Source organism: Mycolicibacterium palauense (genome assembly GCF_002592005.1).
Taxonomy (GTDB): Bacteria; Actinomycetota; Actinomycetes; order Mycobacteriales; family Mycobacteriaceae; genus Mycobacterium; species Mycobacterium palauense.
Map to the genome: position 1 here is coordinate 57,672 of NZ_NVQF01000005.1, position 56,723 is coordinate 114,394.

At 70.9% G+C, this 56,723-nt stretch carries 52 protein-coding genes (1 of these 52 only partly in view); 36 read left to right on the forward strand and 16 right to left on the reverse strand.

Translation table 11 applies throughout. The features are described 5' to 3' along the window. The first annotated feature begins 81 nt into the window (after positions 1–81). The 14 genes from CSR00_RS03470 to CSR00_RS03535 all read left to right on the forward strand — a co-directional run bounded on the left by CSR00_RS03470 (position 82) and on the right by CSR00_RS03535 (position 16,067). Positions 82–2,076: a heavy metal translocating P-type ATPase gene (locus tag CSR00_RS03470; RefSeq protein WP_099021062.1), complete on the forward strand. Its 1,995-nt coding sequence runs from the start codon at positions 82–84 to the stop codon at positions 2,074–2,076. A 103-nt stretch (positions 2,077–2,179) separates the two neighbouring features. After that, positions 2,180–2,983, forward strand: a complete 804-nt coding sequence (locus CSR00_RS03475) for a cutinase family protein (RefSeq protein ID WP_176561890.1) — start codon at positions 2,180–2,182, stop codon at positions 2,981–2,983. A 92-nt stretch (positions 2,984–3,075) separates the two neighbouring features. Then, positions 3,076–3,795 (forward strand): NUDIX hydrolase, encoded by a 720-nt coding sequence (locus CSR00_RS03480; protein ID WP_099021008.1) that lies wholly within the window; start codon positions 3,076–3,078, stop codon positions 3,793–3,795. A gap of 472 nt (positions 3,796–4,267) precedes the next feature. Then, positions 4,268–5,146, forward strand: a complete 879-nt coding sequence (locus CSR00_RS03485; RefSeq protein ID WP_099021064.1) for an MlaE family ABC transporter permease — start codon at positions 4,268–4,270, stop codon at positions 5,144–5,146. Between the two features lies 1 nt (position 5,147). Continuing rightward, positions 5,148–6,005, forward strand: coding sequence for an MlaE family ABC transporter permease (locus CSR00_RS03490; protein WP_099021009.1), 858 nt, complete (start codon positions 5,148–5,150; stop codon positions 6,003–6,005). Continuing rightward, on the forward strand, positions 6,006–7,601 hold the full coding sequence (locus CSR00_RS03495) for an MlaD family protein (protein ID WP_099021010.1): 1,596 nt from the start codon (positions 6,006–6,008) through the stop codon (positions 7,599–7,601). Further along, on the forward strand, positions 7,598–8,653 hold the full coding sequence (locus CSR00_RS03500) for an MlaD family protein (protein ID WP_099021011.1): 1,056 nt from the start codon (positions 7,598–7,600) through the stop codon (positions 8,651–8,653). Before CSR00_RS03495 ends, CSR00_RS03500 begins: the two co-directional genes overlap by 4 nt. After that, entirely contained in the window at positions 8,646–9,692 is a 1,047-nt protein-coding gene (locus tag CSR00_RS03505) for an MCE family protein (RefSeq protein ID WP_099021012.1), read from the forward strand. Before CSR00_RS03500 ends, CSR00_RS03505 begins: the two co-directional genes overlap by 8 nt. After that, entirely contained in the window at positions 9,689–10,831 is a 1,143-nt protein-coding gene (locus CSR00_RS03510) for an MCE family protein (RefSeq protein ID WP_099021013.1), read from the forward strand. Before CSR00_RS03505 ends, CSR00_RS03510 begins: the two co-directional genes overlap by 4 nt. Further along, positions 10,831–12,033, forward strand: coding sequence for an MlaD family protein (locus CSR00_RS03515; RefSeq protein WP_099021014.1), 1,203 nt, complete (start codon positions 10,831–10,833; stop codon positions 12,031–12,033). The genes CSR00_RS03510 and CSR00_RS03515 overlap by 1 nt, the downstream gene beginning before the upstream one ends. Beyond that, entirely contained in the window at positions 12,030–13,277 is a 1,248-nt protein-coding gene (locus CSR00_RS03520) for an MlaD family protein (RefSeq protein ID WP_099021015.1), read from the forward strand. Before CSR00_RS03515 ends, CSR00_RS03520 begins: the two co-directional genes overlap by 4 nt. Before the next feature lie 27 nt (positions 13,278–13,304). Next, entirely contained in the window at positions 13,305–13,985 is a 681-nt protein-coding gene (locus CSR00_RS03525; protein WP_099021016.1) for an Rv1363c family protein, read from the forward strand. 34 nt (positions 13,986–14,019) lie between these two features. Beyond that, positions 14,020–14,844, forward strand: a complete 825-nt coding sequence (locus CSR00_RS03530) for an RsiV family protein (RefSeq protein WP_099021017.1) — start codon at positions 14,020–14,022, stop codon at positions 14,842–14,844. Continuing rightward, a complete protein-coding gene (locus tag CSR00_RS03535; protein ID WP_245905811.1) occupies positions 14,841–16,067 on the forward strand; it encodes a TetR/AcrR family transcriptional regulator in 1,227 nt (408 codons plus the stop codon). Before CSR00_RS03530 ends, CSR00_RS03535 begins: the two co-directional genes overlap by 4 nt. Before the next feature lie 94 nt (positions 16,068–16,161). Here CSR00_RS03535 and CSR00_RS03540 read toward each other — a convergent pair whose 3' ends face one another. Then, on the reverse strand, positions 16,162–16,434 hold the full coding sequence (locus CSR00_RS03540; protein WP_099021018.1) for a hypothetical protein: 273 nt from the start codon (positions 16,432–16,434) through the stop codon (positions 16,162–16,164). A 178-nt stretch (positions 16,435–16,612) separates the two neighbouring features. Here CSR00_RS03540 and CSR00_RS03545 point away from each other — a divergent pair, with 178 nt between their 5' ends. Then, positions 16,613–17,284, forward strand: a complete 672-nt coding sequence (locus tag CSR00_RS03545; protein ID WP_099021019.1) for a DUF305 domain-containing protein — start codon at positions 16,613–16,615, stop codon at positions 17,282–17,284. A gap of 24 nt (positions 17,285–17,308) precedes the next feature. On the opposite strand, the gene CSR00_RS03550 is transcribed toward CSR00_RS03545, so the two are convergent. From CSR00_RS03550 to CSR00_RS03560, 3 genes are read right to left on the reverse strand one after another with little or no spacing between them, the layout of a single operon-like run. Continuing rightward, the gene (locus CSR00_RS03550) at positions 17,309–18,499 is read right to left on the reverse strand and encodes a sensor histidine kinase (protein WP_099021020.1); all 1,191 of its coding nucleotides are present in this window, start codon (positions 18,497–18,499) and stop codon (positions 17,309–17,311) included. Then, on the reverse strand, positions 18,496–19,224 hold the full coding sequence (locus CSR00_RS03555) for a response regulator (protein ID WP_099021021.1): 729 nt from the start codon (positions 19,222–19,224) through the stop codon (positions 18,496–18,498). Before CSR00_RS03555 ends, CSR00_RS03550 begins: the two co-directional genes overlap by 4 nt. Before the next feature lie 55 nt (positions 19,225–19,279). Continuing rightward, positions 19,280–19,774, reverse strand: a complete 495-nt coding sequence (locus CSR00_RS03560; RefSeq protein ID WP_099021022.1) for a rhodanese-like domain-containing protein — start codon at positions 19,772–19,774, stop codon at positions 19,280–19,282. 175 nt (positions 19,775–19,949) lie between these two features. On the opposite strand from CSR00_RS03560, the gene CSR00_RS03565 reads away from it, so the two are divergent. Then, positions 19,950–20,234, forward strand: a complete 285-nt coding sequence (locus tag CSR00_RS03565) for an SHOCT domain-containing protein (RefSeq protein ID WP_099021023.1) — start codon at positions 19,950–19,952, stop codon at positions 20,232–20,234. Between the two features lie 48 nt (positions 20,235–20,282). Next, positions 20,283–20,720, forward strand: a complete 438-nt coding sequence (locus tag CSR00_RS03570) for a hypothetical protein (RefSeq protein ID WP_099021024.1) — start codon at positions 20,283–20,285, stop codon at positions 20,718–20,720. Between the two features lie 31 nt (positions 20,721–20,751). On the opposite strand, the gene CSR00_RS03575 is transcribed toward CSR00_RS03570, so the two are convergent. Next, positions 20,752–21,672 carry a sugar-binding transcriptional regulator gene (locus CSR00_RS03575; protein WP_099021025.1) on the reverse strand — a complete coding sequence of 307 codons (921 nt, stop codon included), beginning with the start codon at positions 21,670–21,672 and terminating at the stop codon, positions 20,752–20,754. 154 nt (positions 21,673–21,826) lie between these two features. On the opposite strand from CSR00_RS03575, the gene CSR00_RS03580 reads away from it, so the two are divergent. The 9 genes from CSR00_RS03580 to CSR00_RS03620 all read left to right on the forward strand — a co-directional run bounded on the left by CSR00_RS03580 (position 21,827) and on the right by CSR00_RS03620 (position 31,269). Continuing rightward, positions 21,827–22,474 carry an SIS domain-containing protein gene (locus CSR00_RS03580; RefSeq protein ID WP_099021026.1) on the forward strand — a complete coding sequence of 216 codons (648 nt, stop codon included), beginning with the start codon at positions 21,827–21,829 and terminating at the stop codon, positions 22,472–22,474. Next, complete coding sequence (locus CSR00_RS03585; RefSeq protein ID WP_099021027.1) at positions 22,471–23,967, forward strand: FGGY family carbohydrate kinase; 1,497 nt, start codon at positions 22,471–22,473, stop codon at positions 23,965–23,967. Before CSR00_RS03580 ends, CSR00_RS03585 begins: the two co-directional genes overlap by 4 nt. Further along, a complete protein-coding gene (locus tag CSR00_RS03590; RefSeq protein ID WP_099021028.1) occupies positions 23,964–24,626 on the forward strand; it encodes a beta/alpha barrel domain-containing protein in 663 nt (220 codons plus the stop codon). Before CSR00_RS03585 ends, CSR00_RS03590 begins: the two co-directional genes overlap by 4 nt. Then, positions 24,623–25,672: an NAD(P)-dependent alcohol dehydrogenase gene (locus tag CSR00_RS03595; protein ID WP_099021029.1), complete on the forward strand. Its 1,050-nt coding sequence runs from the start codon at positions 24,623–24,625 to the stop codon at positions 25,670–25,672. Before CSR00_RS03590 ends, CSR00_RS03595 begins: the two co-directional genes overlap by 4 nt. Positions 25,673–25,703: 31 nt before the next feature. Next, entirely contained in the window at positions 25,704–26,471 is a 768-nt protein-coding gene (locus CSR00_RS03600) for an SDR family NAD(P)-dependent oxidoreductase (RefSeq protein WP_099021030.1), read from the forward strand. Beyond that, positions 26,465–27,532, forward strand: a complete 1,068-nt coding sequence (locus CSR00_RS03605) for a zinc-dependent alcohol dehydrogenase (protein ID WP_099021031.1) — start codon at positions 26,465–26,467, stop codon at positions 27,530–27,532. The genes CSR00_RS03600 and CSR00_RS03605 overlap by 7 nt, the downstream gene beginning before the upstream one ends. Next, entirely contained in the window at positions 27,525–29,096 is a 1,572-nt protein-coding gene (locus tag CSR00_RS03610; RefSeq protein WP_099021032.1) for a sugar ABC transporter ATP-binding protein, read from the forward strand. Before CSR00_RS03605 ends, CSR00_RS03610 begins: the two co-directional genes overlap by 8 nt. After that, complete coding sequence (locus CSR00_RS03615) at positions 29,093–30,130, forward strand: ABC transporter permease (protein WP_099021033.1); 1,038 nt, start codon at positions 29,093–29,095, stop codon at positions 30,128–30,130. Before CSR00_RS03610 ends, CSR00_RS03615 begins: the two co-directional genes overlap by 4 nt. Positions 30,131–30,213: 83 nt before the next feature. After that, positions 30,214–31,269, forward strand: coding sequence for a substrate-binding domain-containing protein (locus CSR00_RS03620; protein ID WP_099021034.1), 1,056 nt, complete (start codon positions 30,214–30,216; stop codon positions 31,267–31,269). 28 nt (positions 31,270–31,297) lie between these two features. Here the strand turns inward: CSR00_RS03620 and CSR00_RS03625 are convergent, their stop codons facing one another. Together CSR00_RS03625 and CSR00_RS03630 are read right to left on the reverse strand one after the other, a co-directional pair. Further along, a complete protein-coding gene (locus tag CSR00_RS03625) occupies positions 31,298–32,338 on the reverse strand; it encodes a cation diffusion facilitator family transporter (protein WP_099021035.1) in 1,041 nt (346 codons plus the stop codon). Beyond that, positions 32,335–32,736, reverse strand: coding sequence for an ArsR/SmtB family transcription factor (locus CSR00_RS03630; RefSeq protein WP_099021036.1), 402 nt, complete (start codon positions 32,734–32,736; stop codon positions 32,335–32,337). Before CSR00_RS03630 ends, CSR00_RS03625 begins: the two co-directional genes overlap by 4 nt. Positions 32,737–32,882: 146 nt before the next feature. Here CSR00_RS03630 and CSR00_RS03635 point away from each other — a divergent pair, with 146 nt between their 5' ends. From CSR00_RS03635 to CSR00_RS03645, 3 genes are read left to right on the forward strand one after another with little or no spacing between them, the layout of a single operon-like run. Further along, positions 32,883–33,401, forward strand: a complete 519-nt coding sequence (locus CSR00_RS03635) for a hypothetical protein (RefSeq protein ID WP_099021037.1) — start codon at positions 32,883–32,885, stop codon at positions 33,399–33,401. A gap of 2 nt (positions 33,402–33,403) precedes the next feature. Further along, complete coding sequence (locus CSR00_RS03640; RefSeq protein ID WP_099021038.1) at positions 33,404–34,294, forward strand: LysR family transcriptional regulator ArgP; 891 nt, start codon at positions 33,404–33,406, stop codon at positions 34,292–34,294. Between the two features lie 52 nt (positions 34,295–34,346). Beyond that, entirely contained in the window at positions 34,347–34,889 is a 543-nt protein-coding gene (locus CSR00_RS03645; RefSeq protein WP_099021065.1) for a peroxiredoxin-like family protein, read from the forward strand. Between the two features lie 5 nt (positions 34,890–34,894). Here the strand turns inward: CSR00_RS03645 and CSR00_RS03650 are convergent, their stop codons facing one another. From CSR00_RS03650 to ligD, 3 genes are read right to left on the reverse strand one after another with little or no spacing between them, the layout of a single operon-like run. Continuing rightward, the gene (locus CSR00_RS03650; protein WP_099021039.1) at positions 34,895–36,205 is read right to left on the reverse strand and encodes an acyltransferase family protein; all 1,311 of its coding nucleotides are present in this window, start codon (positions 36,203–36,205) and stop codon (positions 34,895–34,897) included. Between the two features lie 22 nt (positions 36,206–36,227). Further along, positions 36,228–36,644 (reverse strand): nuclear transport factor 2 family protein, encoded by a 417-nt coding sequence (locus tag CSR00_RS03655; protein WP_099021040.1) that lies wholly within the window; start codon positions 36,642–36,644, stop codon positions 36,228–36,230. A 2-nt stretch (positions 36,645–36,646) separates the two neighbouring features. Beyond that, positions 36,647–37,849 carry a non-homologous end-joining DNA ligase gene (gene ligD / locus CSR00_RS03660; RefSeq protein ID WP_099021041.1) on the reverse strand — a complete coding sequence of 401 codons (1,203 nt, stop codon included), beginning with the start codon at positions 37,847–37,849 and terminating at the stop codon, positions 36,647–36,649. Between the two features lie 65 nt (positions 37,850–37,914). Here ligD and fadD2 point away from each other — a divergent pair, with 65 nt between their 5' ends. Continuing rightward, positions 37,915–39,597, forward strand: coding sequence for a long-chain-fatty-acid--CoA ligase FadD2 (gene fadD2, locus CSR00_RS03665; RefSeq protein WP_099021042.1), 1,683 nt, complete (start codon positions 37,915–37,917; stop codon positions 39,595–39,597). Between the two features lie 17 nt (positions 39,598–39,614). Here the strand turns inward: fadD2 and CSR00_RS03670 are convergent, their stop codons facing one another. The 5 genes from CSR00_RS03670 to CSR00_RS03690 all read right to left on the reverse strand — a co-directional run bounded on the left by CSR00_RS03670 (position 39,615) and on the right by CSR00_RS03690 (position 46,161). Beyond that, complete coding sequence (locus tag CSR00_RS03670; protein WP_099021043.1) at positions 39,615–41,168, reverse strand: GGDEF domain-containing protein; 1,554 nt, start codon at positions 41,166–41,168, stop codon at positions 39,615–39,617. A gap of 74 nt (positions 41,169–41,242) precedes the next feature. Next, positions 41,243–43,462 carry an acyl-CoA dehydrogenase family protein gene (locus tag CSR00_RS03675; RefSeq protein ID WP_099021044.1) on the reverse strand — a complete coding sequence of 740 codons (2,220 nt, stop codon included), beginning with the start codon at positions 43,460–43,462 and terminating at the stop codon, positions 41,243–41,245. Positions 43,463–43,543: 81 nt separating this feature from the next. After that, positions 43,544–44,536 (reverse strand): 2-hydroxyacid dehydrogenase, encoded by a 993-nt coding sequence (locus tag CSR00_RS03680; protein WP_245905812.1) that lies wholly within the window; start codon positions 44,534–44,536, stop codon positions 43,544–43,546. Beyond that, complete coding sequence (locus tag CSR00_RS03685) at positions 44,512–45,591, reverse strand: alpha/beta hydrolase (RefSeq protein WP_176561886.1); 1,080 nt, start codon at positions 45,589–45,591, stop codon at positions 44,512–44,514. The genes CSR00_RS03680 and CSR00_RS03685 overlap by 25 nt, the downstream gene beginning before the upstream one ends. After that, on the reverse strand, positions 45,592–46,161 hold the full coding sequence (locus CSR00_RS03690) for a TetR/AcrR family transcriptional regulator (protein ID WP_099021068.1): 570 nt from the start codon (positions 46,159–46,161) through the stop codon (positions 45,592–45,594). 133 nt (positions 46,162–46,294) lie between these two features. Here CSR00_RS03690 and CSR00_RS03695 point away from each other — a divergent pair, with 133 nt between their 5' ends. Next, positions 46,295–46,870, forward strand: a complete 576-nt coding sequence (locus CSR00_RS03695) for a VOC family protein (protein ID WP_099021045.1) — start codon at positions 46,295–46,297, stop codon at positions 46,868–46,870. On the opposite strand, the gene CSR00_RS03700 is transcribed toward CSR00_RS03695, so the two are convergent. Further along, a complete protein-coding gene (locus CSR00_RS03700) occupies positions 46,867–47,490 on the reverse strand; it encodes a TetR/AcrR family transcriptional regulator (RefSeq protein WP_099021046.1) in 624 nt (207 codons plus the stop codon). The two genes, CSR00_RS03695 and CSR00_RS03700, sit on opposite strands and share 4 nt — an antisense overlap. Before the next feature lie 80 nt (positions 47,491–47,570). On the opposite strand from CSR00_RS03700, the gene CSR00_RS03705 reads away from it, so the two are divergent. The 5 genes from CSR00_RS03705 to eccCa form a co-directional block, all read left to right on the forward strand. After that, positions 47,571–48,443 (forward strand): oxygenase MpaB family protein, encoded by an 873-nt coding sequence (locus CSR00_RS03705; RefSeq protein WP_099021047.1) that lies wholly within the window; start codon positions 47,571–47,573, stop codon positions 48,441–48,443. Positions 48,444–48,462: 19 nt separating this feature from the next. Then, a complete protein-coding gene (locus CSR00_RS03710) occupies positions 48,463–49,353 on the forward strand; it encodes an SAM-dependent methyltransferase (protein WP_099021048.1) in 891 nt (296 codons plus the stop codon). A 139-nt stretch (positions 49,354–49,492) separates the two neighbouring features. Continuing rightward, complete coding sequence (gene eccA / locus CSR00_RS03715) at positions 49,493–51,316, forward strand: type VII secretion AAA-ATPase EccA (RefSeq protein ID WP_099021049.1); 1,824 nt, start codon at positions 49,493–49,495, stop codon at positions 51,314–51,316. After that, complete coding sequence (gene eccB, locus CSR00_RS03720; protein WP_099021050.1) at positions 51,313–52,827, forward strand: type VII secretion protein EccB; 1,515 nt, start codon at positions 51,313–51,315, stop codon at positions 52,825–52,827. Before eccA ends, eccB begins: the two co-directional genes overlap by 4 nt. Next, positions 52,824–56,723, forward strand: the 5' portion of a protein-coding gene (gene eccCa / locus CSR00_RS03725; protein ID WP_099021051.1) for a type VII secretion protein EccCa. 27 nt of this gene lie beyond the right edge of the window; the window shows 3,900 of its 3,927 coding nt (coding positions 1–3,900); the start codon lies at positions 52,824–52,826; the stop codon falls past the right edge of the window. Before eccB ends, eccCa begins: the two co-directional genes overlap by 4 nt.

Sequence of the window (56,723 nt, forward strand, 5' to 3'; positions counted from 1 at the left end):
GTTCAGCTGGTTAGCTGCCAGCGTGTTTGCGAATATGCACGAGTAAGCAGATATGGTGACCCGGTGACCTCCGGAATCCAGATGGCCGCCCGCCATGAGCGCGGCGGACGTTCGTCGCCACCGCAGCGGCGCGCCCCGGCCTGGTCGGTGCCGGAGCTGCGGTGGGCCGCGCTCGCGGGTGTCCTGTTCGCGCTGGGCCTGCTCGTCCAGCTGGCGGGCGGGCCGGCCGGGCTGTGGTGGGCCCTGTACCTGGGCTGCTACGTCGGTGGCGGCTGGCAGCCCGGTTTGGCCGGGCTGAAGGCGCTGCGGGAGAAGACCCTCGACGTCGACCTGCTGATGGTGGCCGCGGCCCTCGGCGCGGCCGCCATCGGCCAGGTCTTCGACGGCGCGCTGCTCATCGTCATCTTCGCGACCTCCGGAGCCCTGGAGGCGGTGGCGACCAAGCGCACCGAGGACTCGGTACGCGGGTTGCTCGACCTGGCCCCGCAGACCGCGACCCGGTTGACCGGCCCGGAGGGCGCCACCGGGCACGACACGGGGGAGGAGCAGGTCGCCACCGCCACCCTCGAGGTCGGCGACGTCATCGTGATCCGGCCCGGGGAACGGGTCGGCGCGGACGGGGTGGTGCTCGGCGGGGCCAGCGAGGTCGACGAGTCGAGCATCACCGGAGAGCCCCTCCCGGCCGACAAGAAGGCGGGCGACGAGGTCTTCGCGGGCACGGTCAACGGCACCGGGAGCCTGCGGGTGCGGGTGAGCACCCCGGCCGCCGGCACCGTGATCGCGCGGATCGTCGAGATGGTCGCCACGGCCAGCGCCGGCAAGGCCCGCACCCAGCTGTTCATCGAGAAGGTCGAGCAGCGTTACTCGCTGGTCATGGTGGTGGCCACCCTTGCCCTGTTCGGCGTCCCGCTGCTGCTCGGCGCCGACCTGCAGTCGGCGCTGCTGCGGGCGATGACCTTCATGATCGTGGCGTCGCCGTGCGCGCTGGTGCTCTCGACCATGCCCCCGCTGCTGGCCGCCATCGCCAACGCCGGCCGGCACGGGGTGCTGGTGAAATCCGCCGTCGTCCTGGAGAAACTCGCCGGCGTCACCCGGGTTGCCTTCGACAAGACCGGCACCCTGACCGACGGCGCACCCCGCCTGGTGGAGGTCCGGACCCTGCCCGGCTGCGCCGTCTCCGGCGCGGAACTGTTGTCGGTGGCCGCGGCCGCCGAGAACCATTCCGAACACCCGATCGCCCGGGCGATCGTCACGGCCGCCCGGGAGGCCGGGCTGCGGGTGCCCGCCGCGACCGGCTTCACCTCGACGTCCGGGCGCGGCATTCGCGCCCGGGTGGGCGAGGATCTGCTCGAGGTCGGCAGCCCGGCGTTGCTGGGCGCCGAGACCGGGGATCGCGACGGTCACGCGGACGCGGCCGTCGCCGCGCTCGAAGCCGCCGGGCGCACCGCGGTCGTGGTGCGGCTCAACGGACACGCCGCCGGGGTGTTCGCGCTCACCGATCGTCCCCGCCCGGAGGCACCGGCCGCGGTCGCCCGCCTGACCGAGCTCACCGGTACCGCACCGGTCCTGCTCACCGGTGACAATCGCCGGGCCGCCGCCCGGCTGGCCACCGAGGTGGGCATCACCGATGTCCGGGCCTCCCTGCTGCCCCAGGACAAGGTCGCCGCCGTGCGTGATCTGCAGGGCGGCGGCGAGGCGGTGGCGCTCGTCGGCGACGGCGTCAACGACGCCCCCGCGATGGCCGCCGCCCACGTCGGCGTCGCGATGGGACGCACCGGGTCCGACCTGGCGCTGGAGACCGCCGATGCCGTCATCACCCGCGACGATCTGGCCACGCTGCCGGCGGTGCTGGCCCTGGCCCGGCGGGCGCGGCGCGTCGTGGCGGCGAACCTGGTCATCGCCGCCACGTTCATCGTGGTCCTCGTCACCTGGGACCTCGTCGGGCACCTGCCGCTGCCGCTCGGCGTCGCAGGTCACGAGGGGTCGACCGTGCTGGTCGGCCTCAACGGCCTGCGACTGCTGCGGGACGGCGCGTGGCCGCCCGCGGAGCGCTCCCGGCGTAACGCGCGGCCGTGATCCGGCGATTTCACCGCTGACAGGGCAGCGTCATCGGATTCGAGCTGCCCGCGCGTTGGAGGACCGTTCTGTGATTCGTCGTCTCGTCTCGGCCGCCGGCCTCATGGTCGCCGCCGGTCTCCTGCTGGCCGGGGTGGCCACCGGCACCGCCGCCGCCGAACCCACCACCTGCGCCGACTACCACTGGATCGGCGCCGCCGGTTCGGGACAGCGCGACGCCGCGGGCCTGGCCGCCGACGGCGGGATGGGCGGGGTGGTCTACCAGTCCTACCGGCAACTGCGTTCCGCCCTGATGGCCGACGGGAAGACGATCACCGCCGAGGCGGTCGACTATCCCGCCGCGCCGGTCCCCCTCGACGGCGGCCTGGGGGGATGGCTGGACTTCCTGGGCAGCGTCGGGGACGGCACCGATGCGACGGCCGAGCAGTTCGCGGCGTTCACCGCGCAGTGCCCCGACACCAAGGTGGTGCTCGCCGGTTATTCGCAGGGCGCCATGGTGGTTCACCGCAACCTCTACGACCTCGCCGATGACCCGCAGCTCGCGGCGGCGCTGCTGATCGCCGACGGCGACCGGCTGCCCGCCGACACCACCGTGGACCTGGGCTCGGCGGCGATGTCGCCGGGTATGGGTGTGGCGCAGGAGCACTCGTTCTTGGCGTCGGCCAACACCGCCACGCTGCCGCCGCAGGTCGGCGCGCGCACCATCAGCGTCTGCGACGCGGGCGACCCGGTCTGCGACTACGACCCCGACACCACCGAGCTGTCCCCGTCGGAGCTGGCGATCCACACGGCCTACGCCCCGGCGGCCAGCGGCCCGCACGCCTGGGTCTCCCCGCTGTACCAGCTCGTGACCGGGCCCGCCGCGGCGCCCTCCCCGCCGCTGACGCTCAACGCCCAGGGCGGCTGAGCTCGGTGTCGCACCGACTGTCCCCCTCGACGAAGCGGCCCGCGAGGATCCGGTGCGGGCTGCCCGGCGGGCGGTGCGCTTAAGGTCGAGCCGTGACCATTGCCTACGACCCGACGTTGCGTGACCGGATCCGATCGCATCTGAGCGCCCACGAACGCCGCATCGTGACCGATGACACGAAACGCCACGCCGCCGTGGCGGTCGTCCTCGTCGACTCCGAGCTGGGCGAGGACCGGGTCGACCCCGCACCGGTGGACGAGTGGATCGCGGGACGCCCGATGCCCGAAGCCGGTCTGGACGGCCGCATGGTCGATGTCTCCGGCGGTGCGGCATTCTTCCTGTGCCGCCGCGCATCTCGGCTCTCCACCCACTCCGCGCAATGGGCGCTGCCCGGCGGGCGCCTGGACCCGGGCGAAACGGTGGTCGACGCGGCGCTGCGGGAGTTGGATGAAGAGGTCGGTGTCGGGCTGGGCGAGTCCGCGGTGCTGGGCCTGCTCGACGATTACCCGACGCGGTCGGGCTACGTGATCACTCCGGTGGTGATCTGGGGCGGTGGCCGGCTAGATCCTCGCCCGGCCCCCGATGAGGTGGTGGCGGTCTATCGGGTGGGGCTGCACCAACTGCAGCGCGCCGACTCCCCGCGGTTCGTCTCCATCCCGGAGAGCCCCCGGCCGGTGGTCCAGATCCCGCTGGGCAACGACCTCATTCACGCTCCCACGGGCGCGGTGCTGTTGCAGCTGCGCTGGCTGGGCCTGGAGGGCCGCCACGACCCGGTCGACGAGCTCGAACAGCCCGTGTTCGCCTGGCGGTAGCTCGCCGCCCGGCGCTGTCCCCCAACCCGGCACGGGCCTACCCCGTGATTTGCTCGCTGTGTACCCAGGTTTGTACTTCCCGGGTCGGCCGGCGGTCTCTCGTCGTGCCCGATCCCGTGGCGAGAACCCATCAAGTATATGACTATTCCTACAAGTATCGACGGTGGCCGCGGCGCCGTCGGGTGCGGCATCGGATGTGAACAGGCTGTTCAATCAGGATCGTTGGCACATCTCCACCGTCCCCGGCCTCTCCCGTGACCGACGGCCCGGATTTATGTAAATCAAAATTCTCAGTGTGGTTGACGCCACAGTATGCGCCCGTATACCGTCTGACGGACCACCGCGAAGGGGCACGGAAAGTAGCTGTGGCCTCGCTGGTGACTGGTGCTGGCAACTGGTGCCGGCAACTGGTTTCGTCCACTGGAGGAATGGCTGTGCGGGTCCGACTACTGCGTGTGCGCGCATGTCGCCGATGACGTCGCGGACGGCACAGCAGAGCGGACGGGTTCCCGCCGGCACCGAACCGGGCGGCCTCGACACCGTCGAGCAGTGGGCCACCGGCTACGTCAGGCGTCATCCGCTGGCGTCCCTGGCCACGGTGGGCGATCAGTTCGTGCTCGGCGTGCGCACCCTGCAGTACTTCTTCGTCGACCTGCTCACCGGCCGGTTCCAATGGCAGGAGTTCATCCGCCAGGGCGCGTTCATGGCCGGCACCGCGGTGGTGCCCACCGTCCTGGTCGCACTGCCGATCGGTGTGACGCTGTCCATCCAGTTCGCGTTGCTGGCCGGTCAGGTCGGGGCGACCTCGCTGGCCGGGGCCGCCAGCGGCCTGGCGGTGATCCGGCAGGCCGCGTCGTTGACCGCCGCGATCCTGATGGCCGCGGCGGTGGGCTCGGCGATCACCGCCGACCTCGGCTCCCGGAAGATGCGCGAGGAGACCGACGCCATGGAGGTCATGGGCGTCTCGGTCATCCGGCGACTGGTGGTGCCGCGCTTCGCGGCGGCGATCATGATCGGTGTCGCGCTGACCGGGGTCGTGTGCTTCGTCGGCTTCCTGGCCAGCTATCTGTTCAACGTCTACTTCCAGAACGGCGCCCCGGGCAGCTTCGTCGCGACGTTCGCCTCCTTCGCCACCACCGGCGACCTGATCGTCGCCCTGGTCAAGGCGGTCGTCTTCGGTGCCATCGTGGCCGTGGTGGCATGCCAGAAGGGACTGTCCACGGTGGGCGGGCCCACCGGCGTCGCCAACTCGGTGAACGCGGCGGTGGTCGAGTCCATCCTGTTGCTGATGGTCGTCAACGTGGCGATCAGCCAGCTCTACATCATGCTCTTTCCCCGGGTGGGGCTCTGACGTGGCGGCCTCCACCTATCGGCCGGCGTTGCTGGCGCCCCTGGTCCGGGCGTCCGGAAAGGTCACGGCGCCGATCATCCGGCTCGGACACATGCTGTCGTTCTTCTGGAGGGCCGTGCTCGCGGTCCCCGTGGCGCTGCGTCACTACCGCGGTGAATTCGTCCGGCTGCTCTCCGACATCGCCTGGGGAAACGGGTCGTTGGTCGTCGGCGGGGGCACCGCGGGGGTGGCGGTCGTGCTCGGCATCACCGTCGGTGCGCTGGTCGGCATCGAGGGCTACAACTTCCTGGACCTGCTGGGGCTCGGCCCGGCGACGGGCATCATCTCGTCACTGGTGAACACCCGCGAGCTGGCACCCATCGCGGCCTCGCTGGCCTTCGCGACCCAGGCCGGGTGCCGGTTCACCGCGCAACTGGGGTCGATGCGCATCGCCGAGGAGATCGACGCGCTGGACGCGGTGGCGATCCGCCCCATCCCCTACCTGGTCACCACCCGGCTGATGGCCTCGGTGGTGGCGGTGATCCCGCTCTACGCGCTGTGCCTGGCCGTCTCCTACCTGACCACGCAGCTCGTCGTGCAGGTCATCAGCGGAGGATCCAACGGCTCGTATCTGCACTACTTCACGCTCATGCTGGCCGGACCGGACATCGTCTACTCGTTGCTCAAGGCCATCGTGTTCGTGTGGATCGCCTCGACGGTGCAGTGCTACTACGGTTTCTACGCCTCCGGCGGTCCCGAAGGGGTCGGCGTGGCCGCCGGGCATGCCATGCGCGCGAGCATCACCGTCGTGATCGTCGTGAACATGCTGCTGACCATGGCCCTGTGGACGGTGGACTCCGGTGCGAGGTTCGGTGGCTGAGTGGGGAATTCATTCGAGTCAGACGGGCGGGGGCCCTCCGATCGGCAGCTGCTGGTGTGCGGGTTGGCCGTGCTGGCCGTGGCGGCACTGGTCGCGGTGACACTGTTGGTCAAGGCCACCGGCCGCCTGGACCCCTACGTGCGGGTGGTGGCGACCCTGGTCAACGTGGGCGACGGCCTGCCCCAGCGTTCCGACGTCAAGTACCACGGTGTCCTGGTCGGCATGGTCGACAGTGTGACCCCGGCCGCGCACGGCAACCCCAACTACGTCCACATCAACCTCGATCCCCACTACGCCGGATCGATCCCGGGGTCGGTCACCGCACGCGTGGTGCCCAGCAACGTCTTCGCGGTGTCCTCGGTGCAGCTCGTCGATTCCCCCGTCGAACCCGGCCCCGGCGTGCCCATCGCGGCGGGCGCGCGGATCCCCGAGGACACCGAGCTGCCGACGGTGCTCTTCCAGACGACGATCAGCAAGCTGCGCGACATCCTGGCCGCGACCGGACGCGGTCGCGAGGACAAGACGGTGGGCATCCTGGCGGCGGTCAACGCCGCCACCGAGAACCGCCGGCCCGAACTGCTGGCCAGCGGGGCGCAACTGAATCGCCTGCTCGACCAGCTCGACGCGATCGTGGCCACCGACCCGGACCAGACCACCGTCTCCGCCCTGATCGACGTCACCACGGGTCTGCAGCAGACGGCACCGGAGCTGGTCGACGCCCTGCACAAGGCGGTGCAGCCGATGCAGACCCTGGTGGACCAGAGCGCCGCGCTGACGGACCTGATCAGCGGGGGCGTCACCACGATGGACACCACGCACACGGCCTTTCGCAACCACTCCGATCAGCTGGTGAAGATCAGCGCAGAACTCACCCCCGCCCTGGGCGCCATCTCGCAGACGGCCCATCATTTCGTGCCGGCCTTCGTCAAGCTGAACCGGCTCTCGGAGAAGTTCTTCCGTGAGGTCTGGCTGCCCGACAACGCGGCCAGCAACCTGCGGGTGAACCTGTCGTTCACCCCGACCTACAGCTACACCCGCGCCGACTGCCCGCGCTACGGCGAACTGGTGGGACCCAGCTGCTACACCGCGCCGCTGGTGCCGACCCGACCCGAACTGCCCGACGTACTGTTACCGCAGAACTACCAACCACCCAGGGATCTCGCGCCACCACCGGGAACGGTGCTGGGCGCCAACGGCAATCTGGTCGCGGTCGGTCCGCCCTACATCGACCCCAACCCGAGCCTGGCGGACCCGAATCCACCACTGCCACCGTGGATGCCGCCCTCGGCACCGGTCCCCGGCACCGCCAACCCCGCCCTGGAACCGACGCCCCCACCTCCGGTGCCGTTGTCGCCGCCGGCGCCGGTGGCACCCAAACCCGGCGCCCCGGCGCCCGCTCCGCCGGCCGCGGCTCAGCCCGCCCCCGCGTCCTTCGGCGGCAACGTCGGACCGGTCGGCGGAGAACAGGAGCGCGCCGCCCTGAGCGTTGTCACCGGGCGGCCGGCGACGGCGGCCACCCAGCTGCTGCTGGGCCCCGTCGCCCGGGGCACCACCGTGTCGGTGGCGAGCACGCCGACGGGGGAGGGGACGCGATGAAAAACCGTGGCGCGTTGATCGGTCTGTCACTGTTCATGGTCGTCGCCGTGACACTGACCTGGTTGGTCTACGTCACGCTGCGCCGCGATGTCGCGGGCGGGACGCTGCCGTATGCGGCCATGTTCTCCGACGTCTTCGGACTCCGGGAGGGCGACGACGTCCGGATGGCCGGGGTGCGCGTCGGGCGCGTGGAGAACATCGAACTCCGGGGCGATCTGGCCAGGGTGTCGTTCGTGGTGCAGAACGACCAGCAGATGTTCGGGAACACGGTCGCCTCGGTCACCTACCAGAACGTCGTCGGCCAGCGCTATCTCGGCCTGTCGCTGGGCAGCATCGGCGACCGCGGCCTGCTGCCGCCGGGCAGCGTGATCCCCGTCGAACGCACCGACCCGTCCTTCGACGTCGGAACCCTGCTCAACGGTTACGAGCCGCTGTTCAGCGTGCTCAACCCCCGCGATGCGGACAACCTGACCAAGGGCGTCATCCAGTCGCTGCAGGGCGACCGGGCGTCGATCGCCGCGCTGGTCACCCAGACATCGCAGCTCACCGACTCCATCGCCGGCCAGGACGAGGAGCTGGGCGCGGTCATCACCGACCTCAACGCCGTCATGGAGAACCTCGCCACCTACAACAGCGACCTGGACCAGATCATCGACGAGGCCCAGCGCACGGTGTCGACGTTCGAGGCGCGCCGGCCCGATCTGGTCTCCTCGATGGGCTCGATCTCCCGTGTGGTGCAGCAACTCTCGGTCATCGCCGACGACGTCTACCCGTCGTTGAACGAACTGGTGACCCGGCAACCGGGCTTCGCCGAACATCTCGTCGGGATCGAGCCACAGTTGGCCTTCACCGGCGCCAACCTGCCGTTGCTGCTGAAGGGATTCGCGCGGATCACCAACGAGGGCGCCTACGCCAACGCCTATGCGTGCGACCTGAATGCCACGGGCTTCTTCCCCGGCCTCAACGACGTGGTGCCGATCATCGTCGACGCCGCCTCGCCCGGCGAGGGCACCGCATATTCACCGAGATGCAGGAACAACGCCGATGGCTGACGAGAAATCCACCCGCAAGCGCTGGCGTACCCCGCTGGAGAGCCGCAACAAGGTCTGGCTCGGTGTCACCGCGATCGCCGTGGTGGCGGTACTGATCGGCGCCCTGCTCATCGTCAGGGTGGCCGGGGTGGGCTACCGCCACTACACCGCCCACTTCGCGCAGGCGGCGGCGCTCAAGACCGGCAATCCGATCACCGTCGCCGGGATTCCGGTCGGCGAGGTGACGGCGATGCGGCTGGCCGGCGACCATGTCGAGGCCGACCTGCGCGTGCGCGGCGACGTCGCGCTCGGCGGCGACTCGCGGGCGACCATCAAGATCACGACCATCCTCGGCTCCCGCTATCTCGCGCTGCACCCGGCCGGATCGGGATCGCTGCCGGACAACACCTTCGACCTGGATCACACCGAGGTGCCCTACGACCTGCAGGAGGCACTGGCCGATGTCACGACCACCTACGAGCAGGTCGACTCCGACGCCTTCGCCGAGACCCTGGGCATCCTGGGTGAGCAGATGTCGGGGCTGCCGGCGGTGGTACCGCAGGCGCTGGCCAACACCCACACCCTGTCGACGATCGTGGCCGACCGCCGCGACCAGCTCGGCTCCCTGCTCAAGACCACCGAGCAGGTCAGCAACACGCTGCGGCGCCAACAGTCGAACATCGGGACGCTGGTCAACCAGGGCAACGACCTGATCGGGGAGTTCGTGATGCGGCAGGCCTCCTTCCGCGCGATGATGGCCGCCCTCACCGACCTGGTCGAGACACTGAGCGGCATCGTCATCGACGACCGCCCGGAGCTGGAGCAGACCCTGACCAACCTCCGCGAGCTTTCCGACATGGTCGGCCAGCACGACGATCTGCTGCGCAGCATCCTGCAGTCCGGTCCGGTCGCCCTGCGTGGCATCGCCAATGCCACCGGATCCGGCAACGCCGTAGACCTCAACGCCAGCAACGGCCTGCTGGTCGACTCGTGGATGTGCGCCATCAGCGGCCGCGCCAAGCAGTTCGGCATGATCCAGTACTTCCAGGACTGCAAATGACACCGTCCGGATCCAGGTTCACGACCAAGCTCGTCGCTGTGGGTCTGGCCGCGATCCTGGCCGCCGGTGCCGTCGTGGCCGTCGGGTGGCACTACCTCGCCGACAAGATTGCCGACAGGATCGACGTGCTGCACGTGACCGCGCAGTTCGACAGTGCGGCCGGCCTCTATGTGGGAAATCCCGTTGCGGTACTGGGCATGCCGGTCGGCGAGGTCACCGCGATCACCCCCAGGGGCGGGTACGTCGAGGTGGAGTTCACCGTGGACGGGGACGTGCGCGTCCCGGCCGACGTCAAAGCCGTCACCATCTCCAACTCGATCCTCACCGACCGGCAGATCGAACTGACCCCCCCGTACAGGCAGGGGCCCACCCTGCAGGACCACGACACCATCGGTCTCAACCGCACCACGACGCCCATCGAGTTCGCCCGGGTCCTCGACGTCCTGGACAAGCTGTCGAAGTCGTTGAGCGGAGACGGCAAGGGAAACGGGCCGGTGGCTGACCTGGTCGACGCCAGCGCCGCGATCGCCGACGGAAACGGTCAGCAGATGAAGGACGCGCTGGGGGAGCTGTCCGAGGCGTTGCGGCTCAGCTCCAACCGTGGCGAGGTCACCCGCGACCAGCTGACCACCATCATCCGCAACCTGAGTTCGCTGATGCGGTCCGCCGCCGACAACGACCAGACGCTGCGGGAATTCGGCTCGACGGTCCGCCAACTCAGCCAGGTCGTCGCCGACGAGGACCTGGGCTCGGGCACCACCGGAAAGAAGCTCACGGACGTGATCAACCAGGTGGGCGAGGTGCTGCGGACCCACCGGGAGGAGGTCGAACACATCGTCCTCAACGGAAACACCGCGCTGAGAACCGCGGTCGACCACAGCCGCGACCTCGAGGAGTTCCTCGACCTCACGCCGATGACGCTGGACAACCTCTACAACGCCATCGACCAGACCAACGGCTCGGTCCGGGTGCACGTGCTGGTGGACAAGGTGCTGTTCGAGACCCAGACCGTCAAAGAGGTGTGCAACATGATGGGACTGCGGCAATTGGGGTGCAGCACCGGAACTCTGCAGGACTTCGGGCCCGACTTCGGGCTGTCCTACATGCTCGACGGTATGGCCGCGATGGGGCAGAAGTGATGCCCCGAAACGTATCCCGCGTACTGGCACTGGTGATCACGGCCGGGCTGGTGGTGTCCGGTTGTGCCACCGAGGGACTGGCGGACCTGCCCCTTCCGGCGCCGGGGTCCGGCAGCGGCGGCTACACGCTGACCGCCGTCTTCGCCAACGCGCTGAACCTGCCCGCCCACGCGAAGGTCAAGCTCGCCGGGGCCGATGTGGGGCAGATGGAGTCGATGACCGCCCGCAACTACACCGCGGTGACGACCCTGCGGATCATGGACGGCGTGCAGCTTCCACAGGGCAGCACGGCCGAATTGCGTTCGGCGACACCGCTGGGCGATGTGTTCGTGGCCATCAAGCCGCCGGCCACCGTCGAGGCGAACGCGCCGCTGCTGAGCGACGGCGACACCATCGGCCTGGAACACACCACCTCGGCGGCCACGGTGGAGTCGGTGCTCAGTTCGGCGGCGATCCTCATCAACGGTGGTGCGGTGCGCAACTTCACCAACATCGTCAACGGCCTGGGCAAGGCGACCGGCGATCAAGGTGACGCGTTCGGCACCCTGATCGCCAAGACGACGGACACGCTGGGAACGCTGAACGCGCGTTCGGACCAGATCTCGACGGCGTTGACCGACACCTCGAGGCTGGTGAGCCGGATCGAGGCCAAGAACGACGAACTGGGCGACGTCATGTCGAAGGCCGGCCCCGCCACCGAGACCCTGGCATCACACACCACGCAGGTCGCCGATCTCGTCGAACAGATCGGTGCCACCACCGAAGAGCTCAGAAAGTTCCCGTCGATCGCCGGCACGGACACCAGCGGGCGCAGTGTGATCGCCGACGCCAACGAGATCGCGCGGGCGTGGAACGAGGTGGCCCTGGCCCCCGACGCCACGCTGTACTCGCTGAACAGGCTGATGCCGCCCTTCGTCAAATCGATGTCGAGCAATGCGATCTCCACCCGGGTGAGCATCGACCGACTGGTGCTGGGTTCCATCCCGGATATCGGTTTCGCCGGTGACACCGGGCTGCACGGGCCCAAGCGCTACAACTGGCATCAACTCGTGGGCTCGTTGAAGTACACTCTGTTCCGGTTGCAGGAGCGGATCGTGGGCAAGGGGCCGGCGGTGCCGCAGGTGCCCGTGCAGCCCCATCCCACCGAACCCGGCCAGGTGCTCCCGGCGCCGCCTCCGCTGCCCGCCGAGGCGCCGCGATGATCGACGAACTGGCCGGCAGGGCCGTGAGCCTGGTGCGGGCCGGGCACCGCCGGCGTGCCTGGCTGTCGGCGGCGGCGCTGGTGCTGACCCTGGTGGTCGCCGCGGCCTACCTGCTCTTCGGTGCGTTGCGGGTGAATCCCTTCGAGTCGAGCTACCGGGTCATCGTCGAACTGCCCGAGTCGGCGGGTCTGCTGCCGAACCAGGACGTGACGCTGCGCGGTGTCGCGGTCGGACGTGTGGAGCGGCTCGACATCACCCCGGACGACGTCGACGCCGTGGTCGACGTGAGGTCCTCGGTGCCGATCCCGGCCTCCAGTGCCGTCCGGGTCTCCGGGCTGTCCGCGGCCGGCGAGCAGTACATCGACTTCGTCGCCGATTCGTCCTCGGAGCCTTACCTCAGCGACGGCAGCGTGATCGCCCTGGGCCGGGCCACCGTCCCGGTCAGCCTGGCGCAGCTGCTGGCCGATGCCGACGGCGCCCTGGCCCAGGTCGATCCCGACAAGCTCCTGCTCATCAGGCGGGAGCTGAGCCTGAGCAAGGCCGGCCCGCAGAAGCTCGCCGACATCATCGACGGTGGCACGTTCCTGCTGTCCACCCTCGACTCGGTGCTGCCCGAGACGGCCAGCGTCCTGCGGACCAGCCGGGTGGTGCTGAACCTGGCCGCGGACAAGAATGCCGGGATCGCGGTGGCCACCGACAACCTGAGCGCGACCTTCGACGGCGTCAACAGGATGCGGGACGGCTTCCGGCGGCTGACCGAACAGGGCCCCGGTGCGCTTGCGGCGGTCGACGACCTGTTCACCGACAACTCCGACACGATGGTGCAGCTGCTGGGCAGCCTCGCCAGCACCGCGCCGCTGCTCTATCTACGGGTGCCGGCGCTGCACGCCCTGTTCCCCGACGACCGCACCTCGGTGCTGGACGCCATCGGCAGCACCATGCACGACAACGGCCTGTGGGCCACCGGCGACATCTACCCGCGGTACTCCTGCGACTACGGGACGCCGCGGCGGCCACCGTCGTCGGCGGACTACCCCGAACCGTTCATGTACACCTACTGCCGCGACGACCACCCGGGCGTCCTGGTCCGGGGCGCCAGGAACGCGCCGCGACCGGCCGGCGACGACACCGCGGGACCGCCACCGGGCGCCGACCTGGGTCGGATGACCGACCCGACACCCCAGGGCCGCTACTCGATTCCGACGACCTATGGCGGCCCACCGCCGATCGACCCGCCGCGCTGACCCGAGCCCGGCACCGTTCCCGAGGAGATGACCGTGACCGTGACGACCCGCAACCACTCCGACACCGACGACACCATGGCCGACGACACCAACCCCGACGACACCAACCCCGACGACGCCAACCGCGCCGACGCCAACCCCGACGACGCCACAGACGCCGACGCCGGTCCCGCCGAGACCGCCGACGACCCGGCCGAGCCGACCGAGGAGCCGGCCCCGGCGCGCCGCCGCTGGCCGCGGCGCGTGCTGGCCGCCGCTCTGGCGGCGATCTTCCTTGCCGCCCTGGCCTCCTCGGGTTTCCTCGGATGGACGCTGTGGAGGGAACACCAGGTCACGCGGGCGGGGGAGCAGGCACAGGCCGCCGCGGTCCGCTACGCCCAGATTCTGACCAGCATCGACTCCACCAAGGTCGACGAGAACTTCGACCAGGTGCTCGACGGGGCGACCGGCGAGTTCAAGGACATGTACTCCCAGTCCAGCATGCAGCTGCGCCAGCTGCTCATCGACAACAAGGCGACCGCACACGGCGTCGTCGTGGAATCGGCGATCCAGTCCGAATCCCGGGACACGGTGGTGGTGCTGCTGTTCGTCGACCAGTCGGTCTCCAACGCCAGTGTCCCCGACCCGCGCATCGACCGGAGCCGGATCAAGATGACGATGAAATACGTCGACGGACGCTGGCGCGCCGGCAAAGTGGAACTCCCCTGATCCTGTGATGGCTTCTATGGCTTCTATGGCTTCTATGGGTTTGACGGGTTCGAGGGGTTCGAAGGCGCTCAGGCGGCTCGGCGGTCTGGCGGCGCTGGCGCTGATGGCCGCCGCGGCGGCATTGAACCCGCCCGCGGCCGCCGCCACCGCCGCGTCGTTCTGTGCCGGGCTGGGCGGTACGTGGGACGAGACGTACTGCCGGACCTCGGTTCTCTCGGAACGGAACGCGTTGCGCGACATCAAGGTGGCGGTGCCCGCCGAGCTGATCGACGACCCCGCCGCGGGCCCGGTCCTGCGGGACTACCTGACGACGCTGGTGGGCAACTGGCGCCGGGCGGGCGCCTCGATGGTCGCCGACAGTTTCGGCGAGGCCAACTACCAGATCTTCCGGCGGGCCGGCACTGTCTCGGCGGTGTTCCGCGAGACGTATCACGCCGACGGACCGGACTTCAACAACGCCTACCGCACCTTCACGTTCGACACCGCCACCGGACGGCAACTGCAGCTGGCCGATCTGGTGAAGCCGGGGGTGGACCCGCTCACCGCTATCCCGCCCCTGGCCGAACCGTTCGTGGTCCAGGCTCTCGACCGCGCCCCGCCGCAGCACCAGCCGGGTTCCTATCCGTTTCTGGCGGAGCGCTGGACACCGCGGAACGTCTACTCCGGCGGCTACCGTGCCTGGGCGCTGACCCCCGACGAACTCGTCCTCTACATGCCGGATTATCCGGTGGCCCATGACACCCCGCTGGACTACACACCGGGTCTCATGCAGTGGTCGATGGACGGCGGCACGGTGCAGGCCCACATCCCCCTCGGCGTCCTGAGCCCGGTGCTGCGCGGCGGATACGGCGGAGGGTGAACCCCGAACGCACCGTCGTGGGGCGTCGCCGCCCGCGAGACCGCAAGGACCAGATCGCCCGGGTGGCGGCCGAATCCTTCAGCGAACTCGGCTATCACGGCGTGAGCATGCAGGACCTCGCCGGTCGGGTCGGCGTGACGGCCGCCTCCCTGTATCGCCACTACGACAGCAAGTACGAACTGTTCCGGGCGTCCGTGCTGGGCCTGAGCGAGAAGCTGCTCGCCTGCACCGCGTTCGTCGACCAGCACGGTGCCGACGGTGTCGCGGCCGAGGAGGCGTGGGACCGCGCGGTGTCGGCGCTGGTCGAGACCACGGTGACCAACCGCAGCAGCGGTGGGCTGTACCGGTGGGAACGCCGCTACCTCCATGCCGACGACCAGGCGGTCCTCGACGCCCAGATCAAATGCGTCAACGCCCGGCTACAGCGGGTCCTCGCGCGGTTGCGTCCGGCACTGTCGACGCGGGAACGGCTGATGCTGTCCTCGGCGGTGCTCAGCGTGATCGGCAGCATCACCGACCACCGGGCCCGGTTGCCCACGGCCCGTATCCACACCACGTTGTCCAGGATCGCCGATGACATCCGCGACACCGACGTTCCGTGCGTCGCCGCGCCGTCGGGCGCTCCGCACTCGCCCGCCGTCACCAGCGGGGGGGTCGGCGAGTACGAGCGGATCCTGGGTGCGGCGATGCGGCTGTTCGCCGAGCGTGGATACCGTGACACCGGAATGGATGACGTCGCGGCGTCGGTCGCCATGGCCGCCTCGGGTCTCTACCGGTTCTTCTCCGGCAAGGGCGCCATCCTCTCGGCGGCCTTCCGGCGGGGAGCCGACCGGGTCTCCGGCGACCTGTCGCAGGTCCTCGCCGCCGGGGAGAGCCCCGCGATCGCGCTGGACCGGTTGGTGCACGCCTACGTGCGCCGCTCCTGCGAAGATCCCGAACTGGCCTACGTCTACTACGCCGAGCGCACCAACCTGCCGGCCGACGACCGGGCCGCGCTGCACAACATCCAGCGCGCCACCGTCGAGGCCTGGGCGCGGCTGCTCGGTGCGGCCCGCCCCGAGCTGCTGCCGAACGAGGCCCGGTTCGCCGTGCACGCCGCGTTCTCCATGGTCGTCGACCTCGAGCCGCTGGTCCGCCACGGCTACGCTCGGGCAGGCCAGGCCCCGCAGCCGGTGCTGCGCCGGCTCATGCAGGCCACCCTGGTCGGGCACGAACCCGGGTGAGGCCCAGCGGTGGCGAAGCCGCCGCCGGCGTGCGAACATCCGGCATTCGAGTCACGGCCACCGGCCACTCCACCGTCTGAATCGCGGTGTCGGCTCAGGAGGCCGGCCGGTGCCGGATTCGGGCCAGCGATTCGCCCAGCTCCCGGTCATAGCCGTACGACGCGATGACGGATTCCACGGCGGCGGTCATCTCCGCCGACAGTGTGTGGCCGGAGCGGCTCATCGCCTCGAACACCATACGCAGCGCCGGGAGGTAGTCGCCGATACCGAGATGGACGTAGACCTCGGTGGTTTCGGCCGTGGTGAGCGCCGACCGGGCAAGGTCGACCAGCGTCCATGCGATGTCGGATTCGCCGGAAGCGGGCATGGACCCATTGTCGGGTTCGCCGGGGCGCGCCGCAGCGCGAGCCGAGCCGGGAACCGGTCTTCATCGAATCTTCGTAGAACGGCGAGCCAACCCATACCGGTGCCGCGCAGGCTGGACGTGATTCACCCGGGTGAGTTCGGCGTGGGCCGGGGACCGCCCGTTTGCGAAAGGAAACACGATGCACACCAGTCGGTATGGACTCGCGGCGGCGGTGCTGGCCACCGCCCTGGTGGTGAGTGCCTGCGGCGGCTCCGGCGACAGCGCCGAGGCGACCTCGCCGTCGCCGGTCACCTCGGCGGCCCCTACCGCCGCCGAGGTGACGGAAGCCGGCAGCGAAACCCACAACGACGTCGACGTGAACTTCGCGCAGGGCATGATCCCCCACCACGAGCAGGCCGTCGAGATGAGCGACATGGTCCTGGGCAAGAGGGGAATCGACCCTCGGGTGGTGTCGCTGGCCAACGACATCAAGGACGCGCAGGGCCCGGAGATCCGGCAGATGCAGGACTGGCTGGCCCAGTGGGGTGTCGACACGGCATCGACCGCGCCCGCCGCGGGCATGCCCGGACACGACATGCCGGGAATGGCCGGGGGGACCATGCCCGGCATGGGGCCCGGCCAGGGCATGATGTCCCAGCAGGACATGTCCGCCCTGCAGAACGCGCAGGGCGTCGAGGCCAGCCGACTGTTCCTGACCCAGATGATCCAGCACCACAATGGTGCGATCATGATGGCGCAGATGGAGATTCAGGGTGGTCAGTTCCCGCCCGCGGTCGAGATGGCGCGGTCGATCAGCTCGAGTCAGCAGCAGGAGATCGCCACCATGCAGGAGATCCTCGCAACGCTGTGAGCACCCACCCCTTGATCACCGGGGTCAGGGCTGGCCGGCCGCGGCGAGCGGAAGCGTGACCGTGAACGTCGACCCGCGGCCGGGGCCCGCGCTGGCGGCCGTGACCGTCCCGCCGTGGGCGGACACCAGTGCCCGGGTGATGGCCAGCCCGATCCCGGCCCCGCCGTGCTCCCGGCTGCGCGACGGGTCGGCCCGGTAGAACCGCTCGAACACGTGTGGCAGGTGCTCGGCGGCGATACCGTCGCCGGTGTCGATGACGCGCACGACGATGTTTTCGCCGGTCCCGCCGGTCCCGTCGTTCTGGCCCTCGCGCGCCGCGCACAGCCGCACCGTGCCGCCCGCCGGCGTGTGCCGCAGCGCATTGTCGAGCAGGTTGTTGAGCACCTGGGCCAGTCGCTGGCGGTCACCCCACAGCGGCGGGAGAGGTGTTCGCGCCTCGCAGAGCAGCGCCACCCCCTTGGCGTCGTAGCCGGCGCGGGCGGCGGCGGCGCAGCGGGTGGCCAGGTCGGCGACATCGGTGGGCGCGAACACCATCGAGGCCGGGCTCTCCTCGGCGCGGGCCAGCGCGGAGACGTCCTCGGAGAAGCGGACGAGGCGGTGGGTCTGGTCGCGTAGCATCGCCGCGGTCTGCGGGGTCAGTGTGCGGACGCCGTCTTCGAGGGCCTCGAGATAGGCCTCCAACACCGCGACCGGTGTTCTGATCTCGTGGGCCAGGTCCCCGAAGAGCTGGTGACGGGTCGCCTCGACGGCCTGCAGCCGGGCGGCCATCTGGTTGAACGCCTCGGCCAGGGCGTCGAAGTCCTCGCCCAGCCGCGGGGGTGACACGCGGGTCTCGTAGCGGCCCTCGGCCACCCCGGTGGCGGCGGCGGCGATCTCGGTGATCGACCGACGCAGCCGCCGGCTCACGTACCAGCTGACGGCCAGCGCCGCCAGCATCGACACCGCCAGGGCGCCGCCCATGGCCAGCACGGTGGCGTACCCGTAGGCCTCCTCGGCATGGAGTTCCTCCATGGAGTTGGCCGGGACGCCGGCGCGGTGCAGGTGCTCACGAAACAGCGGCGGGCCGACGACCGCGGCGACCACCCATGTGGTGGCCGCCCCGGCGGCCAGCACCAGGACCTGTGCGGCCAGCAGGCGCAGGCCGATTCCGTTGCGGTGCCACGGGGACCGATGCGGCCGGATGCCCGAGGAGGGCCCCGACGAGGCCGTGGTCATTGCGCGCTGGCCATCCGGTATCCCACGCCGCGCACGGTCGCGATGAACCGGGGGTTGGCGGCGTCGTCACCCAGCTTGCGGCGCAGGTGCCCGATGTGGACGTCGACGAGATGCTCGTTGCCCACCCACGGTCCGTCGCGCACGATCTCCAGCAGCTGCCGTCGGCTCAGCACCACTCCCGGACGCGCCGACAGCGCCTCGAGAAGATCGAACTCGGTGCGGGTCAACAGGATCGGATCGTCGTCGATGCGCACCTCGCGGGCCGCCGTGTTGATGCGCAGCGGTCCGAAGACGCGCGGGGGTGCGGCCGACGCGGGCACCTCGGCGGCGCTCATCGACCGCGGCCGCCGCAGCATGGCGCGGACCCGGGCGACCAGTTCGCGCGGGCTGAACGGCTTGGTGATGTAGTCGTCGGCGCCGACCGTCAGTCCCACGACGGTGTCCAGTTCGGAGTCGCGGGCGGTCAGCATCACGACATAGGCGTCGGAGAAGGTGCGCAGTTGCCGGCAGACCTCCAGCCCGTCGATGCCGGGCAGGCCGAGATCGAGGATCACCACGTCGGGGTCCACCTCGCGCGCGATGGCCACGGCATCCGAACCGTTGGTGGCCACCGTGGCCTCGAACTGTTCGCGCTCCAGGTAGCTGGCGACGACCTCGGCCAGCGGCGCCTCGTCGTCGACCACCAGCGCCCGGTACCCCTGGCCCGTGCCAGGCGTGTTACTCATGCGTCCATGGTGCCCCGTCCGGGGGCCGGCGAGCCCCCGGACGCCGGACAACGGGCTACCCGGTTCCGGGCGGGTCGGTGACCAGCGGGCGGCCATCGGCCCGCCAGGCCCGCATCCCGCCGCGCAGTTCGACGATGTCGGTGTAGCCCAGGTCGGCCAGGCTCTGGGCCGCGATCGTGCTCATCGGCCCCGAACGGCAGTAGACCGCCAGGGCGGTGTCGCGGTCGGCGGGGAGGCTCTCGGCGTTGGCGGCGATCTGGTCGAACGGGATCGACAGATCGGTGCCGGCGATGTCGCCCTCGAAGGGCACGTGCACGTTGAGCGTCACCCGGTCGGGCTCGGCGATCGCCGAGGCGAACTCGGCTGGGCCGACCAGCCTCGCGGCGGAGATCCCGGAGGTTCCGGGGTCGCTCGACTCCGACGGTGCCTGGTCGCCGGAACCGCAGCCGACCAGCACCGTTGCGCCGAGCGCGGATATCGCTGCGAGGACACGGCGTGGGTGCCCGCGGTGGGTGGCGGTGGCGGCACCGCCGCGATCGGTCCGATGCATATCCCGACGGTACCCCCGGGCGGACATGCATACCCCCTAGGGGTAGTACGTTGGGCACTGCCGGTAGGGGCACAAGTGCCCTTGCCGTGGCCGTAACCCGGCGCGGATATTGGACGGTGCGGCCGGCCCCGCGCCGCACGACCGCACCCACGGAGACCGAAGGGGGTCGATCGGGATGATGTACGGAGACTGGGCGTGGGGGAACGGCTGGGGCTGGATCGCGGGCAGCGTGATGTTCCTGCTGTTCTGGGGAGTGGTGATCGCCGGACTGGTGATCGCGGTCCGTGTCGTGACCACCTCCCGCGACGCCAGAACCTCACCCCATCCGGTCGGACCCCGCCATCCGGGGCCCGAGGCCGTCCTCGCCGACCGCTACGCCCGCGGCGAGATCGACGACGACGAGTATCACCGCCGCCTGGCGACGTTGCGCTCCGTGTCGCCACCCGGTGACACCCGGTAGGCCGCCGGGCCCGTTCCGCAATCACATTCGCACGGTAAGGAACCGACGATGACCGAAACACCGCAGTCCACACCCCAACCCGCCGTCTCTGGGCCCGTACCGGCACCCCGCGAGCATCCCCACCGCCTGTACCAGGCGCTGGCGTGGGTGGGCATCGTCGCCGGTGTGCTGCTGATCGTCTCGATGATCTTCTTCGCCGGGGTCATGGCGGGACGGGACTCCGATGACGGCTACCGCTGGCACCGCGTCCACTACGGCGGTCCGGGCGGTCCGGGCAGCATGACCGGGCCGGGCATGACGGGACCCGGAATGATGGGACCGGGCATGATGGGACCGGGCATGATGGGACCGGGCATGATGGGCCCCGGCATGTACGGGCCGGGGAGAATGGACCCCGACGACATGGGTCCGCGTGCCCCGATGGGGCCCGGGGGACCGGGCCAGTCGCCGACGACGCCGACACCCCCGTTCACCCAGCGCCCCTGACGTCGAGGCGGCGGGGCCGTACCGACCCTGCTCAGTCGAGTACCGCCGTGGCCAGGGCGGCGTCGGTCACCAGCGAGGAGACCAGGCCGGACCGCAACACCGCCCGGGTGGCCTCGACCTTGTCCTCGCCGGTGGCCAGCGCGACGACGGTGGGGATGGCCCGCAGGGTGGCCTCCTCGACCCCCATCCGCCGCGTGTCCAGTCCGGGGACGCGACGACCTTCGGCGTCGAGCAACAGGGCGCAGGTCTCGGCACGCACTCCACGGTCGTGCAGTTCGGCAGTCTCGGCGTCCGACAGCGACGAGTAGACCTGGGAGGTCTGCGAACTCCACGCACCCACCGACACGATCGCGCAGGTGACCTTGGCGTGCCGGCGGAAGGTCTCCTGGATCTGCGGGTTGCCCGCGAGACTGGCCGCGGTGCGGGCGTCGGGCACCACCAGCGGTGCGTACATGGGCCACGAGCGCCCGCCGCTGATCTCGCTGAGCCGCCGGACCATGTCGGTGCCGTTGGCGGCGATCTCGCCGGCCATCCCGGTGAGTTGCACGACGTCGCAGCCGGGGAGTCTGTCCAGGTAGCGGGTGATGTGGGTCAGCGTGCGTCCGCAGTCCACGCCGATGACGTCGCCGTCGCGCAGGATCGACTGCAGTAGTTCGGCCATCGCCTTGGCCACCGCCTCGACGCGGTCGCCGGCGTCACCGGTGTCGCAGGCGACCGCGTAGGCGTGCTCGAGCCCGTACTTCTGGCGCAGCGCGGTGGACAGCTCCACGTCGATGGAGCCGGGATTGTGGATGGTGATCTCGACCATGCCGGACTGCACGGCCTCGTCGAGGATCCGGGCGACCTTGAACCGCGACAGCCCGAACTCCTGGGCGATCTCCACGCGGGTGCGCCCCTCGAGGTAGTAGCGGCGTGCGATGACCGCACGCTGGAACAGCTCGTCGGGTCCCACACCGCCTCCTTGTGCTCGATCCGCCCACCGATGCTCATATGTGCACGGGCGTTGACATGTGAGCATAGACGGCGCATGATCCCAGTCACAAGCACTCAGATGAGTGCATTGACTAACAGATGAGCAAAGGGTGGCGCATGCAGGCGGACCGCGGATGAGCCAGGACGACGACGCCCTGACGTCGCTGGCCACCACGGTGCTCGCCCGCGAGGCCGCCGCGGTCGCGGCCCTGGCCGACGGCGTGGAGACTGGCATCGTCGCGATCGCGCGCGCCACGCTGGCGCTGACCGGCAAGGTGGTCACCACCGGATCGGGCACGTCGGGGATCATGGCCGAACGGCTGGCCCACCTGCTCTCGGTCTGCGGCACCCCCGCGGTCTACCTGCCCGCGATGGACGCCCTGCACGGCGGGATCGGCGCCGTCACCGGCAACGACATGGTGCTGGCCATCTCCAAGACCGGCCGGTCGCGCGAACTGACCGACCTGGTCGAACGTCTCGTGCACCGCGGTGTCGAGGTCGTCGCCGTCACCGAAAGCCCCGGATCCCCGTTCGCCCGCGCCGCGTCCACGGTGGCGGCGCTGCCGCCCACCGCCCCCGACGCCGATCCGGGCGACATGATCGCGCTGGCAAGCACCCTGGCCGTCGGCGCCTGGGGCGATGCGCTGGCGGTGGTGGCGATGGCCCTGCGCGGGCACACCATGGGCGACGTCGTGGACAGCCACCCCGCCGGGGGAGTCGGCGCACGCGGGCGGCGGCCCGGAGACGAGGTGGCCCCGGTGGTCCCGGTGGTGCCGACATGACGGCCGGCACGAAACACGTTGTGCTGGGCGTCGACTCGTCCACCCAGTCCTGCAAGGTCGAGATACGCGAGCTGGCCACCGGCGCACTGATCGCCCGGGGCGGGGCCCCGCATCCGCCGGCGTTCCCGCCCAGCAGCGAACAACACCCCCGGGACTGGGTGCGTGCTCTCGTGAGCGCGGTGCGGCAGGCCCTGGCCCGCTGCGACGGCCCGGTCGGTGTGCGCGCGATCTCGGTGGCCGCGCAGTGCCACGGCCTGGTCCTGCTGGACTGCAACGGCGAACCGCTGCGGCCGGCCAAGCTGTGGAACGACACCACCGGTGCGCCGGACCTGGCCGCCCTCGTCGAGCGGATCGGGGCCCGGAGCTGGATCGCCGAGACCGGGTCGCTGCCCACCGCGGCGTTCACCGTCGCCAAGCTCGCCTGGACGCGTGCCCACGAGCCCGGCGTCGTCGATCGCGCCGCCTCGATGCTTCTCCCGCACGACTACCTGACCTACTGGCTGACCGGTGAGCGGGTCACCGACCGCTCCGAGGCCTCGGGCACCGGCTACTTCCGAACCACCGACACCACCTGGCTCACCCACTACCTCAACCTTGCCGGCGGAGAACGGGACTGGGCTCCGATGCTGCCCACCGTGCTCCCGCCGTGCGCCGCCGCGGGCCGGCTGCGCGCGCCGGCCGCCGAGGAACTCGGCCTGGACACCGATGTGATCGTCGGGCCCGGCGGGGGCGATCAGCACGCCGCCTACCTCGGGCTCGGGCTGCGCGACGGCGACCAGTACATCGGCATCGGCACCTCCGGTGTGGTCGCCACCTCCTGTCGCACACCGGTTTACGATCCGGCCGGCCTCGTCGACGGCGTCGCCGACCTCACCGGCGGCTATCTCCCGCTGGTGAGCACCCTGAACGCGGCCCGGGTCGGCGACACCGCGGCCCGGCTGCTCGGAACCGACCTGGCGGGACTGGCGGCCCTGGCACTGGACGCCGGGCCGGCCCGGGGACCGGTGCTGGTGCCGTTCCTCGACGGCGAACGCAAGCCGGACCGGCCGCACGCGCGCGGCGCGTTCGCCGACCTGACCTCGCACACCACCCGCGAGGAACTGGCCCGCGCGTTCGTCGAGGGGCCGCTGCTCTCGCTGATGAGCGCCCGTGACACCCTGCGCGGCTGCGGTGTCGACCTCGACGGCGCGGCCCTCGCCGTCGGCGGCGGCGCGCGGTCACGGGCCACGCTGCAGCTACTCGCCGATCTGCTCGACGACGAGGTCGGCGTGCCCGACGCGGAGGAGGCCACCGCCCGGGGCGCCTGTGTGCAGGCCGCCGCGGTCGCCGAGGGGGCCGACGTCGGCGCGCTGGTGGACCTGGCCAAGCGCTGGCAGCCGGGCGTGCTCGACCGGGTGACCCCGCGGCGCACCGGACGCGACCTGGGCGCGCTGCGGGCCCGCTGGAGCGAACTGGCGGCCTCGCCGTTGCTGGATTCCGGGGGTGCGCCGTGAACGACTCCACGCGGCTGGCCGGGTGGCACCGCGATGTCAACGCAATGGTGGCGGGGTCGGTGTATGCCGCCCCACCGGAGGAACGCACCGACACCGCGCGGGCGCTGGTGTCCGCCGGGCTCGACGTCCACGTCGACGTGATGGCCCCCGACGAGGGCCTGCCCGCCGGGGTGAGCCTGACCGAACTGGCCGAGATCGCCGGCGCGGTGGCGCCCGCACGCGTGGACGTGCACCTGATCGGATCGGCCGACTTCGTGGCCTCGACCCTGCCGGGTGTCCTGCACGTCCGGCCGGGCAAGGTGTTCCTGCCCTGGGCCGCCTTCACCGAGGCGCGGGCGCGCGCGGTCCGCGAACGCGGTGCCGGCGCCTGGATCACCCTCTGGCGCGAGTGGTCCGGCGTCTCACGGCTGCAGTTCCCGGCCGCTCCCGACGGCGTGCTGGTGATGCTCATCGAACCGGGATCGACCGCCCGCGCCTCGCTGGAACGCCTCAACCTGGTTGCGGCCTGCGCCGCCGAGCTGCCGGTCATCGTCGACGGCGGTGTCACCGAAGAGATTGCGCCGCTGTGTGTCACGGCCGGCGCCGAATCCCTGGTCGTGGGGCGCGCGCTGCTGCCCGCCGCGGCCGACCGAGCCCAGAGCGAAAGGAACCTGACATGACCACCACCGTGCCCGAGGCCACACCGCTGCCCGCGACCATGCGCGCCAGCGTGATGACCGGCGTCGGCCAACTGCGGATCGAGGACCGTCCGGTGCCGGCACCCGGGGCGCACCAGGTGCTCGTCGAGGTCGCCGCGGTGGGCGTGTGCGGGTCCGACGTGCACTACTACCGGCACGGCCGGATCGGCGATTTCGTCGTCGAGTCACCCATGATCCTGGGCCACGAGCTCTCCGGCCGGATCGCCGCGGTCGGTGAGGCCGTCGACCCGTCCCGCATCGGCCAGCGGGTCGCGGTGGAACCGCAGTTCCCGTGCCGGCGGTGCCGTCAGTGCACGGCCGGGCGCTACAACCTGTGCCCGCAGATGAAGTTCTACGCCACCCCGCCGATCGACGGCGCGTTCTGCCGCTACGTCATCGTCGACACCGAAATGGCGCACGCGGTACCGGATTCCATCTCCGACGACGCGGCCGCCCTGCTGGAACCCCTGTCCGTGGCGATCACCACCATGCGCAAGGCCCAGGTGGCGCCCGGATCCTCGATCCTCATCGCCGGCGCCGGACCGATCGGGGTGATCTGCGCACAGGCCGCCCGCGCCTACGGTGCGGCCCGCATCGTGGTGTCCGACCTGCTGGCATCCCGGCGCGCGCAGGCGCTGCGCTTCGGTGCCACCGAGGTACTCGACCCGGCCGCCGAGGATGTGGCCGCGCTGGACCCGCAGGTCGACGCCTTCGTCGATGCCAGCGGCGCGGCACCCGCCGTGGTCAGCGGCATCCGGGCGGTCGGGCCGGCCGGCCGGGTGGTGCTGGTCGGCATGGGCGCCGACGACGTCACCCTGCCCGTGGCCTACATCCAGAACATGGAGATCACGCTGACCGGGGTGTTCCGCTACACCGACACCTGGCCGGCGGCCATCCACCTGGCCGCCTCGGGCGCGGTCGACCTGGACGCCATGGTCACCGGCCGGTTCGACCTCGAGCACGTGGGCCAGGCCCTCGACAGCGACACCGACCCGGACAGCCTCAAGTCCATCGTCACCCCGAACTGATCCCTTCGAGCCGACACAGAGAGAAGAACCCATGAGCTCGCGCTCCCCGTTCGACCTGACCGGGCGCACCGCGCTGGTCACCGGCGGAAACCAGGGCCTGGGCAAGGCGTTCGCCACCGGCCTGGCCCAGGCCGGGGCCACCGTCGCCTTCTGCGGGCGCAACGCCGAACGCAACGAGAGGACCGCCGCCGACGCCGCGGCCGCCGGACTGCCGATCCACCCCATCACCGCCGACATCACCCGGTCCGCCGACGTCGAGAAGATGACCACCGACGCGGTGAACCTGCTGGGGCACATCGACATCCTGGTGAACAACGCCGGCACCTGCTACCACGCCGACTCCTGGGACGTCACCGAGCAGCAATGGGACGACGTCTTCGACCTCAACGTCAAGGCGCTGTGGGCGTGCTCCCTGGCCGTCGGCGCCCACATGCGCGAGCGGCGCTCGGGATCGGTGGTCAACATCGGGTCGATGTCCGGGCTGATCGTCAACCGCCCGCAGATGCAGCCGGCCTACAACGCCTCCAAGGCGGCGGTGCACCACCTGACCAGATCGCTGGCCGCCGAATGGGCGCCGCTGGGTATCCGCGTCAACGCGGTGGCCCCCGGGTACGTCAAGACCGACATGGCACCGGTCGACCGGCCCGAATTCCAGCGCTACTGGATCGAGGACACCCCGCAGCAGCGTTACGCCCTGCCCGAGGAGATTTCGCCGGCGGTGGTGTTCCTGGCCGGTGACGCGGCCTCGTTCATCACCGGTTCGGTGCTGGTGGCCGACGGGGGGTACACCGCGTGGTAGCCACCGTCCGCCGCGTCGTCGTCAACGCCCTCGACGATGTGGTCATCGAGGAAGTGCCCCAACGGGATCCGGGCCCGGGCGAGGCCCGGGTGCGCACCAGCGTGGTCGGTATCTGCGGGTCCGACCTGCACGCCGCCTGCGGCCGGCACCCGTTCATCGAGCTGCCCTACCGGCCCGGCCACGAAGTCGTCGGTGTCGTCGAGGCGGTCGGCGCCGGGGTCGAGGACTGCTGGGTCGGCACCCGCGTCGCCGTCGAACCCAACCTGGCCTGCGGTCACTGCCCCCAGTGCCGCGACGGGCGGTACAACATCTGCCGGGAGCTGCTGGTGCTGGGCTGCCAGACCCCGGGCGGGCTGGCCGACTCCTTCACCGTCGCGGCGGACCGGTTGGTGGCGCTGCCCGACGATCTCGACGACCGGCACGCGGTGCTGATCGAACCGCTGGCCACGCCCGTGCACACGGTGCGGCGCGCGGTCGAGACCGTCGGCGACCTGGCCGGGCGGCCGGTGGTCGTCATCGGTGCCGGCCCGATCGGGTTGTTCGTGCTGCTGGCCGCGCGCCACGCCGGCGCCCGCGTGGTGGTCGCCGACCTGCTGGAGTCCAAGCGGGCCCGGGCCGAACGCCTCGGCGCGGCGGGCACGTTCGACCCGGCCGCCGCCGACGCGATCGGCACGGCCCGGCGTGCGCTGGGCGGGCCCGCCGCGGTCGTCTTCGACTGCGTGTCCCGGGAGAGCTCGGTGGCCCAGGCGGTCGAGCTGGTCGACAAGGGCGGGGCCGTCATGGTCGTCGGCGTCGCCGACGGCGCGGTCCCGGTGCCGCTGGGCCTCATCCAGGACCGCGAACTGGCGCTGATCGGCAGCCTGATGTACGTCCGCCGGGATTTCACCGCCGCGGCCGACCTGCTCGCCTCCGGTTCCGTCCCGGTCGACGAGATCATCAGCGCCGCCTTCGATCTGCGCGACTCCGCCGACGCCTTCACCGCCTCCTCGGACCCGGAGAACGTGAAGATTCTGGTCACCGTGGGTCCCGCCGCGAGCGGTGCGGAGGTGCGCCATGACTGAAGCCACCAGCCAGCCGGCCGGCGAGGCCCTGCTGCAGTGCCGCGACATCCGCAAGAGCTTCGGCGGCGTGCCCGTGCTCAACGGGATCAGCATCGACCTGCAGCCCGGCACGGTCACCGCCCTGGCCGGTGAGAACGGCGCCGGGAAGTCGACCCTGATGAAGATCATCAGCGGGCAGTACGCCGCCGACGCCGGCACCGTCACGGTGCAGGGCGAGCGGCTGGCCCCCGGACACACCCGGGACGCGGTCCGCCGCGGCGTGGCGATCGTCCCGCAGGAACTGGCCTCCATCGAGCACATGACGGTCTACGAGAACCTCTTCGTGGGGCGGGAACTGACCCGGGGGCCGTTCCTCAACCGGCGGGCCATGATCGCCGAGGCCCGCCGGACCCTGGCCGTCTTCGACGTCGACATCCCCCCGACGGCCAAGATGGGTGGCCTGCCGGTGGGTCTGCGGCAGATCGTCGAGATCGTCAAGGCCGCCCGTACCGGTGCCCGCGTGGTGATGCTCGACGAACCCACCTCGGCGATCTCCGAGCGCGAGGTCGAAGGGCTCTACAAGATCGTGCGGCAGCTGCGCGAACACGGCGTGGCGATGGTCTACACCACCCACAAGATGGCCGAGATCCGCGCCATCGCCGACCGGGTGGTGGTGTTGCGCGACGGCGGCCTGATCGTCGACACCCCCATCGGCGAGATCACCGACGACGAGATCGTCAACGCGATGATCGGCCGCGAACTCGACACGCTGTTCCCCGAGCGTCCCGAACCCGGCGACCGGACCGTGCTCGAGGTACGCGAGCTGCAGGTGGCCGGTGCCAGCCGGCCCGTGTCGTTCACGGTCCGGGCCGGGGAGATCCTCGGGCTGGCCGGGCTGGTCGGCGCGGGCCGCACCGAACTGCTCGAGGCGATTTTCGGGGCCCGCCACTCCAGTTCGGGCGAGGTGCTGGTCGACGGGCGGCGGGTCAAGCGCAACGCCCCGGCCGCGGCGATCACGGCCGGGGTGGCGATGGTGCCCGAGGACCGCAAGCTCAACGGCGTCGTGCTGTCGATGAGCGTGCTGGACAACGGCTGTCTGCCACGGCTGTCGGCGTTCTCGGTCGCCGGCTGGCTGCGCGGCAGGTCGCGCAGCAAGGCGGTGTCGGACGTGATGAGCTCGGTCCGGCTGCGCACCAACGGGCTGAGCCAGGAGGTCGGCACCCTCTCCGGCGGCAACCAGCAGAAGGTCGTGCTGGCCCGCTGGCTCACCGGCGAGGTCAACGTGCTGCTGCTCGACGAGCCCACCCGCGGCGTCGACGTCGGCGCCCGCTCGGAGATCTACCGGATCATCACCGAGTTCGCCGCCCAGGGCATGGCCGTGGTGATGGCGTCCTCGGACATGCCCGAGATCGTCGGCCTGTCCCACCGCGCATTCGTGATGCGCGACGGCGCGGTCGTCGGCGAACTCGACCGCGACGACCTCGACCACCCCGCCGTCCAGGAGTCGGTCTTCCGGCTCGCCACCGCCCTGGACGCCACGCCGGACCTCAACGCGGAAAGCACCCACCAGGAGGCAGCATCGTGACCACCCAACTGAGCGAACAGGACACACCGCCCGGCGCACACTCGCACACCGTGGCCTCGGCCACCACCGGTGAACCGGTCAAACTGTTCTCACCCGGCTGGTTCGGCGGCATCGCGCTGCGCTACTCCATGGTCATCGTGATGCTGCTGGTGATCGCCTACTTCTCCTACCGCAGTGCGCGATTCGCCACGCCGGAGAACCTGGTGACCATCCTGGTCGCGGCCGCCCCGTTCGCGCTGATCGCGCTCGGGCAGACGTTGGTGATCCTCACCGGTGGCATCGACCTGTCCGTGGGCAGCGTGATCGCGGTGTCGGCGATGGCCGCCGCGGCCACCGCCAAGGCCAACCCGGGCCAGGTGTGGATGACCGTGCTGGTCGCCATGCTGGTGGGGCTGGCCGTCGGGGCGCTGAACGGAATCCTGGTGTCACGGCTGAACGTCCCACCGTTCATCGCCACGCTCGGCACGCTGACCGCGGGTTCCGGCATGGCCTACGTGATCGGGGGCGGGGCACCCATCAACGGCCTGCCCGCCGAGTTCGGCACGATCGCCAACACCCGCATCCTGGGACTGCAGATCCCGGTGCTGCTGATGATCGTCGGGATCGTCGCGTTGGCGGTCATCATGAAGCGCACCACCTACGGTATGCGCGTCTACGCCGTCGGCGGTAACCGCGCCGCCGCCGAGATCGCCGGTATCAACGCCCGCAACGTGCTGTTCAGCGTCTACGCCCTGTCCGGTCTGCTGGCCGGGCTCTCGGGGGTCATGCTCGCCTCGCGGGTGATCTCCGGGCCGCCGAATCTGGGGCAGGGCTACGAGCTCGACGCCATCGCCGCGGTGGTGATCGGCGGGGCCAGCCTGATGGGCGGGCGCGGCACCATCTGGGGTACCGCGCTGGGCCTGTTCATGATCATGACCCTCAACAACGGCCTGGACATCCTCGTCGTCCCCGCCTACTGGCAGGACGTCATCAAGGGTGTGCTGATCGTCGCGGCGGTGGCCGTCGACGTCTGGTCCTCCAGGAGGCGCACCTGACACTGTGCCGCAGAGCTTTCCAGGCATTCCAGACTTTCCAGTCACCGCCACAACCCGACAATCGACCAACGAGGGAAAGATTGATGAGACTCACCACCAAGATCGCGGCCCTGGCCTCGGCCGGGCTGGTCACGCTGGGGCTGACCGCCTGCGGGGCCGGAGACACCTCCGCCAACGACGACACCAAGCGCATCGGTGTCACCGTGTACGACATGAGCTCGTTCATCACCGCCGGCAAGGAGGGGATGGAGACCTACGCCAAGGCCAAGAACATTGAGCTGGTGTGGAACTCGGCCAACAACGACGTCGCGACCCAGGCCAGTCAGGTCGACTCGATGATCAACCAGGGCGTCGACGCCATCATCGTCGTTCCGGTGCAGGCGGATTCGCTCGCCCCGCAGATCGCCAGCGCCAAGTCGCACGACATCCCGCTGCTGGCCGTCAACGCCGAACTCGACAGCGATCAGCTGGCCGGCAACGTTCAGCCCGACGACGTCGCGGCCGGCGCGCAGGAGATGCAGATGATGGCCGACCGTCTCGGTGGCAAGGGCAACATCGTCGTCCTGCAGGGGCCGCTGGGCGGTTCCGGTGAGATCAACCGCGGCAAGGGTATCGACCAGGTGCTGGCCAAGTATCCCGACATCACGGTGCTGGCCAAGGACACCGCGAACTGGAAGCGCGACGAGGCCGTCAACAAGATGAAGAACTGGATCTCCAGCTTCGGGGACCGGATCGACGGCGTGGTGTCCCAGAACGACGACATGGGCCTGGGTGCCTCACAGGCGCTGCGCGAGGCCGGACGCACCGACGTCCCGATCGTGGGGATCGACGGCATCGAGGACGGTCTGAAGGCGGTCCAGAGCGGTGAGTTCATCGGCACCTCGCTGCAGAACGGCACCGTCGAGCTGTCGGCGGGCCTGGCGGTGGCCGACGCGCTGGTGAGCGGTCAGCAGGTCAACACCGACCCGGTGTACGTCATGCCGGCGATCACCAAGGACAACGTCGACGTCGCGTTGCAGCATGTGGTGACCGAGCGGCAGAAGTTCCTCGACGGGCTGGTGGCGCTGACCGAGCAGAACCTCAAGACCGGCGACATCGCCTACGAGGGCATCCCCGGACAGCAGCAGCCGCAGTCCTGATCGACCGACCCCGAGGGGAAGACCCCGGTCAGCCGACCGGTGTCTTCCCCTCGTCGGCGTTGTCGGTGGCACCGGTGGGGTAGGCGTGGATGAGCGCACTGGTCAGCTTGGGCACGGCGTGGATGAGGTCGTGTTCGGCCTGGTGGGCGAGGCGGTGCGCGTCGCCCAGGCTCAGGGCGGGGTCGAGGTCGAGTTCGGCGTCGGCGTGCAGGCGGTGCCCGATCCAGCGCATCCGCACGCTGCGCACCGCCCTCACCCCGGGGCGGGAGTTCAGCGCGGCCTCGGCGGTGTCGACGAGGCCGGGATCCACCCCGTCGAGCAGGCGGCGGAACACATCACGCGCGGCGCTGCGCAGCACGGCCAGGATGGCCACGGTGATGAGCAGTCCGATGATCGGGTCGGCCAGCGGGTAGCCCAGTGCGACACCGCCGGCGGCGAACAGCACCGCCAGTGAGGTGAAGCCGTCGGTGCGGGCGTGCAGACCGTCGGCGACCAGCGCCGCCGAACCGATGCGCCGGCCCACCCGGATGCGGTAGAGGGCGACCCACTCGTTGCCCAGGAATCCGACGAGCCCGGCCAGGGCCACCCACCCGACGTTGTCGATGGGTTCGGGATCGATGAGCCGCCCGATCGCCTCGTAGCCGGCGATGATGGCCGACAACGCGATCATCGCGACCACGAACAGCCCGGCGAGGTCTTCGGCGCGTCCGAAGCCGTATGTGTAGCGCCGGGTCGCCGCCCTGGTGCCCACCGCGAAGGCGATCCACAGCGGAACGGCCGTCAGGGCGTCGGAGAAGTTGTGGATGGTGTCGGCGGCCAGCGCGATCGACCCGGAGGCGGCGACGATCGCGATCTGCGCGACGGCGGTCAGCCCGAGGACCACCAGGCTGACCTTGACCGCGCGGATCCCCTCGTGGCTGGACTCCAGCGCGCCGTCGACGCTGTCGGCGGCGTCGTGGCTGTGCGGGGCGAAGATCTCCGTGAAGACGCCCCGCACACCCCGGGGGTGGGAGTGGGAGTGGGAACGGGAGTGGGAGTGGGAATGGGAATGCTCGCCCGGGGCGCTCATGATGGCGGCGCCGTCGGCCGGTGAGCCTCGGTGGTCATGCTCCGCACGCCCGGATCGGCGCGGTGGTGGGAGGGCACCCCGGGGCCGGCATGTTCGGCGTTGAACACCGCGTCGAGCACCAGTTGGCGGACGTGCTCGTTCTCCAGGCTGTAGTAGATCGTGGTGCCGGCCCGCCGGGTCCGCACCAGGCGGGCCATCCGCAGCTTGGCCAGGTGCTGCGACACCGACGGCGGTGGCTTGCCGACCCGCTCGGCGAGCTCGTTGACCGACATCTCACCGCCGGTCATCGCCCACAACACCTGGATGCGGGTGGCATCGGCCAGCATCCGGAAGACCTCGACGATGAGGTTCACCTGGTCGGTTTCCAGGGGCGGGCCCGTCCCACTACCTGCATTCATACGCAGATACTAACCTACGTAGGAAGTTCGGGGTAACGATCGCCGGCCCGGGCCCGAAGAGGGTAATGACAGTTAGGTCCGCGCCCCCTGTGACGAGCCGTTAGTCTCGTGACAGACCGGTACCCCGACAGAAACGGCACAGGCTCATGACCCAACCGCACCGCACCGCGAGGCCACGGACGACCAAGGCTGCGCGGCTGGCCGTGATCGGGGGATTCGCCGGGCTGGCGCTGGCCCTGGCCGGGCCTGCCGCCGCCGACCCGCCGCCCCCGGTGCCGCCGGGGGTTCCGCCGGTGCCGGCCCCGCCGGCGCCCGGCCCGCCGATGCCCGCCGTTCCGCCCGTGCCGGGTGCGCAGCCGATGGCCGCCCCCGCTCCGGGCGCTCCGCTGCCCCCCGCGCCGGGGGCGCCGCTGCCCCCGGGGCCGCCGATCGTCCCGCCGGTGATGCCCGGCGCCGGACCCGGAGGGCCCGGGGCCATGGGCCAGCTCGGGGCCGTCAAGGATCTGTGGAACGAGTTCAACTCGGCCCCGGGCGACTTCCTCGGGGTGCTCACCCCGATGGGACCGGACCCCAACACGCGGCAGATGCCGATGCTGCCGCCCGGTGTGTACCCGGAGGGCGTCGAGGCGCCACTGCCGCCGGATCAGCAGCCGCTGTTCTCCTGAGCGTGACCCGGCCGGCCCCGGCGGACGGTTCCCGGCTCGACGCCGATCAGTTGGCGGCGCTGGCCGCGGTGGTCGAGTTCGGCAGCTTCGACGCGGCCGCCGCGCGGCTGCACGTCACGCCGTCGGCGGTCAGCCAGCGGATCAAGGCGCTCGAACAACGGGTCGGGCGGGTGCTGGTGGTCCGGGAGAAGCCGTGCGTGGCCACCCCCGCCGGGGTGCCCCTGCTGCGGCTGGCAGCCCAGACCGCGCTGCTGGAAACCGAGGTGCTCGGCGAGCTCGGCGGCGGGGCGGCCGAACGCACCCGGGTGGCCCTGGCCGTCAACGCCGACTCGATGTCCACCTGGTTCACCGACGTCTTCGCGCTGCTGCCGCGGGTGGTCTTCGACATCCGGATCGAGGACCAGGACCACTCCGCGCGGCTGCTGCGCGAGGGTGTGGTGATGGGGGCGGTGACCACCGAACGCACGCCGGTGCCCGGGTGCCGGGCCCACCCGCTGGGTTCGATGCGCTACGTGCCCGTGGCCAGCGCGGACTATGTGGCCGAGCAGCTGCCCGACGGGTTCACCGCCGAGGCGGCGCGCCGGGCGCCGTCGCTGGCCTGGAACCGCGCGGATGCGTTGCAGGACATGTTGCTGCGCAAGGTTTTCCGCCACGACATCGCCCGTCCCGTGCACTACATCCCGACGGCGGAGGGTTTCGCCGCGGCGGTGCGCGCCGGGCTGGGCTGGGGCATGTACCCCGAGGGCATCATCGAGGAGTCCTTCGTCCGGATCGCCGGGGAACACCTCGACGTTCCGCTGTACTGGCAGTGCTGGAAGCTCGACAGCGCGACGGTGCACGACCTCACGCGTGCGGTGCGGCGGGCCGCCGGCCGGCTCGGCCCGGCCGGGTAGCCGACGGGGCAAGGCCGCACGCCGGCGCACACACCTGTGGTTCACTGGCGCCATGGCGACCATCGAAGTGGGAGAGCGGGTCCCGGCCCACCGGCTCGACGCGATCGACGGGACGACCGTGGACGTGCCCGCTCCCGGGCGGTTGGTGCACCTGCAGTTCCGCCGGTTCGCCGGATGCCCGATATGTCACCTGCACATGCGGTCCTTCGCCCACCGGCACAACGAGATCCGCGACGCCGGGATCACCGAGGTGGTGGCCTTCCACTCGGCGGCCGAGACGCTGCGCGCCTACCAGGGTGACCTGCCGTTCCCAGTCGTCGCCGACCCCGACCGCGCGCTGTACCGGGAGTTCGGCGTCGGGTCGTCGGCCGCGTCGATCGCCCATCCGAGGGCGTGGCTGGCCGCGGCCCGCGGCGCCGTCGGCCAGCGCTCACTGACCGCGGGTATCGGCCGCGGGGAGGATCACCTCGGCAAGCCCGCCGACTTCCTGATCGCCGGGGACGGCACGGTGCTGGCCCGCAAGTACGGTGCACACGCCGACGACCAGTGGTCGGTGGACGAACTGCTGGCCCTGGCGTCGCAGTCCGCTGGCTGAACCGGCTAGTTGAGCTGGTGGGCAGGCTGTTTGGGCCGCAGCGCCACCAGGGCGGTTCCGCCGGCGAACAGCGCCGCCATCACCACCGGGAAGTGGCCGCCGGGGGCGAAGCCCGACGCGGTGAAGCCGAGCAGCGCGACCGCCACCATCAGCCCGCCGGCGTACAGCAGCGGCTCGATGAGCGGGCGCGGCACCGGTACCGGGGCGGTCGGCAGGGGTGCCGAGACGCGTTTGCGCTGCCAGGCCAGCAGCACCATCTCCGCGGCGGTGACCACCGTCAACACCACCAGCCACTCCAGCCGGGCCAGCCACCAGGCCGTGGTGTTGACCTCGGGTTGCGGCAACAGCCCGGTCGGATAGGCCACCAGGGACACGGCCACCGCGGGGATCAGCTGCCACAGGTACAGCGCCATCACGTTGGCGTTCCCGAACGCCAGCACCCGCTGCTTGAACGGTGTCCGCAGCCATCGGTCCAGCGCCGGGGCCGCCCAGATGGCCAGGCCCGCCTGGGTGAACCCGAACGCCAACAGCGCGACCGTCGGCGGGGTGGTGTTCTTGATCGCCTCCCCGGTCACCCCGATCATGCTCGGCGGGTAGGGGCCGGGCCCCAGCAGCAGCGCCAGCGCCACCGCGGAGCCCAGCGCCAGGACCGCCGGCCGCCGGCCGATCATCAGACCGCCCCGCCAGGCGATCCCCAGCTGGTAGAACGCGCCCCAGGCGAACAGGTAGTTGACCGCACCGAGGTAGGCGGGCACGCTGCCGAAAAGCGTCAGCGCGTCGACGGCGGCGACCGCCGCCGTCAGCGCGGCCACCGCCCACAGCCCGAACCGGCGGTGCGCGGCCACCGCCAGCGGCGTCGTGAGTGTCACCAGCGTGTAGATGGCCAGGAACCACAGATGCAGCGCCACCGCCCAACCGGCGAAATCCAGGTTCGCGCCGGGCACCCCGGCGGGGATCAGCACGGCCATCACCACCAGGACCAGCCCGACGTAGATGCCCGTCGGCCCGAGCATGCGGGTCATCCGGTGGCGGATCCAGTCCTGGCGCGTCCCGCCCCGTTCGTCGTGCCAGCGCCTCCACGACAGCGCCCCCGCGTACCCGCCGACCACGAAGAACAGCGGCACCAGCTGGAACGGCCAGGTCAGCCACTGCGTGAAGGGGATCACCTGCAGGGGGTCGATCCGGTTGAACGTCCCGTCGCTGTAGGTCATGCAGGCCAGCAGCCAGTGGCCGTAGACGATCATCACGACACCGAAGACCCGGTAGAAGTCGATCGCCAGGTTGCGGGCCGGGGTGGACGGCTGTGCGGTGTTCATTCGGCTCCGGCGCCCGGCCGCCTCAGGCGGGCTGTTGGAGCAGCTCGGCCATCCGCGGCATGACCGCCTGGATGGCCTTGAACGGACGGATCATCACCTTGAACTCCACGATCTCGTCCTCGTCGTTCCAGGTGATCATGTCGACCCCGTCGACGAGGATGCCGTCGAGGTTCGCGGTGAACTCCAGCACCGCCGAACGCTCGGCGAACCACTGCCCGACATAGCGGAAATCCGCACCCGAGAACAGCTTCTCCGCCGCCGACAGGTACGCCTTGGTCACCGCGCGCCCGCGTTGCGGGGTGAACACCGCGGGGGAGTGGAACACCGCGTCCTCGGCGAGCAGCTCGTCGAGCCGGCCCGGGTCGCCGCTGCCGACGAACTCGAGCCAGCGCTCGACGATGGGCGGTGTCGGCGGTGTCGGCGGTGTCGGCGATGACATGGTTACTCCGTTCGTCGGGGACCCGAATAGTTCTGCCACGGTGAATAGTCGGCGAGCAAGTCCTCCTGCGGTGGACGCAGCTCCTCGGGCACATTCTGCAGGTTGATCCGGATCCGGTACCAGATCGACGACGGGCCCCGCATGCCGTCGACGAGGATGTCGGCGGGATCCAGCCGCGCCGCGGTGTCGGGGTGGCGTGCGCGCCAGGTGTCCAGTGCCGCCATCGCCTCGGGCCGGGTTCTGGTGCGCGCGACCTCGATCAGCGGCGGTTTGTCCGCCCTGGGGGCCTTCTCGGCGGGGCCCAGCTCCTCGGCGAGGGCCAGCAGCGCGGTCAGGCCGCCGGCGTGCTCGTCCATCGACTCCCACGGGTCACCCAGCTCGGCGTAGCGGCGCGGCACCGTGGCCACGGTGAACTGCTCGGGCCGGCAGACGCCGACCTCGTCCCAGGTCAGCGGGGTGGAGACGCGGGCGTCGGGCAGCGCACGCACCGAGTAGGCCGAGGCCACCGTGCGGTCCTTGGCGTTCTGGTTGAAGTCGACGAACACCCCGCGGCGCTCCTCCTTCCACCAGCGGCTGGTGGCCAGTCCGGGGGCGCGGCGCTCCACCTCGCGGGCCACCGTCTCGGCGGCCAGCCGCACCTGCCGGTAGGCCCAGTCGCGGGTGATCCGCGCATAGACGTGGAAACCCCGCGATCCCGACGTCTTGGGCCAGCCGGTCAGCCCGTGATCGGCCAGCACCTCGCGGGTCACCAGCGCCACGTCGACGATCTGGCCCCACTCGACGCCGGGCATCGGATCCAGGTCCACCCGCAGCTCGTCGGGGTGTTCGAGGTCGTCGGCGCGCACGGGGTGCGGGTTGAGGTCCACGCAGCCCAGGTTGACCGCCCAGACCAGCCCGGCGGCGTCGCGCAGCACGGCCTCCTTGGCCGAGGTGCCCGACCGGTACTTCAGCTCGGCCACCTCGATCCAGTCCGGGCGCTTCTGCGGGGCCCGCTTCTGGAAGACCGCCTCCTCGGAGATGCCCTTGACGAAGCGTTTGAGGATCATCGGGCGGTCGGCGACACCGCGCAGCGCGCCATCGGCGACCGCGAGGTAGTAGTGGATCAGGTCGAGCTTGCTCACCCCCGCATCGGGGAAAACGACCTTGTCGGGATGGGTGACGCCCACCTCGCGGCCGTCCACCTCCAGCACCAGCGGACGGGCCATCCCTGCATGGTAGTTCCGTCGCTGTTCCGAGCCGTACTGCGACCTATGTCACATACAGTGTGGCCATGCCCAAGCTGACCGACCTCCCGTTCCAGGCGGCCGCACTGATGCAGCAGTATGCCGAGCGTGGTGCCGCCGAACTTCACTACGCCCGGAAGATGCTCGAATCCGGCGCCCTGAAGCTGGAAGCACCGCAGAACCTCGCGGCCATGGTCGCCGACATCCGCCGCTGGGGCGAGTTCGGCATGATCCCGGCGCTCAATGCGCGCCGCACCCCCGAGCGTCTGGCCGTGATCGACGACGACGGGGAGATGACCTTCGCCGAACTGGACCGGGCCGCCCACGCCACGGCCAACGGGCTGGCGGCCATGGGGGTCAAGGGCGGTGACGGGGTCGCGCTGCTGATCCGCAACCACCGCTGGTTCCTGGTGGCGCTGTACGGGGCCGCCCGGGTCGGTGCCCGCGTCATCCTGCTCAACAGCGAGTTCTCCGGCCCGCAGATCAAGGAGGTCTCCGAGCGCGAGGGCGCCAAGCTGGTCATCTACGACGACGAGTACACCGCGGCCGTGGCCAAGGCCGAACCGCCGCTGGGCAAGCTGCGGGCGTTGGGCAGGAACCCGGACAAGCCCGATCAGCCGAGCGAATCCAGCGACGAGACGCTGGAGCAGCTGATCGCGCGCAGCAAGACCACCCCGGCGCCCAGGGCCGAGAAACACACCAAGATCATCATCCTGACCAGCGGCACCACCGGCACGCCCAAGGGTGCCAACCGCAGCACACCGCCGTCGCTGGCGCCGATCGGTGGCATCCTCTCGCATGTGCCGTTCAAGGCCAACGAGGTGACCTCGTTGCCGGCCCCGATGTTCCACGCGCTGGGGTTCCTGCACGCGACCATCGCGATGATGCTGGGCTCGACGCTGGTGCTGCGCAGGCGGTTCAAGCCCGCCACCGTGCTCGCCGACATCGAGAAGCACAAGGTGACCGGCCTGGTCGTGGTGCCGGTGATGCTCTCGCGCATCCTGGACACCCTCGACGAGATGGAACGCCGCCCGGACCTGTCCAGCCTGCGGATCGTGTTCGTCTCGGGTTCGCAGCTGGGCGCCGAGCTGGCCACCCGGGCCATCAAGTCGCTCGGGCCGGTGGTCTACAACCTGTACGGCTCCACCGAGATCGCCTTCGCCACCATCGCCCGCCCGCAGGACCTGCAGAAGAACCCCGCCACGGTGGGGCCCGTCGTCAAGGGCGTCAAGGTCAAGATCCTCGACGACAACGGCAACGAGGTGCCCCAGGGCGAGGTGGGCCGGATCTTCGTCGGCAACACCTTCCCGTTCGAGGGCTACACCGGCGGCGGCGGCAAGCAGATCATCGACGGCCTGATGTCCTCGGGCGATGTCGGCTACTTCGACCACAACGACCTGCTCTACGTCAGCGGCCGCGACGACGAGATGATCGTCTCCGGCGGCGAGAACGTCTTCCCGGCCGAGGTCGAGGATCTGATCAGCGGCCACCCCGAGGTCGTCGAGGCCACCGCGCTCGGTGTCGAGGACAAGGACTGGGGACATCGGTTGCGCGCCTTCGTCGTCAAGGCCGAGGGGGCCACCGTCGACGAGGAGGCGATCAAGACCTACGTCAAGGATCACCTGGCCCGCTACAAGGTGCCGCGCGAGGTGATCTTCCTCGCCGAGCTGCCGCGCAACCCCACCGGCAAGATCCTCAAACGCGAACTGCGCGACATCGAGATCAAGTAGGGGTCACGCAGCAGAGATCAGGTGGGGCGGGCCGTCGTCAGGCAGTAGCGCATGAGGACCCGGACATGGGGCGCCACGGCGGCCAGTTCGGTGTGCCCGGTGCCGGAGTAGATCTCCAGCAGCAGCGCGCGTCCGTCGTGCCTGCCGCCGGCGCCGAGGACGGCCCGGTAGCCGAACTCCCGCAGCAGGCGCACCTCCTCGGGATCGGAGTCGCCCACGGCGACATCGGCGATGAACGGCACACCGGTGACGATGGCCCGTTCTGTGGCCGGGTAGTCGGTGATCCGGTAGGCGTCGCCGGGAACCGGCACGACGACGGACAGGCCGGAGTCGTGGTCGCGCACGGTGTTGACACCCCGGACGGTGTGCAGTTCGTCGCTGTCGCGGGGGGTCATCGACACTGACCAGCCCGCCGCGCCGGCCTGCCGGTGCGCCTCGACGGCAAGGATCTCCAGCGCGTCGAGCACGCCGAAGCTGCCGAGCCGGTCGAGGATCCCCAGCACTCTGGGCACGAGGTCGTCGTGGGAGGGGCGGCGCGCGCCGATGGTGCCGGGCAGGCGGGGTGGCACCGGCGTCCCCGCGTTGAAGCGCCCGGGCCCGAGCCGCTTGGCGGTCAGCAGCGCCGCGTCGGCGGCCGCCAGCAGGTGCTGGCCCGATGTCGTGACGGGTTCGGCCGTGGCGGCGCCCCAGCTGATGGTGAGGCGGTCACCGTCGCGCGCACGCAGCATCTCGCCGACGGTGCGGGCGAACCGTTCCGCGTCGGCCGGGGTGGCCTGCGCCAGCAGCACGCAGAATTCGTCACCGCCCAGGCGGGCGGTGAAGGACCGGGGGAACTGCGCGGCGGCGCTGTCCAGGATGCCGGCCACCGTGCGCAGCACCGCGTCCCCGGCCGCATGACCGTCGTTGTCGTTGACGTCCTTGAACCCGTCGACGTCGCAGATCAGGCAGACCAGCTCCCCGGTGTCCGGGCCGATGGCCAGCAACCGCCGGTCCAGGGCGCGGCGGTTGGCCAGCCCGGTCAGCGGGTCCTGGTGGGCGTAGTTCCAGATCGTGCTGAACTGCTCGGAACGGCCGAAGGCGACGGCGGTGTGCGCGGCGATGGCCCGCAGCAACGCCACGTCGCCGGGCCCGAACCGGCGGCCGTCGGTACCGGTGGCCCAGATCTCGCCCCAGGTCTGCCCGTCGTAGACGACCGGGACCCCCAGCTCGCATTCCTTGCCGAGCTCGCGCAGCAGGGCCCGCGCGGAGGGCTCGGCCGTCTCGTCGTCGATGGCGTTGACGAAGGGCCGGTGGTGCTCGAGCAGCGCGGCGACGTGCGGATAGTCCGGGACGGCGTAGGTTTCGTGCACGGGCCAGGGCTGCTCGCCCGCGCCCAGGTCGCCGACGTTGATCAACGTCCGCAGGGTGTTGGTCTCGCGGTCCCAGCGGCTGATCGACAGCGACGCGGCCGCCAGGGCGATCAGTGCCTGCTCGGCGATGACCTCGACCACCTCGTCGAAGTACTCGGCGCGCAGCACGGCGTGGGAGATCCGCACCAGCGTGCGTAGCACCGAGAGTTCCGTGTCAGCCATGCCTCCCCTGCCGGCAGATCGTCACCAGGAAGACAGTCTGTACCCGCGCGGCGGGGGAGGGGAACCCTTCCGGCCTAGGGATCGCGGGGCAGCCCCAGCAGGCGCTCGGCGATGATGTTGAGCTGCACCTCGGAGGTGCCGCCGTAGATCGTGGTCGCCCGGCTGGCCAGCAGGTACTGGTTCCAGGTGCCCTGGGGGGTGGATTCGTCGCCGATGGCGGCGTCGGTGCCGAACGTGGACACCACGAACTCGGCGTAGCCCTGCCCGGTCTTCATCGACAGCAGCTTGGAGATCGCGGCCGAGGGCATCGGATCCCCGCCGGCCAGGGTCAGCAGCGTCGAGCGCATGTTCATCAGCTTGGCCGCATGGCCCTCGGCGATCAGCTGGCCGGCGTGGTTCTGTCCGATCTGGTCGAGCTGGGCCTCGCGGAGGTGGTCGACGAACTTGTCCAGGCTGGGCAGGAACGGCGGCTCGCTGCTGCCGATCGAGACCCGCTCGGCGGTCAGGGTGTTGCGGCTGACCTCCCAGCCCCGGTTGACCTCGCCGAGGACCATCTCGTCGGGGACGAACACGTCGTCGATGAAGACCGTGTTGAACATCGCGTTGCCGGTCAGCTCGCGCAGCGGCTTGACCTCCACGCCGTCGGCGGCCATGTCGAGCAGGAAGTAGGTGATGCCGTTGTGCTTGGGCGCCGACGGGTCCGTCCGGGCCAGCAGGGCGCCCCACTGCGAGTACTGCGCGCCGGTGGTCCAGATCTTCTGGCCGGTGATCCGCCAGCCGCCGTCGACCTTGGTGGCCTTGGTCGTCAGGCTGGCCAGGTCCGAACCGGCGCCGGGTTCGGAGAACAGCTGGCACCAGATCATCTCGCCGCGGAACGTCGGCGGCAGGAACCGCTGCTGTTGCTCGTCGGTGCCGAACGCGACGATCGACGGGATGATCCAGGCGGCGATGCCCATCGCGGGCCGCCGGACCCGACCGGTGGAGAACTCCTGGGCGATGATGATCTGCTCGATCGGCGTGGCGGCCCGGCCCCACGGCGTGGGCAGATGCGGTTGCACCCAGCCGCCCTCGGCGATCGCGGTGGTGCGCTCCTCGCGCGGAATGGCTTTCAGCGCAGCGACTTCGGCGCGGATGTCCTCCCGCAGCTTCTCGGTGTCGGGATCCAGGTCGATGTCGATGCCACGCAGGCCCGTGGTGGTGGCGGTGTCGAAGACCCGCTGGGGGTAGTCCGCGGCGCGCCCGAAGCAGGCGGCCAGCAGCAGTGCCCGGCGGTAGTAGACGTTGGTGTCGTGCTCCCAGGTGAAGCCGATGCCGCCGTGCACCTGGATGCAGTCCTGCGCGCAGTGCTGGGCCGCGGCCGGGGCCAGCGTGGCGGCCACCGCCGCGGCGAACGGGACGTGTGCGCTGTCCCGATCACCGGCGGGGTCACCGGCGCGGGCCTCGTCGATGGCGCGCGCGGCGTCCCAGGTCGCCGCGGTGGCGCGCTCGGTGACCGCGATCATCTCGGCGCACTTGTGCTTGACCGCCTGGAACTGGCCGATCGGGCGGCCGAACTGCTCGCGGATCTTGGCGTATTCGGCGGCGGTGTCGGTGGCCCAGCGGGACACCCCGACGGCCTCGGCCGACAGCAGCGTCGACATCAACGCGTGCGCGGCGTCGCGGCTGAGGTTGGTGAGCACCCGGTCGTCGCCCACCTCGACGGCATTGGCCCGCACGTGGGCGACCGGGCGCAACGGGTCGAGGCCGGCGACCGGCTCGATCTCCAGGGTGTCCGCGTCGAGGAGCACCCACTCCTCACCGGAGTCGATGGCCACGGGCAGCACCAGCAGGGAGGCCTGGGCGGCGGCGGGCACGGCGCGGACCTCGCCGCGGATGACCAGCGCCGCCCCGGACTCGTCCTCGCCCTGGCGGGTGGCGGTCAGGCCCGAGTCGATGGCGTAGGCGGCGATCGTCTCACCGGAGGCCAGGCCGGTGAGCGGCTCGCATGTCGGGTCGTGCGCGGCGATGAGCGCGCTGGCGATCGCGGACGGGACGAAGGGGCCGGGCACCGCGCCGTAGCCGAACTCGGCCAGCACGATCGCCAGCTCGAGGATGCCGAAGCCCTGCCCGCCGACGGACTCGTCCAGGTGCACACCCTGCAGTCCCTGGTCGGCCGCGGCCTTCCAGTAGGGCGGCGGGTTGGGGACCGGGGTCTCCAGCGCCTCGTGCAGCACCTCCGACGGCGCAACCCTGGCGACCAGGGAGCGCACCGATTCGGCGAGGTCGGCGTGTTCGGGAGTGATCGCGATCGGCATCGTTGCCCTTCCCTCGTTCACATGACCGGAGTTCAAATAACCGGTCGGTTGGGCAACGAGCCTACCCGGGGGCCCCGGTCGTTACGAGGGGCTGTCGGAGTCCTCGGCGGCGCGGTCGACAACCAGAAAGTAGGGCCGTTTGCCCTCGACGATGCGCCGGCAGTTCCTGATCGCCGCGTCCAGGTAGCGCTCCATGGTGTCGGCGGTCAGCCAGCTGACGTGCGGCATGAGCAGCACGTTGTCGAGCTTGAGCAGCGGGTTGTCGGGGCTCACCGGCTCCTCGGCGAACACGTCCAGGCCGGCCCCGGCCAGCTGCCCGCTGGTCAGCGCCTCCACCAGGGCCTCCTGGTCGACGATGTCGCCGCGTGCGGTGTTGATCAGGATCGCGCCCGGCTTCATCTTGGCCAGGACCTCGCGGCTGATCATGCCCTCGGTCTCGGGGGTCAGCGGCAGGTGCAGCGACACGATGTCGCTCTTGGCCAGCAGATCGTTGAGCGAGACCCAGGCGGTGTTGTACTCGTCGCGCTGGGTGCTGGTGTGCAGCACCACGGTGTTCATCGACTTCAGGATCTGCTCGACCCGCTTGGCGACGCTGCCGTACCCGATCAGGCCGACGGTGCAGGCGCCCAGGTCGCGCACCCGGTCGCCCAGCGTCGGGTCCGCGGGCCAGCCGCGGCCCTCACGGGTGGCGCGGTCCAGTTCGGGCAGCCGGCGCAGCGCGGCCAGCATGAACAGCACGGTGGCCTCGGCGACGGAGTCGGCGTTGGCGCCGGGCATGTTGGCCACGGCGATACCGCGTTCGGCGGCGGTGTCGACGTCGATGGTGTTCACCCCGGAGCCCAGCTTGTGCACCAGTTTGAGCTTGCTGGCCTTGGCCAGGTCCTCGCCGGAGAGCGGGCGCAGCACGTGCCACAGCACGTCGGCCTCGGGCAGTTCCCGGTAGAAGGCCTCGTCGTCGTCGGCGGGCACCCAGTGGACGTCGAGCCAGTCGGACTCGGCGGCCACCCGTTCCTCCACCTTGGTGCCGGGCTGGAAATGGGCGAGAACTCTCAATGCCACCGTGTCGTTATCCACTGGGCGATGGTATCGGCCTGTTCGGCGCGTGCCCCCGGGGTGGTGAAGTAATGGTCGGTGTCTATCGAACACAGTTGCTTGTCGGTGCCGGCCAGCGCGTCGTGGATGCGCCGGGCATCCGACGGGAACACCCCGGTGTCGCGGTCGGCGTTGATCACCAGCGCCGGGCACTCGATCCGGGCCAGGTGCGGCTCGGCGCGGGTCCGTGCGGTGCGCAGGCTCCACATGCCCAGCCAGTTGCGCAGCGTGGTGGCCGCGGCGATTCCGCGGGTGGAGCGGTTGGCCCTCACCGGGGTGCCCGCGTAACAGAGGTTGGGCTCGCGGCCGGTGGGTTCCAGCGTGGGGTCCACCATGCGGGGGTCGGCCCAGGTCCGCATGACGGTGAACGGCCGGTCGGAGAAGCCCGCGGCGCGCACCCGGGCCAGCTCGGCCTCGGCCCAGTCGGTGATGGCGTGGTTGCGGGCCACCTGCGCGGCGCGGTAGCGCCGCACGAAGTCCTCGGAGAACGGCGGGCCGTTGCGCCCGTCGAACAGGTCCAGGTCGGGGTCGCCTGCCACCGGGTCGTTCTCGTCGACGACGGCGCCGTCCATCCAGGCGGTCAGCACGTCGGGCCGGCCGGGGTGGGCGGCACTGGCGACGTAACCGTCGGCCGCCGGCAGGTCGGGGTCCTGAAGCGCGCGGGCCTGGTAGGCGGCCATCAGCGAGCCGCCGCCGGAGTTGCCCAGCAGCACGACGGTGTCGACGCCCGCGACCTCGCGCAGCCAGCGCACGCCCACGCCGATGTCGATCAGCGCGTGGTCGAGCACGAAGCTGCTCTCGAAGCCGCGGAAACGGGTGTTCCAGCCCAGGAAGCCGATGCCGCGGGCGGCCATGTACTCGGCGAGATAGTGCTCGGAGAAGTCGATCTGGTAGTGCGTGGCGATCATCGCGATCCTGGGGGCCCCGCCCCGGGCGCGGTGGTAGAGGCCCTGGCAGGGATGCCCTCCGGCGCCGGCGCGGGCCGCGGTGGGCGACTCCAGGCCGACGAACTCACGGACCACGTCGGGGTCGTCCATTCAGCTGTCCTCCTCGGGTGGGTCGGTGCCGTAGACGGCGCGGTAGAAGACGTTGGACAGGGTGGTGATGCAGGCGGTGTCGTCGGGGTCGGCGCCGCCGGCGAGCTGGGTGTAGCAGAACTGGTTGAGCATCGAGACGATCGCTTCGGCCAGCAGGTGCGGGTCGTCGCCGGGGCAGTGGCCCCGGGCCTGGGCCCGCACCACCGTCTCGGTGATGAACTCGACCGGCCCGGCGCAGATCTGCGCCCAGTGCTGGGCGAAGTCGTCGTTGATCATGGCCAGCTGGGAGACGCTGATCATCTCGGCGAGCCGGTGCCGGTAGGTGTTCCAGTGCGCGGTGGCGGCCCGGTGCACCCGTTCCCGGTCGGACAGGCCGTGGGCGGTGACGCCCCGGGCGCGCTCGCCCGCTTCGTCGCGGAACCGCAGCGCCCACTGGCGGACCATGTCCTCCTTGGAGTCGTAGTAGTTGTAGAACGACGCCGTGGACTTGCCGGCCTCGGCGGCGATGTCGGCGACGGTGGCCGCCAGGATTCCCTTGCGGGCGACCACCGTGCGCGCCGCGGCGTCCATGGCGGCCCGGGTGCGGATGCCGCGGGCGGTGGCGGCCACTGGGTGATGTCCTCCGGGTCGGTGTGAGGGCTGGGCTCAAACTGAATCTGATGTTAGATTCAGTTTCACGTACGGACCAGGAGGTGGTCAACCCGTGATCAAACCGGACAACACCAACCCGGAATTCGAACTCGGCGGCATCAACCACGTCGCCTTGGTCTGCTCGGACATGGCGCGCACCGTGGACTTCTATTCGGGGGTCCTCGGTATGCCGCTGATCAAGTCGCTGGACCTGCCGGGGGGACTGGGTCAGCACTTCTTCTTCGACGCCGGCGGGGGATCGTGCGTGGCGTTCTTCTGGTTCGCCGAGGCCCCCGACCGGGTGCCCGGGGTGTCCTCACCCGACGCGCTGCCGGGGCTGGGGGAGATCGTCAGCGCGGTCTCGACCATGAACCACCTGGCCTTCCACGTGCCGGAGGAGAAGTTCGACGAGTACCGCCGGCGGCTCAAGGAGAAGGGGGTGCGGGTCGGGCCGGTGCTCAACCACGACGAGAGCCCGATGCAGGCCTCCCGGGAGCTCCATCCGGGGGTCTACGTGCGCTCGTTCTACTTCCACGACCCCGACGGCATCACCCTGGAGTTCGCCTGCTGGACAAAGGAGTTCACCGAGCAGGACGCCGTGACCGTGCCGCGCACCGCCGCCGACCGCAGGGTGCCGGCCGGCCGTTAGGCCCGGAACAGCCGGGGCTCGTTGAGCCGGTCGATCGTCGAGGTCAGCTGGTCGACGAGTTCCTCGGCGCTCAACCCCACCGCGCCGGCCAGCCAGGCGCTCAGGGTCTCGCCGACGCCGCCGACCACGAAGTGGGCGATCGCCGCGATGCGGGGGGTGGCGGCCACCCGCAGCGCGGACTGGATGTGCTCGCTGGACAGCATCGCGAACAGCCCGCCCTGTTCGGCGCGCTTGCGCAGCAGCACCGCATTGGAGAGCCGGGCACTGAACAGCAGCCGGCCCACCCGGGGATCGGACTCGATGCTGTGCACGATGTTGGCGATGCCGGCCCGGTTCTGCTCGGCGGGAGGGGCGGCGGCGACCGCGGCCTGGGTGGTCGCCGCCAGGGTCGCCACGACGTCGTCGAACACCGCGGCGACGAATTCGTCCTTGTCGGTGAAGTTCTCGTAGAAGTAGCGCGGACTCAGCCCGGCCTGCCGGCAGATCACCCGCATCGTGAGCTCGACGGGCGGTTCGGCCCCCAGCAGGTCCAGGCCGGCGGCCAGGAACCGGCGCCGGCGTTCGGCGTGCCGTACGCCCGCGGTGACACCGCGGTAGGGGCGCGCACCGGGATCGGCCATGGACACATCTTGACACTCGTCGAGCGGCGCGGGCAATATTAGGAAACAAACGTTTTCACTTTCTGGGGACAGGTGGACCTATGACGATCAGCGATGTTCGGGTGGCGCCCCCACGGCGTGGTTGGTGGGCGCGGCGCGGAGCCGGTGGCGACGACGGCCTGATGGGTGTCGCGCTGCTGGCCGGCCCGGCCAACGTGATCATGCAGCTGGCCCGCCCCGGCGTCGGCTACGGCGTCGCCGAGAGCCGGGTGGAGAGCGGGCGCATCGACAAGCACCCGGTCAAGCGTGCCCGCACCACGTTCACCTATCTGGCCGTGGCCACCAGGGGCACCGACGCCCAGAAGGCCGCCTACCGGCGCGCGGTCAACCGTGCCCACGCGCAGGTGTACTCCACCGAGGGCAGTCCCGTGGAGTACAACGCCTTCGACAAGGACCTGCAGCTGTGGGTGGCGGCCTGCCTGTACAAGGGCGGGGTCGACGTGTACCGGCTGTTCATCGGCGAGATGGACGAGGAGACCGCCGACCAGCACTACCGCGACGGCATGAGCATGGGCACCACGCTGCAGGTGCCGCCGGAGATGTGGCCCGAGGACCGGAAGGCGTTCGAACGCTACTGGCAGGAGTCGCTGGAGAAGGTCCACATCGACGACACCATCCGGGAGTTCCTCTACCCGATCGCGGCCAACCGGATCCGCGGTGTCCGGCTGCCCCGGCGGGTGCAGCAGGCCCACGAGGAGCTGGCCCTGCTGATCACCACCGGTTTTCTGCCGCAACGTTTCCGCGACGAGATGCGGCTGCCCTGGGACGAGCGCCGGCAGCGCCGTTTCGACCGGCTGATGGCGGCGCTGCGCACCGTCAACCACGCCCTGCCCCGGCCGGTGCGCCAGTTCCCGTTCAACGTGCTGCTGCGTGACCTGGACCGGCGGATCCGCACGGGACGTCCGTTGGTCTAGTCGGCGTACCCTCGCGGGCATGCGTAGCGACAACGACACCTGGGACATCACCACCAGCGTCGGCTCCACGGCGTTATTCGTGGCCGCCGCAAGGGCGTTGGAGGCCGACAAACCCGATTCGCTGGCCGTCGACCCGTTCGCCTCGGTGTTCTGCCACGCCGTCGGCGGCCGCTGGGCCGCGGTCCTGGACGGCGAGGCCCCCGGGGACAAGTTGCACACCGAGTTCGGCACCCACTTCGTGAACTACCAGGGTGCGCGCACCCGCTACTTCGACGACATGTTCGCCAGGGCCACCGCCGACGGGGTGCGCCAGATCGTCATCCTGGCGGCCGGCCTGGACTCGCGGGCCTACCGGCTGCCCTGGCCGGACGACACCGTCATCTTCGAGCTGGACCAGCCGCAGGTGCTCGACTTCAAGCGCCGGGTGTTGGAGGGCCGCGGCTCGCGTCCGGGTGCGGAGCGTCGCGAGGTCGCCGTCGACCTGCGCGACGACTGGACCGGGGCGCTGCGTGCCGACGGTTTCGACGCCACCCGGCCGGCGGCGTTCCTGGCCGAGGGGCTGATGATCTACCTGCCGGCCGCCGCGCAGGGCGACCTGTTCCGCGGCATCGACGACCTCGCCGCGGCGGGCAGCCACGTCGGCATCGAGGAGGGCGAGCCGATGCCCGAACCCGCCTACGAGGCCGCCAAGGCCGCCGAACTCGCGGCCGACGACGGCGAGTTCTTCACGCTGATCTACAACGAGCGCTACGCCCGGGCCGCCGACTGGTTCGGTGAGCGCGGCTGGACGGCTATGCCGACGCCGTTGGCCACGTATCTTCGTACGCTCGCCCGGCCGCTTCCCGACGCCACGAGTGAGGCCTACCCCATGGTCCAGTCGAACACCCTGGTCAGGGCCGTGAAGGGGTAGTCCGCACCCCCCGTAGACCCCCGCTCGGACCTCTCGACAGTTAGCTTATGCAATGCTAACTTCAGCAAAGTTAGCTAAGCCAAAACTATCTTGAGGAGACGTGCGGGGGCAGCCGTGTGCTGCGTCCGTTCAGACAGCTATGGACGACCAACGAGCGATCGCGGTGCCCCGGGTGGACGCCGACGTCGTCAGCCGCTTCGCCACCTGCTGCAAGGCACTGGGGCTGACCGTCTACGAGCGCCGGCGGCCCGCCGACGCGGCCGCGGCGCGGTCGGGCTTCGCCGCGCTCACCCGGATGGCCCACGACCAGTGCGACGCCTGGACGGGGCTGGCCGCCGCCGGCGACACGTCCATGCCGGTGCTGCGGGCCGTCTCGGCCACCGCAGCCAGCGCCGGCGCGCTGGCGCGCCGCGTCGAGCTGGCGCCCGGCGCACTCGGCTTCACCTACGACACCGGGCTGTACCTGCAGTTCCGGGCCACCGGCCCGGACGACTTCCACCTCGCCTACGCCGCGGCGCTGGCCCGCGCCGGTGAGCTCGCCGCGTCCGACGCCCTCGTCGGTGAGGTGCTGGCCCGCCGCAACACCTTTCACGAGGCCCGCTGGGTCGCCGCGGCGACCCACCACCGCGCGCAACGCTGGTCCGACGTCGTCAAGCTGCTGACCCCGATCGTCAACGATCCCGGGCTCGACGAGACGTTCGCGCACGCCGTGCGGGTCGCGCTGGGCACCTCGCTGGCGCGGCTGGGCATGGTCGCCCCGGCGCTGTCCTACCTGGAGGAGCCCGCGGGCCCGGTGGCGGTGGCCACGGTCGACGGTGGGTTGGCCAAGGCGCTGGCCCTGCGTGCCCACGGCGACGAGGAGTCCGCGGCGGAGACCCTGCAGGAGCTCTACGCCGCCAATCCCGAGAACGACGAGATCGAGCACGCGCTCTCGGACCCGTCCCACGGCTTCGTCACCACCAGCGCGGCGCGGATCGAGGCCCGCACCGACCCGTGGGATCCCGACACCGAGCCCAGCGAGGCCGACTTCGTCGACCCCGACGCCCACGACCGCAAGGCCGTCCTGCTTGCCGAGGCCGAGGAGGAGCTCGGGCAGTTCATCGGCCTCGACGAGGTCAAGAACCAGGTGGCGCGGTTGAAGAGCTCGGTGGCCATGGCACTGCTGCGCCAGGAGCGCGGCCTGGCCGTGGCCCAGCGCGCGCACCACCTGGTCTTCGCCGGCCCGCCCGGCACCGGTAAGACGACCATCGCGCGTGTGGTGGCCAAGATCTACTGCGGGCTGGGACTTCTCAAGCGCGAGAACGTCCGCGAGGTGCACCGCGCGGACCTGATCGGCCAGCACATCGGCGAGACGGAACACAAGACCAACGCCATCATCGACAGCGCCCTGGACGGGGTGCTGTTCCTCGACGAGGCCTACGCGCTGGTGGCCACCGGCGCCAAGAACGACTTCGGCCTGGTGGCCATCGACACCCTGCTGGCCCGCATGGAGAACGACCGGGACCGGCTGGTGGTGATCATCGCCGGCTACCGCGCCGATCTCGACCGCTTCCTGGACACCAACGAGGGCCTGCGGTCGCGGTTCACCCGCAGCATCGACTTCCCGTCCTACTCGGCCGGCGAGCTGGTCGAGATCGCCTCGGCGATGGCGGCCCAACGCGACAGCGTGTTCGAGCGGGCCGCGGTCGAGGAACTGACGGCGCTGTTCGGCCACCTGGCGTCCTCGACGACCCCGGACGCCGCCGGGGTGGACCGCCGCAGCCTCGACGTCGCCGGCAACGGCCGGTTCGTCCGCAACGTCGTCGAGCGCTCCGAGGAGGAACGCGAATTCCGCCTCGATCACTCCGATCTGGCCGGCGGCCATGAATTCACCGACGAGGAGCTGATGACGATCACCGTCTCCGACGTGCGCAACTCGGTGGCCCCGCTGCTGCGCGGCCTGGGTCTGGGCGTGCCGGCATGAGCTTCACCCCCCGCACCCCGGACAACCACAACCCCGACCGGGTGACCTACCGGCGCGGGTTCGTCACCCGTCACCAGGTGACCGGATGGCGGTTCGTCATGCGCCGCATCGCCTCCGGCGTCGCCCTGCACGACACCCGGATGCTCGTCGATCCGCTGCGCACCCAGTCGCGCGCGGTGCTGATGGGTGTGCTCATCGTGATCACCGGCGTGCTGGGCTGTTTCGTGTTCTCCTTCATCCGTCCGGGCGGCGAGGTCGGCACCAACGCGGTGCTGGCCGACCGCGACACCGCCGCGCTGTACGTGCGGGTCGACGACCAACTGCATCCGGTGCTCAACCTCACCTCGGCCCGGCTCATCGTCGGCGAGGCGGTCAACCCGACCCAGGTGCGCGGCACCGACCTGGACAGCCTGCCCCGTGGCGCGATGATCGGCATCCCCGGCGCACCCGAACGCATGGTGCAGACCGGCGGCGCCGACGCCGACTGGGTGGCCTGCCAGGGCTCCGACGCCGTCGCCCCGGGCGTCACGGTCATCGCCGGCCCGCCCGCCGGCGGCGGGGAACGCGCCACCACGCTGCCCGACGACTCCGCGGTCCTGGTCGCCGGCGCGGCCCCGGCGGGCACCGGCCCGGCCACCTGGCTGCTGTGGGACGGCCGGCGCAGCCCGATCGACCTGGGCGATCGCGCCGTCACCGCCGCGCTGGGCTGGAACGCCGAAATCCCTGCGCCCCAGCCGATCACGCCCGGTCTGTTCAACGCGATCCCCGAGGGCGCCGCCCTGGCCGCCCCGGTGATCCCCGGCGCGGGCACGCCGCCGCAGTTCGCCCTGCCGGTGGCCGCGCCGGTCGGCGCCGTCGTGGTCGCCTACGGTGCCGACAACACGCCGCTGCACTATGCGGTGCTGCCCGACGGCCTGCAGCCGGTCTCCCCGGTGCTGGCCTCGATCCTGCGCAACAGCGACTCCTACGGCCTGGCCCAGCCGCCACGCCTCGGCGCCGACGACGTCGCCCGGCTGCCCGTCTCCCAGCTGCTGGACACCGCGTCCTACCCGCAGCGGCAGCTGCACCCCGTCGACCCGGCCGCCGCGCCGGTCACCTGCGCGCACTGGTCCAAACCCGTTGACGCCCAGACCAGCACGCTGACCCTGCTCTCCGGCGCCGCGCTGCCGGTGCGCGAGGGTGTGCAGACCGTCGACCTCCCGGGCACGGCGGCCGGCGCGGCCGCACGGGTGGCGTTGCCCGCCGGGGCGGGCTACTTCGTGCAGACGGTCGGCCAGGATCCCGCCTCGCCGACGGCCGGAGCGCTGTTCTGGGTCTCCGACACCGGCGTCCGCTACGGGATAGCGGGGACGGACGACACCGTCGCCGCCCTGGGCCTCACACCGCCCCCGACGCCGATCCCGTGGTCGATGCTGTCGCTGTTCGGCGCCGGCCCGGCCCTGTCGAAGGCCGCGGCGCTGAGCGTGTTCCCCACGACGTCCCCCACGACCGGTGGGCAGGAGACCCGATGAGCAGACTGATCTTCGAGGCGCGCCGGCGGCTCACGCCGCAGCAGGTACGCAAGGGCACCATCACCATCGAGGCCCCGCCGGAGCTGCCCCGGGTGGTGCCGCCGTCGCTGCTGCGCCGCGCCCTGCCGTACCTGATCGTCATCCTGATCGTCGGGATGATCGTGGCGATGGTCGCCACCGGGATGCGGCTGATCTCACCGCAGATGCTGTTCTTCCCGTTCGTGCTGCTGCTGGCGGCCACGGCGCTCTACCGCGGCACCGACAACAAGATGCGCACCGAGGAGGTCGACGCCGAACGCGCCGACTATCTGCGCTATCTGTCGGTGGTCCGCGACAACGCCCGCGCCCAGGCCGCCGACCAGCGGGCCGCGGCCGAATGGTCACACCCCGAACCCGATGCGCTGGCGGCCATCCCGGGTACCCGCCGCCAGTGGGAGCGCGACCCCCACGACCCGGACTTCCTGGTGCTGCGCACCGGGCGCCACGACGTGGCACTGGACACCGCGCTCAAGGTCAAGGACTCCGCCGACGAGATCGACCTGGAACCGGTGTCGCACGCGACCCTGCGCGGCCTGCTGGAGGTCCAGCGCACCGTCGCCGACGCCCCGACCGGCATCGACGTCACCACGGTCTGCCGCGTCACCGTGCTCGGCGAGCGGGCCGAGGTCCGCGCGGCGGTGCGGGCCTGGCTCGCCCAGGCCGTCACCTGGCACGACGCCGGCGTCCTCGGTGTCGCGCTGGCGGGCCCGGACCTGGAGTCACCGGACTGGTCCTGGCTGAAGTGGTTGCCCCACACCGACATCCCCGGACAGGTCGACGGCGTCGGACCGGCGCGCTACCTGTTCGCCGACCCCGACGACCTGATCCCGGCGATCGGGCCGGTGCTGGCCGAGCGTCCGCTGTTCGACGGCACCGCCGACCGCTCGCTGCGCCAGCTGCTGATCGTCGTCGACGCACCCGGCTACGACCTGCCGGCCTCGGTGCTCTCGGCCGGCCTGGCCGGTGTCACCGTCATCCATCTGGGTGAGGACGAACCGCACCGCGAGCAGTATCCCGACCCGGAGCGGCCCATCCTGCGGGTCGCCGGCGGGGCCCTGCAACGCTGGGGGACCGGCGGCTGGGCGCCGTACGTCGATCACGCCGACGCGCTGTCGGCCGACGAGGCCGCCCACCTGGCCCGGCGGCTGGCCCGGTGGGACTCCAACCCCACCCACAGCGGGCTGCGGTCGGCGGCCACCCGGGGCGCGACGTTCACCACCCTGCTGGGCATCCCGGACGCCTCCGATCTCGACGTGGCCACCCTGTGGGCGCCGCGGCCCCGCGACGAGGAGCTGCGGGTGCCGATCGGGGTCACGGCCACCGGGGAACCGCTGTACTTCGACCTCAAGGACGAGGCCGAGGGCGGGATGGGCCCGCACGGCCTGATGATCGGCATGACCGGGTCCGGGAAATCCCAGACGCTGATGTCGATCCTGCTGTCGCTGTTGACAACCCACTCCGCAGAGCGGCTGATCGTCATCTACGCCGACTTCAAGGGCGAGGCCGGCGCGGACATCTTCCGGAACTTCCCCCAGGTCGTCGCGGTCATCTCCAACATGGCCGAGAAGCGTTCCCTGGCCGACCGGTTCGCCGACACCCTGCGCGGCGAGGTGGCCCGCCGGGAGACCCTGCTGCGGGAGGCCGGGCGGCGCGTACAGGGCGCGGCGTTCAACTCGGTGGCCGAATACGAGGCCGCCCGCGCCGAGGCGGGCGGGTACGACCTGCCGCCGCTGCCGACGCTGTTCGTGGTGGCCGACGAGTTCACCCTGATGCTCGCCGATCACCCCGAGTACGCCGAACTGTTCGACTACGTCGCCCGCAAGGGCCGGTCCTTCCGCATCCACATCCTGTTCGCCTCCCAGACCCTGGACGTGGGGCGTATCAAGGACATCGACAAGAACACCTCCTACCGGATCGGTCTGAAGGTGGCCAGCCCGTCGGTGTCGCGCCAGATCATCGGCGTCGAGGACGCCTACCACATCGAGTCGGGCCGCGAACACAAGGGCGAGGGCTTCCTGGTGCCCGCCCCCGGCGCCGAGCCGGTCAAGTTCCGCAGCACCTATGTCGACGGCATCTACGAACCCCCGCGGGCGGTGCGATCATTCGTGGTGCCCACGGTTCCCGAACCGAAGCTGTTCACCGCCGGGGCCGTCGACCCCGACCAGGACGTGGTCACCCTGCCCGACGAGTCCGAACCCCAGGGCCCGCCGCGCAAGCTGATCGCCACCATCGGCGACCAGCTGGCCGGTTACGGCCCGCGCGCACCGCGGCTGTGGCTGCCGCCGCTGGAGGAGAGCATCGCGCTGCCCGCGCTGCTGGCGCACGCCGGCATCGGGCAGGACCAGCTGCGCTGGCCGCTGGGCGAAATCGACCGCCCCTTCCAGATGCGCCGCGACCCCCTGATCTTCGACGCCACCTCGGCGGCCGGGAACCTGATCATCCACGGCGGCCCGAAGTCCGGGAAATCCACCGCGCTGCAGACGTTCGTCACCGCCGCGGCCGCGCTGCACTCCCCGGCCGAGGTGATGTTCTACTGCCTGGACTACGGCGGCGGGCAGCTGGCCGCCCTGGAGGGGCTGGCCCACGTCGGGTCGGTGGCCTCCCCCCTGGACGGCGAGCGGATCCGGCGGACCTTCGGCGAACTGGAACAACTGCTGGCCACCCGGCAGCGCGAACCGTGGACCGGCCACGTGTTCCTGGTCATCGACAACCTCTACGCGTTCGGCCGTGACAACACCGACCAGTTCAACACCCGAAACCCGCTGCTGGAGCGGGTGTCCGAGCTGGCGAACACCGGGCTGGCCTACGGCATCCACGTGGTGGTGACCACCCCGAACTGGCTGGACGTGCCGCTGGCGATGCGCGACGGACTGGGCATGCGCCTGGAACTGCGCCTGCCCGACCCCCGCGACTCCAACGTCCGGGTCACCGGGGCGCTGCGCCGGCCGGCCGAGACCGTCCCGCACGACCAGCCGGGCCGCGGACTGACCATGGCCGCCGAGCACTTCCTGTTCGCCGCGCCCGCACTCGACGAGATCGACGCCCTCAACGCGCGGCACCCCGGCGTGGTCGCCCCGCCGGTGCGGCTGCTGCCCACCGAGCTGGAGCCGGCCGCGGTGGCCCCGCTGTATCTGGGCGGCGAACGCGTGGTCATCGGGCAGCGCGAGGACGACCTGACGCCGGTGGCCCTCGACTTCGCCGAACACCCGCTGCTGATGGTCTTCGGGGACACCCGCTCCGGCAAGACCACACTGCTGCGGCACCTGATCCGCACCCTGCGCGAGCACTCCACCGCCGAGCAGCTCGCGTTCACGGTGATCGACCGGCGCCTGCACCTGGTCGACGAGCCGCTGTTCGACGACAACGAGTACACCGCCAACACCGACCGGATCACCCCGGCGATGCTGGGGCTCTCGGCGCTGCTGGAGGCCCGCCGGCCCCCGGCCGGACTCTCGCCGCAGGAGCTGGCCGGCTGGCGCTACTCGGGGCACACCCACTATCTGCTCATCGACGACGTCGACCAGATCCCCGACACCCCCGCGGTGACGGGACCCCATGTGGGTCAACGCCCCTGGACCCCGCTGCTGGGCCTGCTCGCCCAGGCCGGCGACCTGGGGCTGCGGGTGATCGTCACCGGGCGGGCCACCGGATCGGCGCACGGGCTGATGACCAGCCCGCTGCTGCGCCGCCTCGGCGACCTGCAGGCCACCACCCTCATGCTGTCGGGCAACCCCACCGAGGCCGGCAAGGTCCGCGGCCACCGGTTCACCCGGCAACCCCCCGGGCGCGCGGTGCTGCTCGACGACACCGACACCGCCACCCGGCTGCAGTTGGTCAACCCGTTCGTGGGAGCCGAC

Bases quoted from the DNA above. Each gene is read 5' to 3' on its own strand.
- CSR00_RS03655 (WP_099021040.1), bottom strand. From the start codon at position 36,644: ATGTCATCGCCGACACCGCCGACACCGCCGACACCGCCCATCGTCGAG.
- CSR00_RS03555 (WP_099021021.1), bottom strand. From the start codon at position 19,224: ATGAGTAACACGCCTGGCACGGGCCAGGGGTACCGGGCGCTGGTGGTC.
- CSR00_RS03500 (WP_099021011.1), top strand. From the start codon at position 7,598: ATGAAAAACCGTGGCGCGTTGATCGGTCTGTCACTGTTCATGGTCGTC.
- ligD (WP_099021041.1), bottom strand. From the start codon at position 37,849: ATGGCCCGTCCGCTGGTGCTGGAGGTGGACGGCCGCGAGGTGGGCGTC.
- CSR00_RS03505 (WP_099021012.1), top strand. From the start codon at position 8,646: ATGGCTGACGAGAAATCCACCCGCAAGCGCTGGCGTACCCCGCTGGAG.
- CSR00_RS03570 (WP_099021024.1), top strand. From the start codon at position 20,283: ATGACCGAAACACCGCAGTCCACACCCCAACCCGCCGTCTCTGGGCCC.
- CSR00_RS03580 (WP_099021026.1), top strand. From the start codon at position 21,827: ATGAGCCAGGACGACGACGCCCTGACGTCGCTGGCCACCACGGTGCTC.
- CSR00_RS03645 (WP_099021065.1), top strand. From the start codon at position 34,347: ATGGCGACCATCGAAGTGGGAGAGCGGGTCCCGGCCCACCGGCTCGAC.
- fadD2 (WP_099021042.1), top strand. From the start codon at position 37,915: ATGCCCAAGCTGACCGACCTCCCGTTCCAGGCGGCCGCACTGATGCAG.
- CSR00_RS03635 (WP_099021037.1), top strand. From the start codon at position 32,883: ATGACCCAACCGCACCGCACCGCGAGGCCACGGACGACCAAGGCTGCG.
- CSR00_RS03520 (WP_099021015.1), top strand. From the start codon at position 12,030: ATGATCGACGAACTGGCCGGCAGGGCCGTGAGCCTGGTGCGGGCCGGG.
- CSR00_RS03560 (WP_099021022.1), bottom strand. From the start codon at position 19,774: ATGCATCGGACCGATCGCGGCGGTGCCGCCACCGCCACCCACCGCGGG.
- CSR00_RS03595 (WP_099021029.1), top strand. From the start codon at position 24,623: ATGACCACCACCGTGCCCGAGGCCACACCGCTGCCCGCGACCATGCGC.
- CSR00_RS03625 (WP_099021035.1), bottom strand. From the start codon at position 32,338: ATGAGCGCCCCGGGCGAGCATTCCCATTCCCACTCCCACTCCCGTTCC.
- CSR00_RS03690 (WP_099021068.1), bottom strand. From the start codon at position 46,161: ATGGACGCCGCGGCGCGCACGGTGGTCGCCCGCAAGGGAATCCTGGCG.
- CSR00_RS03600 (WP_099021030.1), top strand. From the start codon at position 25,704: ATGAGCTCGCGCTCCCCGTTCGACCTGACCGGGCGCACCGCGCTGGTC.
- CSR00_RS03515 (WP_099021014.1), top strand. From the start codon at position 10,831: ATGCCCCGAAACGTATCCCGCGTACTGGCACTGGTGATCACGGCCGGG.
- eccB (WP_099021050.1), top strand. From the start codon at position 51,313: ATGAGCTTCACCCCCCGCACCCCGGACAACCACAACCCCGACCGGGTG.
- CSR00_RS03485 (WP_099021064.1), top strand. From the start codon at position 4,268: ATGACGTCGCGGACGGCACAGCAGAGCGGACGGGTTCCCGCCGGCACC.
- CSR00_RS03470 (WP_099021062.1), top strand. From the start codon at position 82: ATGGCCGCCCGCCATGAGCGCGGCGGACGTTCGTCGCCACCGCAGCGG.
- eccA (WP_099021049.1), top strand. From the start codon at position 49,493: ATGGACGACCAACGAGCGATCGCGGTGCCCCGGGTGGACGCCGACGTC.
- CSR00_RS03620 (WP_099021034.1), top strand. From the start codon at position 30,214: ATGAGACTCACCACCAAGATCGCGGCCCTGGCCTCGGCCGGGCTGGTC.
- CSR00_RS03705 (WP_099021047.1), top strand. From the start codon at position 47,571: ATGACGATCAGCGATGTTCGGGTGGCGCCCCCACGGCGTGGTTGGTGG.
- CSR00_RS03700 (WP_099021046.1), bottom strand. From the start codon at position 47,490: ATGGCCGATCCCGGTGCGCGCCCCTACCGCGGTGTCACCGCGGGCGTA.
- CSR00_RS03710 (WP_099021048.1), top strand. From the start codon at position 48,463: ATGCGTAGCGACAACGACACCTGGGACATCACCACCAGCGTCGGCTCC.
- CSR00_RS03510 (WP_099021013.1), top strand. From the start codon at position 9,689: ATGACACCGTCCGGATCCAGGTTCACGACCAAGCTCGTCGCTGTGGGT.
- CSR00_RS03475 (WP_176561890.1), top strand. From the start codon at position 2,180: ATGGTCGCCGCCGGTCTCCTGCTGGCCGGGGTGGCCACCGGCACCGCC.
- CSR00_RS03565 (WP_099021023.1), top strand. From the start codon at position 19,950: ATGATGTACGGAGACTGGGCGTGGGGGAACGGCTGGGGCTGGATCGCG.
- CSR00_RS03585 (WP_099021027.1), top strand. From the start codon at position 22,471: ATGACGGCCGGCACGAAACACGTTGTGCTGGGCGTCGACTCGTCCACC.
- CSR00_RS03545 (WP_099021019.1), top strand. From the start codon at position 16,613: ATGCACACCAGTCGGTATGGACTCGCGGCGGCGGTGCTGGCCACCGCC.
- CSR00_RS03685 (WP_176561886.1), bottom strand. From the start codon at position 45,591: ATGGACGACCCCGACGTGGTCCGTGAGTTCGTCGGCCTGGAGTCGCCC.
- CSR00_RS03630 (WP_099021036.1), bottom strand. From the start codon at position 32,736: ATGAATGCAGGTAGTGGGACGGGCCCGCCCCTGGAAACCGACCAGGTG.
- CSR00_RS03530 (WP_099021017.1), top strand. From the start codon at position 14,020: ATGGGTTTGACGGGTTCGAGGGGTTCGAAGGCGCTCAGGCGGCTCGGC.
- CSR00_RS03550 (WP_099021020.1), bottom strand. From the start codon at position 18,499: ATGACCACGGCCTCGTCGGGGCCCTCCTCGGGCATCCGGCCGCATCGG.
- CSR00_RS03675 (WP_099021044.1), bottom strand. From the start codon at position 43,462: ATGCCGATCGCGATCACTCCCGAACACGCCGACCTCGCCGAATCGGTG.
- CSR00_RS03610 (WP_099021032.1), top strand. From the start codon at position 27,525: ATGACTGAAGCCACCAGCCAGCCGGCCGGCGAGGCCCTGCTGCAGTGC.
- CSR00_RS03650 (WP_099021039.1), bottom strand. From the start codon at position 36,205: ATGAACACCGCACAGCCGTCCACCCCGGCCCGCAACCTGGCGATCGAC.
- CSR00_RS03540 (WP_099021018.1), bottom strand. From the start codon at position 16,434: ATGCCCGCTTCCGGCGAATCCGACATCGCATGGACGCTGGTCGACCTT.
- CSR00_RS03525 (WP_099021016.1), top strand. From the start codon at position 13,305: ATGACCGTGACCGTGACGACCCGCAACCACTCCGACACCGACGACACC.
- CSR00_RS03670 (WP_099021043.1), bottom strand. From the start codon at position 41,168: ATGGCTGACACGGAACTCTCGGTGCTACGCACGCTGGTGCGGATCTCC.